This is a genomic window from Puniceicoccaceae bacterium (assembly GCA_040224245.1).
Classification (GTDB): Bacteria; Verrucomicrobiota; Verrucomicrobiia; order Opitutales; family JAFGAQ01; genus JAKSBQ01.
In genome coordinates this window covers 1-57,671 of sequence record JBEGIR010000017.1, presented here as the reverse complement: position 1 = coordinate 57,671, position 57,671 = coordinate 1, and the positions used below count along the sequence as shown (strand labels likewise).

Annotated in this window: 51 protein-coding genes, 1 tRNA gene and 1 pseudogene (1 of these 53 running past the window's edge); 24 read left to right on the top strand and 29 right to left on the bottom strand. The window is 50.6% G+C overall.

The features are described from left to right. Positions 1 to 430: the beginning of a hybrid sensor histidine kinase/response regulator gene (locus ABQ298_02610; protein ID MEQ9823255.1), read on the bottom strand. The gene continues 698 nt to the left of window position 1, outside the view; 430 of the gene's 1,128 nt are visible here — the first part of the coding sequence; it begins with the start codon at positions 428 to 430; the stop codon falls past the left edge of the window. A gap of 75 nt (positions 431 to 505) precedes the next feature. Between ABQ298_02610 and ABQ298_02605 the strand changes: the two genes are divergently transcribed. Continuing rightward, the gene (locus ABQ298_02605; GenBank protein ID MEQ9823254.1) at positions 506 to 898 is read left to right on the top strand and encodes a response regulator; all 393 of its coding nucleotides are present in this window, start codon (positions 506 to 508) and stop codon (positions 896 to 898) included. 111 nt (positions 899 to 1,009) lie between these two features. Next, complete coding sequence (locus tag ABQ298_02600; protein MEQ9823253.1) at positions 1,010 to 2,236, top strand: FAD-dependent oxidoreductase; 1,227 nt, start codon at positions 1,010 to 1,012, stop codon at positions 2,234 to 2,236. Between the two features lie 101 nt (positions 2,237 to 2,337). On the opposite strand, the gene ABQ298_02595 is transcribed toward ABQ298_02600, so the two are convergent. From ABQ298_02595 to ABQ298_02515, 17 genes and pseudogenes are all read right to left on the bottom strand, one after another. Beyond that, on the bottom strand, positions 2,338 to 3,126 hold the full coding sequence (locus ABQ298_02595; protein ID MEQ9823252.1) for a dienelactone hydrolase family protein: 789 nt from the start codon (positions 3,124 to 3,126) through the stop codon (positions 2,338 to 2,340). A gap of 93 nt (positions 3,127 to 3,219) precedes the next feature. Beyond that, a complete protein-coding gene (locus ABQ298_02590) occupies positions 3,220 to 4,035 on the bottom strand; it encodes an AraC family transcriptional regulator (protein MEQ9823251.1) in 816 nt (271 codons plus the stop codon). Between the two features lie 89 nt (positions 4,036 to 4,124). Then, a complete protein-coding gene (locus ABQ298_02585) occupies positions 4,125 to 5,156 on the bottom strand; it encodes a DUF1080 domain-containing protein (GenBank protein ID MEQ9823250.1) in 1,032 nt (343 codons plus the stop codon). A gap of 124 nt (positions 5,157 to 5,280) precedes the next feature. Continuing rightward, positions 5,281 to 6,516 carry a glycoside hydrolase family 27 protein gene (locus ABQ298_02580; protein MEQ9823249.1) on the bottom strand — a complete coding sequence of 412 codons (1,236 nt, stop codon included), beginning with the start codon at positions 6,514 to 6,516 and terminating at the stop codon, positions 5,281 to 5,283. Positions 6,517 to 6,685: 169 nt separating this feature from the next. Further along, positions 6,686 to 7,417 (bottom strand): isochorismatase family cysteine hydrolase, encoded by a 732-nt coding sequence (locus tag ABQ298_02575; GenBank protein MEQ9823248.1) that lies wholly within the window; start codon positions 7,415 to 7,417, stop codon positions 6,686 to 6,688. Between the two features lie 46 nt (positions 7,418 to 7,463). Continuing rightward, positions 7,464 to 8,726 carry a Zn-dependent hydrolase gene (locus tag ABQ298_02570; protein ID MEQ9823247.1) on the bottom strand — a complete coding sequence of 421 codons (1,263 nt, stop codon included), beginning with the start codon at positions 8,724 to 8,726 and terminating at the stop codon, positions 7,464 to 7,466. A 15-nt stretch (positions 8,727 to 8,741) separates the two neighbouring features. Further along, a complete protein-coding gene (gene asnB, locus ABQ298_02565) occupies positions 8,742 to 10,691 on the bottom strand; it encodes an asparagine synthase (glutamine-hydrolyzing) (protein MEQ9823246.1) in 1,950 nt (649 codons plus the stop codon). 124 nt (positions 10,692 to 10,815) lie between these two features. Continuing rightward, positions 10,816 to 11,907, bottom strand: a complete 1,092-nt coding sequence (locus tag ABQ298_02560) for an aspartate carbamoyltransferase (GenBank protein MEQ9823245.1) — start codon at positions 11,905 to 11,907, stop codon at positions 10,816 to 10,818. A gap of 4 nt (positions 11,908 to 11,911) precedes the next feature. Further along, positions 11,912 to 12,034, bottom strand: a complete 123-nt coding sequence (locus ABQ298_02555) for a hypothetical protein (GenBank protein MEQ9823244.1) — start codon at positions 12,032 to 12,034, stop codon at positions 11,912 to 11,914. A gap of 20 nt (positions 12,035 to 12,054) precedes the next feature. Further along, entirely contained in the window at positions 12,055 to 13,488 is a 1,434-nt protein-coding gene (locus ABQ298_02550; GenBank protein MEQ9823243.1) for a sodium:solute symporter family protein, read from the bottom strand. Continuing rightward, positions 13,485 to 13,979, bottom strand: a complete 495-nt coding sequence (locus tag ABQ298_02545; GenBank protein MEQ9823242.1) for a hypothetical protein — start codon at positions 13,977 to 13,979, stop codon at positions 13,485 to 13,487. Before ABQ298_02545 ends, ABQ298_02550 begins: the two co-directional genes overlap by 4 nt. A 123-nt stretch (positions 13,980 to 14,102) precedes the next feature. Next, positions 14,103 to 14,990 (bottom strand): glycine betaine ABC transporter substrate-binding protein, encoded by an 888-nt coding sequence (locus ABQ298_02540; GenBank protein ID MEQ9823241.1) that lies wholly within the window; start codon positions 14,988 to 14,990, stop codon positions 14,103 to 14,105. Between the two features lie 57 nt (positions 14,991 to 15,047). Beyond that, positions 15,048 to 15,737, bottom strand: a pseudogene (locus ABQ298_02535) (ABC transporter permease subunit). 622 nt (positions 15,738 to 16,359) lie between these two features. Next, positions 16,360 to 17,565, bottom strand: a complete 1,206-nt coding sequence (locus ABQ298_02530) for a glycine betaine/L-proline ABC transporter ATP-binding protein (GenBank protein MEQ9823240.1) — start codon at positions 17,563 to 17,565, stop codon at positions 16,360 to 16,362. A gap of 52 nt (positions 17,566 to 17,617) precedes the next feature. Beyond that, a complete protein-coding gene (locus ABQ298_02525) occupies positions 17,618 to 18,898 on the bottom strand; it encodes a hypothetical protein (GenBank protein ID MEQ9823239.1) in 1,281 nt (426 codons plus the stop codon). Positions 18,899 to 19,007: 109 nt separating this feature from the next. Beyond that, positions 19,008 to 19,541 (bottom strand): MarR family transcriptional regulator, encoded by a 534-nt coding sequence (locus ABQ298_02520; protein MEQ9823238.1) that lies wholly within the window; start codon positions 19,539 to 19,541, stop codon positions 19,008 to 19,010. Positions 19,542 to 19,859: 318 nt separating this feature from the next. Continuing rightward, a complete protein-coding gene (locus tag ABQ298_02515; protein ID MEQ9823237.1) occupies positions 19,860 to 20,990 on the bottom strand; it encodes a glycoside hydrolase family 88 protein in 1,131 nt (376 codons plus the stop codon). A 290-nt stretch (positions 20,991 to 21,280) separates the two neighbouring features. On the opposite strand from ABQ298_02515, the gene ABQ298_02510 reads away from it, so the two are divergent. From ABQ298_02510 to ABQ298_02445, 14 genes are all read left to right on the top strand, one after another. Beyond that, the gene (locus ABQ298_02510) at positions 21,281 to 21,790 is read left to right on the top strand and encodes an NAD(P)H-dependent oxidoreductase subunit E (protein MEQ9823236.1); all 510 of its coding nucleotides are present in this window, start codon (positions 21,281 to 21,283) and stop codon (positions 21,788 to 21,790) included. After that, positions 21,787 to 23,742 carry an NADH-ubiquinone oxidoreductase-F iron-sulfur binding region domain-containing protein gene (locus ABQ298_02505; GenBank protein ID MEQ9823235.1) on the top strand — a complete coding sequence of 652 codons (1,956 nt, stop codon included), beginning with the start codon at positions 21,787 to 21,789 and terminating at the stop codon, positions 23,740 to 23,742. The genes ABQ298_02510 and ABQ298_02505 overlap by 4 nt, the downstream gene beginning before the upstream one ends. A 30-nt stretch (positions 23,743 to 23,772) precedes the next feature. Continuing rightward, positions 23,773 to 25,536 carry an NADH-dependent [FeFe] hydrogenase, group A6 gene (locus ABQ298_02500; protein ID MEQ9823234.1) on the top strand — a complete coding sequence of 588 codons (1,764 nt, stop codon included), beginning with the start codon at positions 23,773 to 23,775 and terminating at the stop codon, positions 25,534 to 25,536. A 231-nt stretch (positions 25,537 to 25,767) separates the two neighbouring features. Beyond that, positions 25,768 to 25,859, top strand: a tRNA-Ser gene (locus ABQ298_02495). Between the two features lie 250 nt (positions 25,860 to 26,109). Then, entirely contained in the window at positions 26,110 to 26,310 is a 201-nt protein-coding gene (locus tag ABQ298_02490; GenBank protein ID MEQ9823233.1) for a hypothetical protein, read from the top strand. Between the two features lie 495 nt (positions 26,311 to 26,805). Next, entirely contained in the window at positions 26,806 to 27,297 is a 492-nt protein-coding gene (locus ABQ298_02485; GenBank protein MEQ9823232.1) for a hypothetical protein, read from the top strand. Between the two features lie 215 nt (positions 27,298 to 27,512). Continuing rightward, positions 27,513 to 29,060, top strand: coding sequence for a type IV secretory system conjugative DNA transfer family protein (locus ABQ298_02480; GenBank protein MEQ9823231.1), 1,548 nt, complete (start codon positions 27,513 to 27,515; stop codon positions 29,058 to 29,060). Between the two features lie 2 nt (positions 29,061 to 29,062). Beyond that, positions 29,063 to 29,296 carry a hypothetical protein gene (locus ABQ298_02475; protein MEQ9823230.1) on the top strand — a complete coding sequence of 78 codons (234 nt, stop codon included), beginning with the start codon at positions 29,063 to 29,065 and terminating at the stop codon, positions 29,294 to 29,296. Between the two features lie 2 nt (positions 29,297 to 29,298). Further along, positions 29,299 to 29,766 (top strand): hypothetical protein, encoded by a 468-nt coding sequence (locus ABQ298_02470; protein MEQ9823229.1) that lies wholly within the window; start codon positions 29,299 to 29,301, stop codon positions 29,764 to 29,766. Next, on the top strand, positions 29,763 to 30,395 hold the full coding sequence (locus ABQ298_02465; protein MEQ9823228.1) for a hypothetical protein: 633 nt from the start codon (positions 29,763 to 29,765) through the stop codon (positions 30,393 to 30,395). The genes ABQ298_02470 and ABQ298_02465 overlap by 4 nt, the downstream gene beginning before the upstream one ends. Before the next feature lie 17 nt (positions 30,396 to 30,412). Then, a complete protein-coding gene (locus ABQ298_02460; GenBank protein MEQ9823227.1) occupies positions 30,413 to 30,955 on the top strand; it encodes an RNA polymerase sigma factor in 543 nt (180 codons plus the stop codon). Between the two features lie 5 nt (positions 30,956 to 30,960). Then, positions 30,961 to 31,152, top strand: coding sequence for a hypothetical protein (locus tag ABQ298_02455; protein ID MEQ9823226.1), 192 nt, complete (start codon positions 30,961 to 30,963; stop codon positions 31,150 to 31,152). A gap of 133 nt (positions 31,153 to 31,285) precedes the next feature. Continuing rightward, complete coding sequence (locus ABQ298_02450) at positions 31,286 to 33,760, top strand: hypothetical protein (GenBank protein ID MEQ9823225.1); 2,475 nt, start codon at positions 31,286 to 31,288, stop codon at positions 33,758 to 33,760. A gap of 8 nt (positions 33,761 to 33,768) precedes the next feature. Beyond that, the gene (locus tag ABQ298_02445; protein MEQ9823224.1) at positions 33,769 to 34,776 is read left to right on the top strand and encodes a hypothetical protein; all 1,008 of its coding nucleotides are present in this window, start codon (positions 33,769 to 33,771) and stop codon (positions 34,774 to 34,776) included. A 286-nt stretch (positions 34,777 to 35,062) separates the two neighbouring features. On the opposite strand, the gene ABQ298_02440 is transcribed toward ABQ298_02445, so the two are convergent. Both ABQ298_02440 and ABQ298_02435 read right to left on the bottom strand, forming a co-directional pair. Then, positions 35,063 to 36,196 (bottom strand): relaxase/mobilization nuclease domain-containing protein, encoded by a 1,134-nt coding sequence (locus ABQ298_02440; protein ID MEQ9823223.1) that lies wholly within the window; start codon positions 36,194 to 36,196, stop codon positions 35,063 to 35,065. Positions 36,197 to 37,135: 939 nt separating this feature from the next. Beyond that, positions 37,136 to 38,182, bottom strand: a complete 1,047-nt coding sequence (locus ABQ298_02435) for a site-specific integrase (GenBank protein ID MEQ9823222.1) — start codon at positions 38,180 to 38,182, stop codon at positions 37,136 to 37,138. Positions 38,183 to 38,827: 645 nt separating this feature from the next. Between ABQ298_02435 and ABQ298_02430 the strand changes: the two genes are divergently transcribed. Beyond that, a complete protein-coding gene (locus tag ABQ298_02430; GenBank protein MEQ9823221.1) occupies positions 38,828 to 39,190 on the top strand; it encodes a hypothetical protein in 363 nt (120 codons plus the stop codon). A 133-nt stretch (positions 39,191 to 39,323) separates the two neighbouring features. On the opposite strand, the gene ABQ298_02425 is transcribed toward ABQ298_02430, so the two are convergent. Next, complete coding sequence (locus tag ABQ298_02425; protein MEQ9823220.1) at positions 39,324 to 40,277, bottom strand: hypothetical protein; 954 nt, start codon at positions 40,275 to 40,277, stop codon at positions 39,324 to 39,326. 307 nt (positions 40,278 to 40,584) lie between these two features. Here ABQ298_02425 and ABQ298_02420 point away from each other — a divergent pair, with 307 nt between their 5' ends. Continuing rightward, positions 40,585 to 41,511 (top strand): hypothetical protein, encoded by a 927-nt coding sequence (locus ABQ298_02420; protein ID MEQ9823219.1) that lies wholly within the window; start codon positions 40,585 to 40,587, stop codon positions 41,509 to 41,511. Between the two features lie 5 nt (positions 41,512 to 41,516). On the opposite strand, the gene ABQ298_02415 is transcribed toward ABQ298_02420, so the two are convergent. Continuing rightward, a complete protein-coding gene (locus tag ABQ298_02415) occupies positions 41,517 to 42,056 on the bottom strand; it encodes a hypothetical protein (protein ID MEQ9823218.1) in 540 nt (179 codons plus the stop codon). Between the two features lie 193 nt (positions 42,057 to 42,249). Between ABQ298_02415 and ABQ298_02410 the strand changes: the two genes are divergently transcribed. The 4 genes from ABQ298_02410 to ABQ298_02395 all read left to right on the top strand — a co-directional run bounded on the left by ABQ298_02410 (position 42,250) and on the right by ABQ298_02395 (position 44,947). Next, entirely contained in the window at positions 42,250 to 42,813 is a 564-nt protein-coding gene (locus ABQ298_02410; GenBank protein MEQ9823217.1) for a tyrosine-type recombinase/integrase, read from the top strand. Positions 42,814 to 43,098: 285 nt separating this feature from the next. Next, complete coding sequence (locus ABQ298_02405; GenBank protein MEQ9823216.1) at positions 43,099 to 43,425, top strand: type II toxin-antitoxin system RelE/ParE family toxin; 327 nt, start codon at positions 43,099 to 43,101, stop codon at positions 43,423 to 43,425. Then, positions 43,422 to 43,703: a helix-turn-helix transcriptional regulator gene (locus ABQ298_02400; GenBank protein MEQ9823215.1), complete on the top strand. Its 282-nt coding sequence runs from the start codon at positions 43,422 to 43,424 to the stop codon at positions 43,701 to 43,703. Before ABQ298_02405 ends, ABQ298_02400 begins: the two co-directional genes overlap by 4 nt. 137 nt (positions 43,704 to 43,840) lie before the next feature. Continuing rightward, positions 43,841 to 44,947 (top strand): hypothetical protein, encoded by a 1,107-nt coding sequence (locus tag ABQ298_02395; GenBank protein MEQ9823214.1) that lies wholly within the window; start codon positions 43,841 to 43,843, stop codon positions 44,945 to 44,947. On the opposite strand, the gene ABQ298_02390 is transcribed toward ABQ298_02395, so the two are convergent. Genes ABQ298_02390 through ABQ298_02380 form a run of 3 tightly spaced genes read right to left on the bottom strand, consistent with a single transcriptional unit; the run spans position 44,942 to position 46,919 of the window. Further along, on the bottom strand, positions 44,942 to 45,601 hold the full coding sequence (locus ABQ298_02390; protein MEQ9823213.1) for a hypothetical protein: 660 nt from the start codon (positions 45,599 to 45,601) through the stop codon (positions 44,942 to 44,944). The two genes, ABQ298_02395 and ABQ298_02390, sit on opposite strands and share 6 nt — an antisense overlap. A 48-nt stretch (positions 45,602 to 45,649) precedes the next feature. Continuing rightward, positions 45,650 to 46,357 carry a hypothetical protein gene (locus ABQ298_02385; protein MEQ9823212.1) on the bottom strand — a complete coding sequence of 236 codons (708 nt, stop codon included), beginning with the start codon at positions 46,355 to 46,357 and terminating at the stop codon, positions 45,650 to 45,652. A 40-nt stretch (positions 46,358 to 46,397) separates the two neighbouring features. After that, the gene (locus ABQ298_02380; protein ID MEQ9823211.1) at positions 46,398 to 46,919 is read right to left on the bottom strand and encodes an antirestriction protein ArdA; all 522 of its coding nucleotides are present in this window, start codon (positions 46,917 to 46,919) and stop codon (positions 46,398 to 46,400) included. Positions 46,920 to 47,543: 624 nt separating this feature from the next. Between ABQ298_02380 and ABQ298_02375 the strand changes: the two genes are divergently transcribed. Beyond that, positions 47,544 to 48,578, top strand: a complete 1,035-nt coding sequence (locus ABQ298_02375; protein ID MEQ9823210.1) for an IS110 family transposase — start codon at positions 47,544 to 47,546, stop codon at positions 48,576 to 48,578. 414 nt (positions 48,579 to 48,992) lie between these two features. Here ABQ298_02375 and ABQ298_02370 read toward each other — a convergent pair whose 3' ends face one another. The 4 genes from ABQ298_02370 to ABQ298_02355 are packed head-to-tail and all read right to left on the bottom strand — an operon-like array spanning position 48,993 to position 56,609. Further along, a complete protein-coding gene (locus ABQ298_02370) occupies positions 48,993 to 50,183 on the bottom strand; it encodes a GIY-YIG nuclease family protein (GenBank protein MEQ9823209.1) in 1,191 nt (396 codons plus the stop codon). Continuing rightward, complete coding sequence (locus ABQ298_02365; GenBank protein MEQ9823208.1) at positions 50,176 to 52,227, bottom strand: DEAD/DEAH box helicase; 2,052 nt, start codon at positions 52,225 to 52,227, stop codon at positions 50,176 to 50,178. The genes ABQ298_02370 and ABQ298_02365 overlap by 8 nt, the downstream gene beginning before the upstream one ends. 12 nt (positions 52,228 to 52,239) lie before the next feature. Continuing rightward, positions 52,240 to 53,853 (bottom strand): AAA family ATPase, encoded by a 1,614-nt coding sequence (locus tag ABQ298_02360; protein MEQ9823207.1) that lies wholly within the window; start codon positions 53,851 to 53,853, stop codon positions 52,240 to 52,242. 11 nt (positions 53,854 to 53,864) lie between these two features. Next, the gene (locus ABQ298_02355; GenBank protein MEQ9823206.1) at positions 53,865 to 56,609 is read right to left on the bottom strand and encodes a DNA methyltransferase; all 2,745 of its coding nucleotides are present in this window, start codon (positions 56,607 to 56,609) and stop codon (positions 53,865 to 53,867) included. 264 nt (positions 56,610 to 56,873) lie between these two features. Here ABQ298_02355 and ABQ298_02350 point away from each other — a divergent pair. Beyond that, a partial coding sequence (locus ABQ298_02350) for an ATP-binding protein (protein MEQ9823205.1) occupies positions 56,874 to 57,671 on the top strand: 798 nt, incomplete at its 3' end.

The window sequence follows — 57,671 nt, the reverse complement described above, 5'->3', positions numbered from 1 at the left end:
GCTCCTGGATCTTGAGCTTGATCGCGTCCGCATCGTCGAGGCGGCGCACCTGGGTGTTCACCCGTGCATTCAGCTCAGCCGCCTTGAAGGGTTTGGTGATGTAATCGACTGCACCAGCGTTGAAGGCCTCGGTCATGTACTCCATCTCATCGCTGGCAGTGAGAAAAATCACAGGGATGCCCCGGTAGCGAGTGTCTGCTTTCATGATGCGCAATACATCCAGTCCACTCTTGCCTGGCATCATGAAATCCAACAGCACGATATCGGGACTAAAGACATCCAGTTGCGTCAGCGCCTGATCACCCGAAGTGGCAATCGCAAGTTCATAGCCGGACTTGCCAAGAATCTTGTTCAGCACAGTGCGATTGAACGCGATATCGTCCACAATCAGGATTTTGCGCTTTGAAGTGCCTCCGTAGTCGGCCATCATGATGAGAAGAATTGAATGAGGTTGCCTTCATCCCGCAGCAGCGAGACAAATGCCACCTAAGGAATCGGACAAAATGTGAATAAGCCTAAGCAAAAAGTTCCAGAATCTGTTCTGATCGTTGAAGATAGTGAAGAGTTTCGCCTGCTCTACCAAACCATTCTCAAGAGCATGGGAGTGAAGACCATTCGCGAAGCCGCTGATGGGATCACAGGATATCGGGAATTTGTGCTCAATGAGTTTGATCTGGTGATCATGTCCTACAGTCTGCCGCGAAAATCCGGGCTGGATACCCTGCTCGAAATGAAAGCAAGCAAACTGCACTCCCGTATCATCATTCTCACCTCCGAAAACGATAAAAAAACCGTGCTGAGCTGCATCCGCGCCGGTGTGGACTACTTCATCCAGAAGGACTTGTCCGTGAAGGAGATGAAACAGAAGTTACAGGAAGTCTTTAACAAGATTCTGTAACCCCGCTTCAGAAATCGCTCAGAATAGAACATTTGTGCTTCATAAATTTAGAATATTCTTATATTTTAATATTTGACCTTTCTCGCACGAATCCCACGATGGTTTTCAGCTATGAAATCAAGCCCATTCGAAGCTTCTGTCACACCCGAATCCGCAACACGACGACCCATCCTCATCATCGGTGGTGTCGCTGGTGGTGCCAGCGCAGCAGCACGTCTGCGACGCCTGGACGAGTTTGTGCCCATCCTCATCATCGAGCGCGGTCCCGACGTTTCCTTTGCCAATTGCGGACTTCCCTACTATGTCGGTGGGGAGATTGAGCAGCGTGATCAGCTCGCCGTGCAAACACCCGCATCGCTCAAGGCCCTGCTCAACCTGGAAGTGCGGGTGCGAACCGAAGCCGTTGCCATTGATCGCAGTCGGAAAATCGTGCGTGTTCGCGATCTGGAGAGCGGAGAGGAATCCCTGCTCCCTTACGAAAAGCTGATCCTCACTCCGGGAGCCTCTCCCGTGGTTCCTCCCATACCTGGCATCGATCATTCCTCCATCTTCACCTTGCGCAATCTGCAGGACATGGATCGCATTGTTTCCAAAGCCGTCGATGCACAGCACGCTCTTGTGGTCGGAGCAGGATTCATCGGCCTCGAAATGGCCGAACAGCTACACCACATCGGCAAAAAAGTGACCGTTGTGGAACTCCAGGATCAGGTCTTACCGCAACTCGATTCTGATATGGCACTTCCCGTTCTCAAAGCCCTACGCTCCCGTGGAATTGAAGTCTATCTCTCTGATGGTGTGAATCGTTTCGAATCCAACGGTAACCAGGTCAGCGCTATCTTGCAAAGCGGAATCCGTGTGGAAACCGACATGGTTCTTCTATCCATCGGCGTGCGCCCTGAAAACCAGCTGGCAAACACCGCCTCGCTCGAACTCGGAGAACGCGGACACATCCGCGTCAACCCGTTCATGCAGACAAGCGATCCCGATATCTATGCTGCAGGGGATGTAGTCGAAGCGCGGTGCGCCATTTCCGGGCAACCCTCAAACGTGCCGCTGGGCGGTCCCGCCAATCGCCAGGGACGGATCATTGCCGATCACATCCACAATCCTTCCACCGCACTGCCCTATCCTGGCTCCATCGGAACCGCCATTGTCCGCGTTTTTGCGGTCGCCGCCGGTATCACCGGACTGAACGAAAAACGCCTGAACGAACTCGACCGGAAACTCCCGGTCCTGACCGTCTGCAGCTATGGGAAAATGAGTTATTTTGCCGCTCGCATCCTGCAGCAGCACGATTTTCAAGTGCGCAGCTTTGCTGGCGGAACCGAACGTTTCTGAACTACGAGTTTACAACATCAGTCAGCCGCAGGTGGTCAATCCCGTGCGGCTGACTCCACGATAGCAGCAATTGTCAATTCGCCAGCGGATAGCGGCCCTGCTTAGTCCCAGATCTCATCGAAGAGATCGTCCATCATCTCAAACGCTCGTTTGGCTGTGCGCTTGTCATAGCGTGCTCCATCACTGTTCGCAGAGGGGTCCGTGAACGAATGCACCGCACCGCTGAACTGAACGAGCGTCCAATCCACTTGCGTCGCATTCATGACAGCCACCCATTCCTGCACATGCTCCTGCGGCACATAAGGATCCGCTGCCCCGTGCAGGACCAGTACCTTGGCTTGCGTATTGACAGCATCGGAAGCAAGTGTCGGCGAAAGCAGATCCCCGTGGAAGGATACCACCGCATCCAGATCGATGCCAGAGCGTGCGAGTTCGAGAACCGTTCCACCTCCAAAACAGAAGCCAATGCCCGCCACTTGTTTTGCGTTGAGTGGAATCTCACCTGACTTCCCGTGTTCGCGAAAAACTTCGAGTGCCTTGGCAGCACGCGCACGCATCAGTGCACGGTCCTCGCGCAGTTTGCCCGCTGCCGCTCCAGCCTCACCACCGTTGGTGGGTCGAACAGCAGTGCCATACATGTCGACCATCATCACGACAAAATCATCATCAGCGATCTGCTTCGCTTTCTTCAGTGAGGCTTCCGTCGGCCCCATCCAGTTCGGGACCATGAGGATGCCAGGCTTGGCTTCATCGAGTTCCCCGTTCCATACGATCGTGGATTCGAAGGTCACGCCATCGAGTTCATAGGAAACGGTGCGCTGTTGAAACCCCGCATACAGGGAACTCACAGATAATGCCAGACAAACAAAAAGGGTAATGGATTGCTTCATACTATCAAGATACGGACAGAGCTGACAGCGCAACCGGAGTGTTCGGATTCCAGGACCCAGTATTAGCAGAACTTCCTTCCGTAAAACCCATCATTACGTCTCGTGCTCCCTGCGGCTGCGCTCGCGATACTGGCCCGGCGTCATCCCAAAATGCCTGCGAAAAGCCCTGCAACAGACGTTACTGCTCGAAAATCCGCTGGCGTGCGCAATGCTTTCAACGCTTTTTTCCGTGCTGCGCAGTAGAAATGCGGCATTCTCAAGCCGAAGGTGACGCAGTACCGCCCCCGGAGCACATCCATATTCTTGCTTGTAGCACCGCATGAAATGCTCACGACTCATGCCACAGCGCTCTGCAATGGTTTCCACGCTAATGGCGTTGCGAAACTGATTCTGAATCAGGTGACTGCCATACTGAAGCGGACGCAGATCCCGCGCTTCCTCCACCTGCTCACGGTACATCGCGGTGAACAGCAAGGTGATCAGCTCAAGCTCGTGGTAGCGATCCCGAAAGGTGCGCTGGGTGAAGCGTTGAAACAGCTCGTCAAATGCCTGACATGCCTCTCCTTTGGGATCCATGGATAGCACCGATCCAAAGTCAGCCCGCAGGCGTTGAAACAATGGAACAACCGTCGGTCCCGGATCAATCGACAGGTAGCGATGCCGATAGGGACGGATCGCTTCCGGAGGATATCCATAGACCGTCGGTTCCCGTTGGGTGAAGATCATGATTTTGCCCAGAGGCACGAGACGACGTCCACTTGCATCCTGCCAAAACGCAGCTCCACTGAGGGTACGCTGAAGATTGATGCGATTGACTTCCGTGCGCCTGGAATTGTCCCAGTAATATTCGGGACCGAGGATGAGTTCCTCCGCTCCTCCATCCACCAATGGAAACACTGCAAAATCCATGAACAGATTCAAACGCAATGCAGCTCACACGGCAATGCAAGCTTCGACTGTCCTGCAATACGACCAGGCACCTCAGGCATTGCCCTTGTCTACTGATCCAGCACGGGACGCAATTGCAGATTGCGGTATTCCACACCAGTGTGATCCCCTTGCAGGTAGATCGGGCCGGGTCGCAGTTCATCCGCCCATAGCGCACCGCCGGTGATGCCGGTCAGAGCCTGATTGTCGATCACGACAGTGCCGTTAAGCCGCACAGTCACATGGCGATCCACGAGCATGATGTCCATCTGTTGCCAGGTGCCTGCAGGACGTTCCGCCCGCGTTGCGGGTGCGATACGGCTGTAGATCGCTCCCATGTTCAGTGCACTTGCGTCCCGGTGCGCACTGTCGAGCACCTGCACTTCGTACACCCCGCGCAAGTACACCCCACTGTTGCCTTTTTCAGGCACCCGGACCTCAAAGCTCAGGGAAAAATCTTCAAACTCCGCCACAGTGCGCAGGTTCCCATAGTGGATGTGAGGCTCCCCTTCAGTCTGAACCGGATCGTTGACCAGCACCCCGTGCTCGGTAACGCTCCAGCCGTTCACGCTCTGCGGATCCGTCAATTCCCATCCGTCCAGGCTGCTGCCAGCGAGTAAATCCACCGCCTCCCCAAAGCGCAGCTTCGACAAATCCGGACGCGGCGGCAGTTCCGGAATCCGTACTGCGCTGAAGGCTTCTCGCACCAACGCTCTTCCATCCGGCTGCGGCGAAAGGTATTCGCCCCTCACCTGCTCCGCGTCCGCCTCGAGGCGCCAAGTCTCGGTCAATTGCTGGGTGCGGACCACCTTGCCTGCGGCATCTTTACGTTCAATCTGTCGCACCCTCGTCACCCAAAGCAGATCCCCGTCGAGCGTCACGCTCGACACCGCAGCCACGCTGCCCCATCGCCACAGTATCTTTCCATCCAGGTAACCGTCCTGCTGCGTGATCTCGAGCCAACCGGCACCGCCGCCCTCCCGAGTCAGCGCCCATCGGCCCTGCCAGTCGGGATTTGTTGCACTTGCGTTTATTGGAAACACAGCCGCCACAAGACAGGCCAGTGCCAACCCGATAGAAAACCGCTTCGTCTGCATTCGCATCAGCCTCGTGCAATGGCACCCATTGCGCAAGCGCAATGCGCGCGGAGTCCCGGCCCATAGGCCTCATCGGCTGGCATTCCCCAGCCGATGTTTCAAAACTCAGTTGTTTACAGCATAAAGGGTATCAGCCCGCACGATTACTCAGTCGCATGAACCAGGTGTCGTGAGATTTGACACGCTTGGAGAGTGCTCCTTCGTTCGTGCCTAGTGACTGTTTATCCCAGATGTCAAAGATTTCGAAGTGACCGGAAAGGTGTCGCTCGAGGCGTTCCCACTCCAGGGTGATGTCGAGATCCTGGTCACTGTCGTTGAGCACACACACCGCCCAGTCTCCCCCCTCCAGCGGACGAATCCAGATTTCATACTTATCCGGCACGATGCCATAGCGCCACCCAGGTACTCCGAGTGGATCCTGATTGATCGCAAGTGCCTCTTTGTCTGTCAGTATCGCTGCGATCTCGTCGGACATGATGCGCAGGTCATTGCCAGCCATCAAGGGTGAGGCCACCATGCACCACAGCGCAAAATGCGAGCGCGATTCAATGGTGCTGAGTCCGGCATTGCCCACTTCCATCATGTCGAGGTCGTTCCAGCCATCCGGCCCTGAGTACTGTCCCAGACCATCCCTTCCGCCACTCGAAGGCTTTTTGTTGTGGTACAGGTCCAGAATTGACTTCCATCCGCGCGACCACTCCTGTTCGCAGTCCCAGCAGTCATAAATATCGCCCGACACACGCCAGAGGTGCCCGACCTGCTTGCCCCAAAGCCAGGGATCGGCGGTTCCCCACTCGCAGAGACTGAACACAATCGGACGCCCAGCTTGATAGAGCGCATCCCGCATCGTCGTATAGGCCTCGATTGCATCGCGTGTTCCGGTGGCACACCAGTCGTATTTCAAATAATCCACACCCCACGACGCAAATGTCCGGGCATCCTGATACTCATGGCCCATGCTTCCGGGATACCCGGCACAGGTTGTCTTGCCCGCACAACCGTAGATGCCAAACTTGAATCCACGCTCATGCAAGTAGTCTGCAAGGGCTTTCATGCCGCTTGGAAATTTCTCAGGATCAGCAACCAGATTTCCCTCAGGATCCCTCTCCCTGAGCGACCAGCAGTCATCGAGCACGATGTAAACATAGCCAGCATCACGCATACCGGTGCGAATCATCGCTTCCGCAGTATCCTTGACGAGTTGTTCGTTGATGTGGCTCTCAAAGGTATTCCACGAGTTCCACCCCATGGGTGGAGTCAGGGCCAGCCCCTCAAACTTCTGCGCCTGCAGAAGGGAAGAGGGAAGCAAGCAGGTAAGCGACGCCACCAGGGCACCGCAAATCCGATTACGCAGCAATTGTTTCATGATATTCGGGGTTGAGTTGGGATCGTGTCATCCGAGCGGCACCTGCCGCTCGCAACGTCCACGATGTGACACTACCGTGCCCATGAATGGAAACAATGTTCCCCCTTCAAAATATCACAAAATGTGTACTATATTCGGCACATCGATCCATTGCCCTTGAGGGAATTTCTCATGACTGCGCTGCACTGCCAGGTGTATCCACATAGGTCTGGATATCCTCGATCGCCTGTTGCGTCGAAATCACACGTGCGTAGCGGTCCTTGAGTGTCGCGATGGAGGCGCGGTGCAGCATCTCAGTCACTGTTGTGCAGCCATCTTCCACCATCGTCACGGAATATCCGAGATCGCAGGCGTCCCGGATCGTCGTCTCTACGCATTCATTGGTGTAGACGCCGACCACAAACAATGCCCCTACTCCCATGTTCTTGAGCACGTAGTGAAGGTTCGTACAGGAAAACACCCCACTGGCGGTCTTGTTGATCACGATTTCGTCTCCCTGCGGTTCGATTTGCTCGAGAAAATCCGCCTCGCGGGAGCCGGGTCGTGCAAGCAGCTGCAGCCGCTTGTGTCCTGTTGAACGGTCCCGTCCATCCTGAGTCAGTGCCTGAATGCGCACATGAATCACCTCAAGCCCATGGGTGCGAAATGCATCCTGCAATCGACGCACGTTTGGCAGCACATAACCATTGAGTGTGTCAAAATAGTAGCGCCGATCCTGTTCACTGACTCCCGACACCTCGGGATTTTGAAACACTCCGTAGCCCTCGGCGGCATCCAGGTACTGCAAGTCGATGCAGAGCAGTGCAGTGCCCGCGTTGGACAACTGCTTAAAATGCATCGGGTGGTCCACGATCGATTCGTGGTAGATTTGTTTCAGGGGATCACTGGGTGCGGCACTCATTATATTGTTTTCAAAATTCGATTTCTCAGATGCAGGAACGGCTGCCTCAGGCAACCCTCGCATCCATCTGCAATATCATTTCAAGCAGGAGATTTGCACCTGCCTCAATATCACTCCATTCCGTATATTCACCGGGGTCATGGCTCAAGCCCGCTTTACTGGGCACAAAAATCATGCCGATGCGAGTCAGATTCGCCATGATTTGGGCATCGTGCGCTGCTCCACTGTTCATGCAATGCGCCTGAAGTCCCCGTTTCCGCGCTGAGCTTTCCAGCAGAGCGACCATTTCCGGATCGCAGGAAACCGGCGGAATCCAACTCAGCTGCTCGCGCTCACAGCCCAAACTGCGGCGCTGGCAAATTGCCCGTAAAGATCGGGCAAAGGCCTGCTCCAGTTCCCGGAGAATCTCGGGGTTCGGGTCACGAACATCCAGGGTGAATTCCACAAATCCCGGAACCGTGTTTGCAGCACCGGGCAAAATCTGGGCGCGCCCAATCGTTGCACGACTCTCCTCAGTGCCATATTCCTCCAGAACCCGCGATACCGAAAACGCAAACTCTGCGAGTCCCATGAGCGCATCCTGCCGCAGGTTCATCGGTGTCGTACCCGCGTGATTGCTCTGTCCCACCAGACACACCCGCCACTTGAAGAGTCCGGTGATCGCCTGAACGATGCCCACTTGCTTACCCAGGTGGTGCAAGACCGGCCCCTGCTCGATGTGTAACTCCAGATAGCCCGCGATTTGTGAGGGATCCTGCCCCACAGACAAGGCCGCTTCGGGATCCATTCCCTGCTGTTGCATCGCCTGTCGCAAGGTCTGCTCCTCAGCCTCACAGTAATACTCCAGGCGTTCTGGCGTTACTTTTCCGCAATAGGCCTCCGAACCAAACATGCCGCCAAAGCGACCCTCTTCATCGCTGAACGCCACCAATTCAATATCCCTCTCCGGTATCCAGTTCGCATCCATCAGGGTCTGCAGGCACTCCAGCGCACTGAGCACGCCCAGACTACCGTCCAGTGCTCCCCCGCGCGGTACAGTATCGGTGTGCGATCCCACGACCAATCGAGGCCGGTCTCCGCTTCCCTTGAGCAACGCCTTCACGTTGCCAGCCCCATCCATTTGCGCAGGCAGTCCCAGTGCTTCCAGTTTTCCGATCAACCAGCGTCTCGCTTCGAGGTCCGCATCCGAAAAAGCTGTGCGATAAAGCGCACCATCACTCTCGTTGCGACCAAACTGCGCAAGTTCCTCCACGTGGGATTTCAGGCGTTCCAGGCGAACGCGAGGCGGGTTTGCATCGGTCTCAGGCATGATCACAATCTCAACTCAGCGCTGAATGAAGAGCGAATCCATGATCTGCAGGCAGAGCAGATGGTTGACCACTGTGTCCTTGCGCGTCAGGGACACCGGATCCTGGTCCGCATGATAGGCTTCGAGAAAGTGTTTCACTGCAACCGGATCAAAAAGTCCGGCGGTGCGAATTCGGCTTTCGTTGACATAGGTGTCGAGCAGTTCCTGCAGGCGTCGCTTCTTCGAGGGGTCCGTATGGGCCGGCGGTGCCATGAATGCAAACTTCTCGCGCTTGTAAAGCACCTCTGGCAGTACACCCTTCACCGCTTCGCGCAACACCCATTTTTCAGTGTTCCCCTTGATGCGATACTCTGGCGGGATGCGCGTTGCCACCTGTGCGAGGTGATGGTCGAGAAAGGCGGGTCGCGACTCCATGGAGTTCGCCATGTCCACCCGGTCTCCACCCCAGTTCAAGATCTGACCCTCCAGCTGGGTTTTGCTCCAGGTGTACTGGGCCATATCGAGTGGATGGCGGCCACGGATCATGCCCGCATCCAGTTTCTCCACGATGCCCTCAATCGGATCATAACTGCCCAGAGCAGCCTTCACATCGGCGCTCAGAAGGGGCTTGATCAACTCCAGTGTCGCCATCCAGGGTTGAATCCACGAAGGCGTAAACCCGCAAATATCATCAAATGCCGGATGCGAAAGCTGATCCTCAGCGAGGATGGCACCTTTAAACAGCTGATTCGATTTTTCGAGCTGGGCGTGCAGTAACTGGCGTTCCTTTTCAGGCAGGTGCTTCAATCCGTGCAGAAAATGATCGCGCTTGAGTGCGGGATAACCTGCAAACAGCTCATCCGCCCCTTCACCCGTAATCACAGTGCGGTAGTCACACTGCCAAACGCGGCGGCTCATGAGATTCTTGGCCACACCCAGCGTATTGTAGAAGGAGCGCTCCGCATGGAAAACCGTATTCACGTAGTTGTCGCCATACAAATCATCGGCCTGCAATCGAATCATCTCATGATCGGCCTGCATCGATTGCGCCATTTCCACCGCAATGGCAGACTCGTCATAGGAGTCATGATCAAAGCTGATCGTGAACGCCTTCACCGGACTCTGCATCGCCCCGCTTGCAAGACCCAGAATGCAACAGCTGTCGATGCCACCTGAGAGATAACAACCGACGGGCACATCCGCCTCCAGCCGCAGCACAATCGACTCAATCAGCTTTTCCCTCACCTGCTCAATGGCAGCTTCTTCGCTCATGGGTTCGCGTGCTTCCATCTCGGGAAATTCGTAGTCCCAGTAGCTGTGTTCGCTGACTTCAAGGCGATCTGCTGTCCTGCGAACACGCAACATGCGCCCAGGTTCCAGCGCGCGAATACCGACAAACGACGACATGCCCGGGACCGTGGTCTGCATCATCTGGTGCATCACTGCCTTGGGGTCGATCTGTCGCGGCACGTCCGGATGGGCCAACACCGCCTTGGCCTCAGAACCATAGACCAACGTGTCGTTGCTGAGATGAAAAAAGAGCGGACGAATGCCAAAACGGTCCCGCACCAGGATCAGCTCCTGCTTCTTGCGGTCGAAGAGCGTAAAGGCAAACTCACCGCGCAAGTGCTCCGTAAAAGCGAGCCCGTGTTTGCGGTAGAGCGGAAGCACCACTTCACTGTCCGACTTTGTGGCAAACCGATGTCCCTCTGCCATCGCACGAGAGCGGTGTTTCTTGAAATCATAGAACTCACCGTTGACGGTGAGCACCAGGTCGCCCTGTTCCTCAAATAACGGCTGCTCGCCCGTCGCAAAATCATTGATGATCAGACGGGTGTGGCCCATCAGCAAACCGTTCTCTGCATCGGCATAGTGCTTTTGGCTGTCCGGCCCACGGTGCCGGATTTGCTCCAGCATCGGGCCAATGGCGCGTTCGTGCCTGCTGTCGAGGCGTTGACGGGTGAAGACTCCTGCGATTCCGCACATGATATTTAGGTATGGGTTCGCCGGTTAATGTTGCCCCGGCGTTGGCAAGGTAAAATGAAATCCATTCAACAGACGGACTCGACCATCAGGCCGGGTCCGATTCAGAAAACAGCAACAGCCCTCCTTACTTGAGAAGGGGGATGTCGTCGGGCAGGCGGTCGAGTCGGCCAAAGACCGATATCAACAGTGCCTGCCGAATGAACACCGCACCATGGGCCTGCGTGAAATACAGGTTGTGCTGGGTGTTATCGAGGGAAGTGTCCAGCTCTTTGAGCCGCGCCAGTGGATGCAGGATCACAGACTCCGGTTTGAGTTTGCTCTCGCTGTTGAGCATGTAGCGATTGCCAAGCTGTTGATAGCTCTCCCCAAGCAGTGCGATCGAGTTCATGTAGATCACATCCAGCGTCGGGAGGGCCTCCTGAATATCATTGGTCACCTCATAGTCGATGTCCGCGCCGTCCAGTGCTTCGGTGATGTCGAGTCCAAAGGGATCCGCCATTTCCGAGATCACCGTGACCTTGCGAATCTTACGCCGGAACAATAGCGACATCAGAAGAAAACTCTTCACTGCGCGCATCTGCCCGGGAGTACCAAGGATGCCCAGATTGAGCATCTTGTCATCCTTTTCGTCAGCCAGACCCGGTCTCCATTTCAGTAGGGCATACCAGTCGGCGAGTGCCTGGGTCGGGTGTTCACCGGTGCCGTTTCCAGCATTGATGAGCGGAACCCGAAGGTGTTTGAGGATGCGTTTCAGGCAGTCCGTCTCGGTGTGACGCATGATCACCATGTCACAATAGGCATTGAACATTTCACCAATGTCTTCGAGGGATTCGCCCTTTTTGACTCCGGTCACTCCCCCTTCGGGAATGCTCAGGATGCGTCCTCCCAGGCGCTGCACTGCGCTCTCAAAGGAGAGTCGTGTACGAGTGCTCGCCTCAAAAAATGCGGTCGTGGCGATCTTGCCGTCCAGCACGTGATAGGGTGCGATGTGGAAGTCTTCCAAAATCGCTGCCAACTTTGCGAGCTCGATGACCGTTTCCTTGTCAAACTGCTTCACTTTGAGAATGGACTCATTCTCCAGCTTGCTGAGAACCTGAACGTTGATGGGATTCTCCTCAAATAACGCTCTGGCCTGCGGGTGCAGGTGCTCCGACCCCTCGGGAGGCTTGAGGTTGGGAGCGATTTTATTGGGTTCCAGGTTTTGAAACATAGTCATGGTCTTACCAGATTTTTTTACGGATGAAATCGCGGTACAACAGCACCAACAGGGAACACAGCGCAAGGGCGGTGAGCGCGAGGGAGCCGTAGAGGATCCACTGAGTCAAGTTTTCTGAAAATTGCATGATGGCAAGCACTTGAGGCATTAATGACTTTCACGGGAGAGTTGTTTCCAATCAAAATCGGCGGGGCGCAGCCAGGTGAACACCACCACGACAATCATGGAAACGACGGTTGAAATGAGGGTAGCGGCAAACCACCCGATTGAAAAGTAGGCATAGAGTCCGATCGCACTTCCCAGCACCATTGCCGAGCAGGCTCCCCAGGCATTGGCCCGTTTCCAGTAGAGGCCCGTCAGCACAGGCCAGATCGCACTTCCCACAAGCGGACCCGAGAGAAAAAGCACCGTGACCAAATTCCCAAGGCGCGGCGCACACAGGAACCATGTCACAATACCCAGTCCCACAATGATCCAGGAGGTCGCACGGCGCAGTGTGTCATCCTCGATATCGGGGCGCAGCAGTTTTTTATACACATCCTCCGCCAGGAGGTCCGATGTGGAGGCGAGCAGGCTGTCGATGCTCGAACCCAGGGAACAGAACACGACCACAAACACCACCATCGCACCGACCGGACCCAGCACATGACCCGCCACAAGGGGTCCGACCATGTCCACATCGGTCACATTGATGCCCAGCGAACCGCTAAACAAAGCGATAAAGCCTGCCGCAATCGGAATGGGCAGCCAGAAACATCCGGAGAGCAAAAAGGCCTTGCCCACTTCGTCCCGGCGGATCGCAAACGCACGCGTCCACCACACGTTGTTGTGGAAAACTTCTCCAAAGCCGAAAAACATGTTGTTGAACAGCGAGAGCAGTGCCACTGGCATGAAGACCATTAACAATCCGGGCTGCACCGTCGCGATGCGTTCATAGGCAGCGCCAAAATCGACCCGCGTCATGGCCACCACTCCAATCACGAGAACACCGATAAGGATGATCACGCTCTGGATGAAATCCGTGCCAATGACCGCATAGAGTCCACCCACAAGGGTATAAAGCACGCAAACGATCAAAATCACACTCATGCCCCAGATGTAGGGGATGCCCGCCAGGGCCTGCAGCACGATGCCACCTGCCATGGCCATGCTCACCAGCCAAGCCATGGAATAGACCATGGAAATGAGCAGAAACAAGGCCCATGCCACTGGACCATAGCGCAGTCGGATAAAGTCTCCACTGGTGTAGCCTTTGGGAATCAGCTGACGGATGCGGATCGCCATTGGCGCAAAGAGAAAGAGACCAAAGCTCGCAGTGGCGTAGGCCAGCATGCCCCAGATTCCCATCTGCAGGGCAAACTGCGGAGCGAGCATCACCGTATTCGAGGTCACCCAGGTGGCCATCGCGGTCGCTGTTCCCAGTGCCAGCCCCACGTTACGACCCGCGAGCATGAAGCCGTCGAGGTTTTGCGCTTTGCGCCCCCAATAAAATCCCAGTCCGACCCAGAGCACTCCAAACAGCGCAAGCAGTATCCAGCCCACATTGGGATCGAGTATCGTTTCTTCCTGCAATACCCTCATGATGCCTCCGCGTTGAGATTCCAACCGCGATACCGGCGATATCCCGTCAGTACCGATCCGACAATGCACACCAGCGTGACCGCTCCCGCACTCATCAGCCATACGACTTGTCGTGCGGAAACAAACTCGACACGCACTTCTGTCAAAACGGGTTTGGTTCCCGGCACGGGTTCACCCGATTCTGCATCCAGCGCGCTCAGGCGGTAGTGCCACACTCCAGCCGTCATACCGGAAACAAAGGTGCCAAGATCGGCCCCTTCATAAATCGTCAGCGAATCGCTGAACTGGGCATCCCGGCTGCGTTCGAGTCGATAGTTGGACTGCGCTCCGGCATCCGTCCACCGGAGCGAGAGCGTCCCATCCGTGCTCACGACCGGAGATGTCTCCGGTACAAGCAGTTGGAGCGAACCGTCAGGTTCGCGATCTTGTGCCGTCAGGGTACTGAGACCGAGACACAGGCACAACAGGGCGTAACAACAGGTTGTTTTCATGGGCGGGATAAAGTATCAGAGCAAGCCGCTCTCCCTTGCTGGTTTTTTCGGGTTTGTCGCAGCAACACCGATCTCTGGATTCAGGCATTTGCCCGGCAAGGAGACCGGCAAACTGCTACGGGGTTAGGGAATCCAGGCATCCACGACGGACTCGTTGGCATACATCCACTCCCGTGCGACTTCCACCACTTCGTAGTCCGAATCTTCAATCTTCACCATCAGGTCACTGAGCTGGGGATCCGTGAGATGCATGTTCTTGAGGAAGGCCGCCAGGGTTGGCTTATCCTCAGCAATATCCGCCCGTCCCTGGATGTGAATGCTGCCTTCTTCCCAGACCGTCTTGTCAGCATCCTGCTCAAGAATCTTGAGATCCCAGCGCCCGAACATCCAGTGCGGCCGCCATCCGGTAACCACAATCCACTCCCCTGCTTCCACAGCGGCGGACAATGCGGCCGTCATGGCCGGTCCGCTGGAGGGCACGAGTTCCAGCTCAAGCTCGTATTCCGGGATGATGTAGTCTGCCGTCTGGCGCATCATGCCGGCACCCGAGTCAATTCCGGTAATCACGCCCTTGAACTTGTCCTTGTGCGCATTGAGTTCCGAAATCTTGTCAATGGTGACATAGCTGGGAACAACCAGTCCCAGCGAGGTTCCCTCATAGACCACTCCCAGGTCCACCAGGCGATCCCCCACTTCGTTGAGATAGTCCTGATGAATGCCCGGCCAGCACTCCATGAAAGCATCCTGGTTGCCGTCAGCAACCGCCATGTAGGCAGGTCCCACATCGGCCATGGTCAGGTTGACTTCATAGCCCATTTTTTCCTCGAGAACCACTTTGGCGAGGTGGGTGTAGGCCACCCCTTCAGCCCAGTTGACATAGGCCAGATTTGCCACCTTGGGTTCCTCCGCTCCAGCGGCTTCAGCGCCAGATCCGGTGTTGTCGTTTGCGGTGGGTTGACATCCTGTGAATCCCAAGGTCATCGCACTCAGGATCAGGGTATGTAGTGTCATTTTCAGTTTCTTTGATTTCATAAACAGTTTGAGTTTTTGGGTTTAATTTAGGTCGATTCAGCGTTTCTCACTGATACTTCCGATGGACTGGGTGAGGCGGTCGAGGTAGATCGCAAGGATCACAACCGACAGTCCGCTCTCGAATCCCAGTCCGATTTTGAGTTGGGTGATGCCACTGAGCACAACCTCTCCGAGTCCTCCGGCCCCGATCATGCCCCCAATCACCACCATCGACAGGGCCAGCATGATGGTCTGATTCAGTCCGGCCAGGATCGTGGGCAACGCGATCGGCAGTTGCGCCTTAAACAGCAGTTGCATCGGTGTCGACCCGAAGGACTGCGCGGCCTCCACGACTTCGGTTGGCACTCCACGAATTCCCAGACTGGTGAGGCGCACGGCGGGTGGCATGGCAAAAATCAATGTCGCAATCGCACCGGGTACCTTGCCCAGTCCAAAAAACAAGACCGCCGGGATCAAATACACGAATGCCGGCATCGTTTGCATGAAGTCGAGCACGGGTTTGGACACGCGGTCCACAATCTGGCTTGCCGCCGCAGCGATACCCAGCGGCACTCCGATCAGCAGCGCAAATGCAGTGGCCGAAATCACAAGTGCCAGCGTTTCCACAGTCGGTTCCCAGAACCCCATCGACTGGATGAGTCCGCAACCGATTAAGGTGAAAATTGCCAGTCCCCTACCTGCTCCATACCATGCAAGCAGGATCAGCAACAGGGACGTCACCGCCCAGGAAAACCACGGCAGGGGTGCTGGATTCAGATCCGCCAGTGATGCAGACAGTGTCGCAGCAGACTCGGCGAGCGGACCCTGCCCCATTGCAAGTCGATCCAGAAAGGCGCGTGAACGCTGGTAATTGCTCAGGCTGAGCACACTGGTCAACGCTTCACCCGCATTCGCGCGTTCGATCTGCGTGCGAACCCGTGACAGTTCACGCTGCCCGGAGGGTGCATCAACCGTCTCACGCAGGGCGTCTGGAGCCTGTGCCAGCTGGTCTTCGACCTGGGCAATACCCGCGTGCAGGGTTGTCAGCTGATCAGCGGTCACTGTTTGCGTCAGGCGATGGCTGCGCCAGTTGTGCAATAGGATGCCGGCGATCATCACAGCAACCCCGGCTGCAAGGGCTTGCTTCCACGGCAACTTGCGGGACAACAGTCCGAAACAGAGACCCGCGATGAGCAGCGTCATGAACAACATGGGAAACAGCACACCCGCCTCTACCGAGAGGATGCGTTCCAGCAACAGGATCGCAAAATTGATGGTCGCGCTGATCGCGTCAAACAGTTCACCCAGATTCGCCTTCAGCCAGCGGATGAGGGATTCAAATACTTCTCCAACAGGTAATTCCATGGTATCAGTCTCCAGACAGGGCGGCAAGGATGGCAGGGCGGCTGACAATGCCGCGAAACTCGGGTTCGGCATCCCCAAGCACCACAATGGGCAGTGCGGTTCGCGATGCATCCCCCACAATATCGGCAATGGCCGCGCTCTCCGGTGCCGTGGGTGCATCCGTCTGTATGATGGAACGGATGTGCTTGTTCTTTTGTTCATCCTCTGCCGGTAGAACGGTCTTGGCCAGTTCGGCAGCGGCATCGACCGTGATGTATCCTTTGAAGTGGCGGTTTTCATCCACAACAAAGAGCGTTGACGATCCAAACTCCTTCATCATGCGCAGGCACTGGTGTGGCCCATACGACTCGTAGGCGACCTTCGTCTTGCGCAGGATGCTGCCAGCTGTGATCACACGGGAACGGTCCACATTTTCCACAAAATCCTGCACATACTGGTTGGCGGGATCTGTCAGGATCTCTTCCGGTGTGCCGATTTGTACAATGGCACCGTCTTTCATGATGGCGATGCGACACCCCAGTTTGAGTGCCTCATCGAGATCATGCGTGATGAACACGATCGTCTTGTGCATGCGCGATTGCAATTCGAGCAACTCATCCTGCAACTGCACCCGAATCAACGGATCAAGTGCCGAAAAGGCCTCGTCCATGAGCAAAATTTCGGGATCATTTGCCAATGCCCGCGCCAACCCCACCCGCTGTTGCATGCCGCCGCTGAGTGCCTGCGTCATCTGATCCTGGTAGCCGGACAATCCAACAGTTTGAATAGCCTGCATCGCCTTTTCATGACGCTCCGCCTTGCCGATGCCCTGCACCTCCAGCCCGAAGGCAACGTTGTCGATCACGCTGCGGTGCGGCAACAATCCGAAGCGCTGGAAGACCATGCTCAGTTTTTTCCGGCGCACACTGCGCAGCTGCTCGGCGTCGAGATCCACAATGTTTTGCCCGTCGATGAGCACTTCGCCATCGGTCGGTTCGATCAAGCGATTGAGGCAGCGGATCACGGTGGATTTTCCACTGCCGGAAAGTCCCATGATCACAAAGATTTCTCCCTTTTTCACATCGAACGTCGCATTGTTGATGCCGACCGTACAGCCCGTTTTTTTGAGAATGGTAGCCTTGCTTTCACCATTTTTCACCATGGGCAGGGCGCGATCCCCGGGCTTGTGCCCGAAGATCTTGTACAGGTTGCGAACCTCGAGAACATTCATGTCGTCTTGATGGTTTGTAGGGGTTGCAAGAGTTTTCTGTGGAAATCCAATCCTAGAAATAGTAGCCAAAATTGATGTTCAACCGGCTCTGCCAGGAGGCGTTCAAGTTCGCTCCCTGCGTGGTAAAATCGTCCAGACCGACAAAATAATTTCCGTCAGAAAATGCCAGATCGGTGTAAATGTACCATCCCCCGCGCGCCCAAGCGGCTCCGAGAACTGCAAGCGAGCTGTCCTTAAAGTCGGTTCCATCCGCCGTGCTTCCCGTCTTCAGGATCGAGCTGTACTCCGCGTAGAGCGTCAGCGAATCCAGCCAGTCCAGGTGACCCGTATCCACGCTGTAGCTCACCGCAATCGCAGGAATCACCGCTTCGGTCGCAATTGGCCACGCATAATCGTAGGCTCCGAATGGAATCAACTCATCATCCCCGGTCGCACCTGCACCAATATCATAGTTGTAGTAGGTCAGCTGGGAGTTGACGCGCCACTTGCCCAGGGTGTTCACCATGTGCACCGAACCTGCCACCATGCTGCCATCGTCGCTTTTCTCACCCTCCAGTAGTCCCGCCTGCAGGGAGGCCCCCAAGTCGGTGCTGTCCGAAAGATCCGCAATGACACGGGCGTTGACCTGATGCCGCTCCGCATAGCCGCGTTTTTCCCCCTCGTAGGTCCACATGACCGGATCGTAGGAATAGCGGGCAGAGTCTCGGGAGGCACCCACATAATTGCCCTCATCCGATACGTAGTAAGCAAAGTCCCAGGTCAGGTCACCCCGGGATGTGGTGTATTTGACCCCGAGATCCATGTCATCCGCAAGTCCAACGTAAAAATGCTGATCAAAAAACCAACTGTTGGAGACTCCGTAGGCACCCGGACCAAAGGGCACACGGTTGACTCCCAGCTGCACACTCCAATCGGTTTCACCGGTGTAACCCAGCCAACCGGTGTGCAGCATGTTGTAGCCATTGTACCAACGGTATTCGGCCTTCGCACTCCACGGCCCCTTCACGTAGTCCAGATTGATGCGAAAGGTATCGAGCATCATGTTGCCGCCACTGGAACCGCGCGTCGCTCCCGGACCACTCTCGTAGTCCCCAATCACATAGTTGACGCGCATCGCTCCTCCAATGCTCAGATTGCCGAGCTGTATTTTGGATGGCCCTGTATCCGCAGCACTCGCGAGTGCTGCTTTTGCTTCTGCCAGTTCGCTCTCGAGGCGTTCGACGCGCTGGCGCAGTTCTTCACTGCTTTGCGCCATGAGCATCATGGGCAAACCCGCGATGAGCGAGGCAAGGCCCACGCTGCGTTTTGTCAATTGAATCAATGTGCAAGTCATAGTTTTGTTTTGTAGTTGTAGGGTTTCAGGCCACTTCGCGGAAACGCGAAGCCACGTCGACTCAGCAACGTCCATGCCTGTGGGAAACCTCATGAATCTGCCCGCGAATTCAGACCGTAGCGATATCCAGAAGAGCGGCATCGCTGCCCTGCATCTCCGGGTTGACCCGCTCTGACTCCATCAAGGCGCAGACTTTTTCCAAAGAGAGCGCAATGGTGGCGCGTTCCAGTTCCGGCAACTTTCCGACTGCCGCTTTGAGGTTTTCCTGCAATGGGGAGGGTGAATTTGCAATCAATGCTTTGGCCCGTTCCGTCAGCAGCACACGCACGATGCGACGGTCACGAATGGACCGCTCCCGCACGACATACTCCTGCTTCTCAAGGCGGTCGACAATCCCGACCACCACACTTGGACTCAAATTCACCGCGGTCGCCAATTCCTTGATGGAAAGCGACCCCATTTCGTCGATTCGCAATAGACAGATCAATTGTGGCACCGTCACGCCATAGCGCTGAGATACCCGTTTTGAATAGACATCCACCGAGCGCGCAATGCGCCGAATCGCGCTCAACACCCGCAACTCATAGCTGAGGGCTTGCATCGCATCATCGGCCTCGCGGGCCATGGGAAAAACGTCATCCATCGTTCGGTTTGATCATTGTTTCTGCAAGAATCGTTACCGTAGTAATGAATTCCTCACAGAAAAGGTCAATGTTCAAATCGAAAAGTGTGGAGAAGTCCCGAACCTGCACCCCTCATCGTGGGCACAGATTCATTGCTTTTGTGCAGGGGTTTGCCTTGGCGAACCGGATCCGTGGGCACGCCAATCCCTATCCCTGTTTCCCCCTATCAGACGGGGTGCACCTTCACCATCGGCAAGCGTAGCCAAGGCACGCCACTGCGACCGAATCAGAATTTCCCCAAACCCCGCTAAGGGTGAAGCTGCAATGCCTCGTATCGCTCACTTGGCCAGCTTGTAAACTTCGCTGCCTGCAGCGAGAAATGCACCGACGCCATACACTTCCGTAACCTCGGGCCAGGAGCTTCCAGGTTCGGCACCGATCGGCTGCACGTATCCCAGCATACCATCGTCGTTGACAGCAGCAGTGACGGACTTCCATCCTTTGAGCACAGCCGGGAGATAGGTATCGCGGTCGAGCAATCCGTTGTTGATGCCCCACGCCAGGCCATAGGTGAAAAATGAGGTTCCACTGGTTTCCAGTGTCGGGTAAACATCCGCAGCTAACAGACTCATCGCCCAGTGCCCCTCGTCGGTCTGCAGCTCCACAAGCTTTTCCGCCATCTGGTGATAGAGATCGAGGAAATACCCATAGTGCGGTGAGTCCGGGTCGAGTTCATCCAGAATCAGGGGCAGTCCGGCAAATACCCACCCGTTCCCACGGGACCAGAAGACCTTGCGCCCGTGGTCGCGACGTTCGATGTAGGTATTGTCTCTGAAATAAAGCTGTTCCTCAGGATCCCAGAGATGGTCTGTGGTCGCCTTGAATTCCTCCACCATCCAGTCCACGTAGCGGTCATCGCCAGTGATCTTGCTCAATTTGGCCCAGATCGGCGGAGACATGAACAACGCATCACACCAGGTCCAGCGTTCAAGGTGCTCATACTGGCCCAGCCAAATGGGTTCATCACTCGGATTGGCCATGATGAATTCGAACTGCTCGCGCGTAGGTTCAATTTTTTCCTGACCTCCAAACTTCCGGTACAATTCCACGTAGAGCTGTCCAACGGTGTGATCATCCGCGTGGTAGGGACGATCATGAAGCTCCCAATTGCCGCGTTCTGCAATATCGAGCAAAAAGTCGTAGTATTTGGAATCTTCCGCCATCTCAGCCCACTTGACCATGCCCACCCAAAGCGCCCCGTGTGTCCAGTCGCGGATGTGGTGCGGGTCCTTGCCCACACGAATCGTGTAAGAGGTATCGTCAATGTGCTCAATCTGCCAATCAGCCACACGCTGCATGACGGAGGTTACGGCGTCCTGGGACGGTATTTCGGCACCGTGAAGTGGTGCGCAGATGCTGCCTGCAAGGGCGATGATGACGCCAGCGAACACAAGGGGGGATTTCTTCATAGAACAAGATTGTTTCAGGGGGTAAACATTCGCATCACCGCTACGCGCATGATGCAGGAAAGGGCAAATGTAAAAAGCCAAACCGTGAAATACAAGCGCATTTGACCCGAATCGCATTCCAACCGTCAGATCCGGATTTGCGCGCTGAGCGGAGTTTCCATTTTCGAAGCATGCATGCGGCATCCCTTATGCATGAAATTAGCTGTCGCACTACCCGAAGCCCACAGCCTTTCCCCCTTGCGACGACAAGGAGCTGCCGCACAATCGCTTTTGTCGAAAGGATCTACCCCATGAATACCGCCTCTCTGACCTATCCGATCGACGACTGTGAGCGCGTCGAGGTCGAAGTCTCCAAACACGTAAAACCGTGGAAACATGAGGAGGGAAACCTCATCATGATTCTGCATTCCATTGAAAACGAGCACGGCTACGTGCCCCGTGAAATTTCGATGGAACTGGCGTGCGAACTGGGCATCCCGCTCGCTCGCATCTATGAAGTGCTCACGTTCTACAACTACTTCAAACTCGTTCCCCCCGGCAAACACAGCGTCGCGCTCTGCAATGGCACTGCCTGCTACCTCAAGGGGGCACCCCAGTTGATTGAGGAACTCGAACGCAAGCTGCACATCAAGGAAGGAGAAACCACCGAGGATCGGGAATTTCACCTGGAAACCGTGCGCTGCATCGGCTGCTGCGGCATGGCACCCGCCATGGTGGTGGACGAAAAAACCTACGGTCGCGTCATCTCCAGCCAACTTCAGGATATTCTGGAACATGCGAAAAAAGGAGGAGCCGCATGAACCGCCTGTCACTCGAAGCACTGCAATCCCTGCGCAACACAACTCCGCGCCCGCCCAACTGGGCCAGCGTTGCCATGGACACAGGTGGCATCGCGGCCGGTGCTGCCGAGGTGCTCGAATGCCTGCGAACCACCAAAGCAGCCCAGGGTCTGCCCGCCGAGATTCTTCAGACAGGCAGCAATGGCATGGCCTACGCCGACCCCGTCGTCATGGTGAAAACCGAACACCTGCCCCTCATCACCTATGGCCAGGTCAATCCACCGCTCGCGCAAGCCATTGTGATGCAACACCTTGCTGAACAGCGCCTGCTCGACGATCACATCATCGCCACCCGACAGCGCGCAACGTCCCTCAACGGCGAACGTCAAATCGCCCTGCTGGTCATGGACACCAGTGACGACAAGGGAGACCGTACCCGGTTTTATCAATCCTCGCTTGAACAGGAACTCGCCGTGCATGGCATCCGCGACATCCAGGTCGTGCGCGCACTCGACATGGGCCTCTACGATCAGGGCATGTGCGTGCAACTGCTTCCTTCAGGGGTGACGTATTCCAATGTTTTGACTCCCGACCTTCGCCGCATCCTGACCGAGTCTCTCGTGCACGGTCGGATCGTGGAGGATTTGCTGGTGAAGGAGCGCGACCCCCAACTACGCATCGTGTTGCAACACTGTGGCATCATCGATCCCGAAGATCTGCAGGACGCTCTGCAACACGGTGCTTATCAGGGCCTGGCGCAAACGCTGAGCACTTTGACTCCGGAGCAGGCCATTGCGGAACTCAAAACCAGCGGTCTTCGGGGACGCGGCGGTGCAGGCTTTCCCACCTGGCTCAAGTGGAAACTGACGCGCGAGCCTGTCTCCGACCAGAAATACGTCATCTGCAACGCAGACGAGGGGGATCCGGGAGCCTTCATGGATCGCAGCGTGCTCGAAGGCGATCCACACCGCGTGCTCGAGGGTCTGATGCTCGCTGGCTACTGCATTGGCGCCTGCAAGGGCTACTTCTACATCCGGGCAGAGTATCCGCTCGCCGTGAAGCGCGTGCAGCGCGCGATCACCGAAGCGAGGGAGGCTGGCCTGCTCGGCCGCAACATTCTCGGCAGCGGATTTGATTTTGAGGCCGACATCCGACTGGGTGCCGGTGCCTTTGTCTGTGGAGAGGAAACCGCACTGATCGCCTCCATCGAGGGGAAGCGAGGGAGCCCTGCCCCACGTCCACCCTTCCCGTCCGTCAGCGGGCTGTTTGGCAAACCCACGGCCATCAACAACGTGGAAACCCTCGCTGCGGTCGCCTCCATTTTCCAGCGGGACGCAGCATGGTACGCACAGTATGGCACCGAAACCTCCCGGGGAACCAAGGTTTTTGCGGTCACTGGCAAGGTGCGCAACGCCCAACTCGTCGAAGTTCCCATGGGCATCCCTCTGCGCAAGATCATCTTTGACATCTGCGGTGGCGTGCTCAGTGGCAATCAGTTGAAGGCGGTGCAAACCGGAGGTCCTTCAGGTGGAGTCATTCCCGAACGCCTCGTCGATACTGCGATCAGCTTTGAGAGCCTGAGCCAGCTCGGCTCGATCATGGGTTCCGGTGGCATGCTGGTGATGGATCAAAATGACAGCATGGTCGATGTGGCAAAGTTTTACCTCAAGTTCTGCGTTGATGAGTCCTGCGGAAAATGCGCTCCCTGCCGCGTCGGCGGCTATCAGATCCTGCAGTTGCTCGAAAAAATCTTTCGCGGGCGAGGATGTGAATCGGACCTTCAGCAGATCCGCCGCATCTGCAAGGCCATGCAAACCGCTTCGCTCTGCGGCCTCGGCCAGACCGCCCCCAACCCCGTTCTCTCCACCTTGCGCTACTTTGAAGAGGAATACACCGCCTTCATTGAGGGTGGAGCCTCCTACGCACGCAAGGTCAAGAAACAGCTCAGCGAGTTGGCCAAACAAACGGCGTGATTTTCCCATCCCACCCCTACCCCGTTCGCCATGATCCAACACATCGTTCAAGCCCGCATTAACGGTCTGCCCGTTTCAGTTCCCTACGGCACCACCATTCTTGAGGCCGCCCGTTCGGTCCAGGTGAAGGTTCCCACACTGTGCAAGCACAAGGATCTGCTGCCCACAGCCGCCTGCGGACTCTGCATCGTGAAGGTGGCGGGTTCGCGCAAGTTTCCCCGCGCCTGCGCCACTCCGCTCGAAGATGGAATGGAGATCACTACGCACGACGGCGAACTCACTGAAATCCGGCGCTCCGTGATCGAGCTTATTCTCTCCAACCACCCCAATGCCTGCCTCTCCTGCGGGAGAAACGGCAACTGCGAGCTGCAGACACTCGCTGCCGAGTTCGGCATCCGGCAGGACTCCATCGATCGCTACATGCGCGACCTACCCTGCGACGCTTCCAATGGTTCCATCATCATCGATTTTAACAAATGCATCAAGTGCGGTCGCTGCGTGCAAGTCTGCCAGGAGGTGCAGAATGTCTGGGCACTCTCCTTTCTCGAGCGCGGCATCCACACCCGCATGGCCCCGGCAGGCGACATCCTGCTCTCCGAATCTCCCTGTATCAAGTGCGGTCAGTGTGCAGCCCACTGTCCCACTGGCGCCATCGTCGAAAACGACGAAACCGCCACCGTCTGGGCCGCGCTGCGCGATCCTGAAAAATTCTGCTCCGTGCAGATCGCCCCAAGCGTGCGCATCGCTCTCGGCGAGGAGTTTGGCTATGCACCGGGCACCAATCTCACCCACAAGATTTACGCCGCTCTGCGCCGCCTCGGTTTCAAGGCAGTCTTCGACACCAACTTCAGCGCAGACCTCACGATCATGGAAGAGGCAACGGAATTTGTGCATCGCCTCACGCAGGGTACAGGTCCACTGCCGCTGATCACCTCCTGCTGCCCGGCCTGGACCGACTACATGGAAAAATTCCACCACGACTTCATCGACAACTTCTCCACCGCCAAGAGTCCCCAGCAGATGCTCGGCGTCATGGCCAAGACCTACTATTCCGAAAAAATGGGGATCGATCCGGCGACACATTATCAGGTCTCCATCATGCCCTGCACGGCGAAAAAATTCGAACTTGAGCGAACCCAAGACATGTTCGCCTCAGGCTATCCGGATGTCGATGTGGTGCTCACCACCCGTGAACTCGCGCGCATGATCAAACAATCCGGCATCGCCTTCACGGAACTCGCAGGAGAGCAGGCAGATTCCCTGCTCGGCACTTACTCCGGTGCCGGAACCCTCTTTGGCGCGACCGGTGGGGTCATGGAGGCTGCCATTCGCACTGCCTATCATCTGGTAACCGGAGATAACCTTGAGGGAGACGCCCTCAACATCACGCCCGTGCGCGGTCTCACGGGAGTCAAGGAAGCCACAATCAACATTCAGGGAACGCCCATCAAGGTAGCCGTGGCCCACGGTATGGCCAATGTCGGCGAAGTGCTCAAGCGCGTGCGCCAGGCCCGCCACAATGGCGATCCCACCCCCTACCATTTCATCGAAGTCATGGCCTGCACCGGCGGCTGCATCGGTGGCGGAGGTCAACCCTACAACGTTGATGTCGGGCTGCGCAAACAGCGCATGGCCGGACTCTACGACGACGATGCCCAAAGCACGACCCGCTGCTCCCACGACAATCCCGAAATCCAACGCATCTACGCCGACTTCCTCGAAGCACCCTGCAGTGAGCGCGCCCACCAACTCCTGCACACCCACTACAAGCCTCAGAAAGTCTATCTCAAATAATCCTTCAAATAAGGCTTGTCATCCCACCCAGTGCCAGATTCACTTCCCACTTTGGCTTCTCAAACGGAGAGATGACAGAGCTGGCCGATTGTGCACGATTGGTTCCGAGTGAGTCCGGCACGCCGGACGAGTGACAACGGTTTGCCCCGCAAACCCCAATCGTAACGATTTACATACGTGCACCATTGACAGGCTCCCATTTTTCCCGATGATCGCCCATTTACCACCAGCGGAGAGATGACAGAGCTGGCCGATTGTGCACGATTGGAAATCGTGTGTGCCCCACAAGGGTACCGGGGGTTCGAATCCCCCTCTCTCCGCCATTTGTAATGCCGCGTCACCCTGTGACAAATCCTGCCTAAAATCCTCTGCCAGAGCAACTTCCCACAGCTCGCCTTCCTCCCCATCCATGTCATCCTGAGACAGGTTTTGCCCTGAAATGTCTGGTTCGTGTGTCCCTTTTACTGTCCCTTTTTGGAGATTTGGCTTCACCCATGGCAGGGAATGAACCGCTTCGAAGGTTGGCAGTAAAGTGGTGTCGGTATAAATATTGGCGGTTAATCGTGGATCGGAATGGCGCATAAGCTCTTGAGCCATGCGCTGGGAAACACCGCTGCGGGCAAGCAGAGTGGCAAAAGTGTATCTGAGGCAGTGAAAATCCAGTTTGCGCCCAATAGCATCAATGCGCACAATTTTGGCCTTCTCGATGTCCTTGGCAAATCGCCTTGCGCAAACGGCGTGATGGGTTCCCTCGAATACAAAATCCGATCCTGAAGCGTTCTCGGACTTGTGCTCTATCAGTTCGCCATGAAGGCGGGGATGCAGCGGAAGCGTGGCATCATTGCTGTTCTTGGTGGTGGAGGCTCTGACTTTGATATGAGGGCGTTCATGATCGAGATCAATGTCAGCCCAGACAAGCTGCCTGAGCTCTCCTAAACGAAGGCCGGTATAGGCGGCGGTCAGATAAAGACAGCGTTGCTGGTCTGCGGCTTCGATCAGGCGGGAAAATTCTTCATCGGTAAAGGCTCTTCGCTTTTGCTGTCTGCCCCTGATATCGACTTTGGTGACGTTGATCAGCGGATTACGCTCAATGCGTCCCTGTTTCTCCATCCAGTTAAGCAGGGCATTGAAAGAATTCTGATAGTCGTTGAGGGTTTTGGGGCTTAGATCATCTTGAGAAGATCGCCAGTCCACAAATTCATCGGCGTTGATGTCTGAGGGGTAAGTCCAGCGGCAATCAGCCGAGATTTTAATCACGCGGCTTTTAACATGGCTGATATAGGATTTGGAGCGGCCTACGGTCTTCAGGTCTGCGATAAATTCCTCAAGGTGTTTGGAGATGGGAAGGCGCGCAGATATGCGCTGCTTCTCCGGCGCAATGATGCCCATGCGCTCGCGCTCTTTGTCTTTAACGAGCTGGGTGAGTTTGGCATTGGCAACCTGCTTGTCGGAGGTTCTAAGGCAAATGGTGTGTTCGATCCATTCACCGTCCAGCTTGATACGGGCATAGTAGCTCTTGCTGATGACCGTTTTACCGCCTCTCTTGCGGCGGCGCTTGAATACGTATGCGACCATGAGAATTATTCTGGTTACGGATTACCGAGAGTCAAACATGAACGGATGTTCACGCCCAGTTTGTTTGTCCTCCAGCCTCCTCAGATAATCCTCGATCTGGTGCACGAAGAGTTTCGAGCATCCGCCAATCTTGACGGGATGTGGGAGTTCACCAGAGGCAATCAGCCTGTAAACTCCGCGTTTTGAAATATCCAGCATCCTCGCCACTTTGGGCAAGGAAACCGGAATCGGTAGTCTTTGCGTGTCTTGTGTTTTCATCTGCCCTTGATACGAGGCAAGGGCTGTCTTCATCCGGCTCTAACTGGCTAAAATATTGGTTGGCTCCGAAATACAAATTCTAATGGGCTTGATAAATTCTCAAAATTTTAACTATATGATGCATTCCTGATTTTCTCCTCCTTATGATATTCAAGAAAGCCTCATCCTCCAATAATCCATCAGCAAAGAGCGCTAATGTATTGCAGGATTTACCGCGCGGGGTTGAGGGCAGAGCCAAGGCAAAAAGCTGGCTGCCCTATCAGTTTTTTGAAAGCCCTGAAATTATCGCAGCCAATCATGGATTTACCCCAAGAACCGGAGAGATATTTCTTGGCATTACCCATGCAAATTGCACTAAGCTCAAGCGGAGTGACGGACGGAGCGAATACCTGGCTGATGGCGGTAATTTGATTGGTTCGCTTGATGACCGCCATGTTTTGACCATAGCGGGTTCGAGAAGCGGCAAAGGCCGCTCGGGGATTATCCCAAACCTCCTCACCTATGGCGGGTCGGTTTTTTCTATCGATCCTAAAGGTGATCATGCACTTTTGACCGCCAAACACCGCGCAGAAGTGCTGGGTCAGAAAGTCGGGATCATCGATCCGTTTGGATTGATGCCTGGAGAACTACGCTCCTATGTGGTGCGCTTTAATCCGCTCAGCATACTGGAATATGACAGCCCGACCATCATTGAGGATGCGGGGCTAATTGCAAGCGCTCTGGTGATCGAAGAAGCCAGAGAGCCTCACTGGTCTGAAACGGCCAGAGCCTTTGTTGAGGGGGTCATTCTTCATGTGGCAACTGATTACAAGTTCGTGAAGGAAGAGCGCAATTTGCCGATGGTCTATGATCTGCTTTCCGGTAAGATGATGGAGCTTGATGATCTGATTGCAGAGATGGAGGACAATCCTTGTCTGGAAGGCAGGATTTCTGGGGCGGCAGTGACCTTAAAGGAAAAGGCGAGTGCTGAGCAAACCAGCGTGGTTTCCACGGCGCGGCGTAATTTGAAGTTTCTGGATTATGAGCCAATCCGCGAGACTCTGAGCGGTAATGATTTTGGGTTCGAAGATTTGAAGAACGGCAATGTCAGCATTTATGAATGCCTGCCGGTCATGCGCATGAGCACGTGCTCAGCCCTCTTGCGCGTCAGTGTAAATCTCGCATTGGCGGCGATGGAAAAATCCAAAAAGAAACCGGATTATCCAGTTTTGATGATCTTGGATGAGTTTCCTGTTCTGGGTTACATGAAGGAGCTTGAAACTGCGATTGGTTATATGGCCGGTCTTGGCGTGAAGCTCTGGATTTTCTTGCAGGACTTAAGCCAGCTCAAGGCGCTTTATAACAAGCGCTGGGAAACCTTTATCGGCAATGCCGGAGTCATTCAGGCCTTCGGGAATTCAGAGCTTTCAACCACAGAATTCTTGAGCAAGCGTCTTGGACAGACGACATTGACTGTCACCAATCAGGGATCGGTCAGCAGAGATCAGCGCAATCAGCAAGGGGCAACCGGCTTTAATCACAATCTGCAAATCCAGAGCCTGCTTACCCCTGAGGAAATCAGCCAGTATTTTGCGCGGGATGATCATCTTTGCAGGCAACTCATTATCCAGCCTGGCAAAAGGCCATGGGTTCTGCAGCGGGCAAATTACGATCAGCACTCGGCGTTCAAGGATTACATTCAACCCATGTAGAAATGGACTATTACGATCCAGAAAACAGGCTGAGCAATCGGCTTGGCGGCAACAGTTCAGAGAGAAATCTGTTCTGGTTGATGCCGATTTTAAACATCCTGCGATTTATCATTATCGCATCGATCCTGATTATGATCCTGACCGGCTCCAGTCCTGATATCGGTCTGGCATGGAACGCGGCCAAGCATCATTCCAAGGAAATTGTTGAGCAGTTCCTCCCTTCTTCCAACCCTTAATCATGAAAGAGCCAATTTCAGAGAAGTTTCAAGAAAAGGCTCAGGCCATGCCTGAAGAAGCCCTTGATGCCCGCATAGCCCGCTTGCCGGAAAACACCCAGCAGAAATACCACGAATTAAAGAGCGGGCAGAAGCAGAGATTTACTGAATTCAGGCAGGAGCTGGCGGATAACCGCGATGATTTGATCAGGACGGTTACTGCGGAAGAGCTCATCAAAAAATCAGCGCCTCAATTGCGCCGTGACAATCGCAGGCGCACAAAATCGGATTTGCAGCATGAGGCAAAAAGCAGCGCTACGCAAATAGTCCTTAACGATGAGAGGCAGCGCCTTGAGCGCATGAAAGACATTCAGGCAAAGGAGCGTCAGTATTTCATCAAAAATGCGGAGCGCAAGGAGCAGTTATCACTCAAAGGGCGGTTTCACGAGCAAAGCCGTAAAAGCGGCGGGCAGGGACGATCTCTCGGATGAAGAAAAACAAGAAAATGCCGCAATACGTTCATCCCTGGCCTCGGATCAAAAACAACAGGATTTCTGCCTGTGTGCTCAGCCCGCGCCGCATGATTGTAATCCAGCGCTTGATCTATGATCCGATCATGTTTTTTGCCAAGGCCGGCGGCGCATTGATTGTTTTTGATATCCTGACCAAGATTTTCTACTCAAGATCGCTGTATCTCTACCTCCCAAACCTCAATCCGTATTGGGTTTACGGATACATCATCTTTGCACTCACGCTTGCAGGCATTGAGGTGTCAACGCGCTTTGGCATGTCCCGCTGGTTGTTCGGTCAGTCCATCAAGATCAAGTTCAGGGAAGATGAAGTTGAGGTCTGGAAGGGGTTTAACAAGCAGAGCTTTTCAAGGGAATATGCCCTCAGCTTTGCATGGAAGGGCTTTGAAAGCGCGTATTATCCGGTTTACCGCAAATCCAGAAAGTTCCAGATTGTAGTAAACGACCAGCATTCCATCACTCTGGCAGAAGTCTTTGATGTAAGGCTCATCGAACATCTCGTTGAGAACTGCAATTACGCCAATGCCCTTAGCAGGCAGGATCAGGAATTTGATCTTGATCCGAGAACACTGGCAAGAACCCCGAATTGAGTGAACTTCAGATAATAATGGGTCAAAGCGAAACAGATCAGGAATTCGAGCGACGGCTCTCGCTCGTCAATGAGGCGATTGATAAATATCACGTCTATCTCGTGAGCTATGTTGCCAATATCTGCAAGAATTACCAGAGCGCTGAGGATATCATGCAGGAAGTCTGGGTCTTTGTGCTCAACAGGTTCGAGGAATCCAAGATTACCTGTCTGCCGATCCTGCGGAGAAAAGCATGGCAGAAATCCATCGATTATTACCGCTCTCAAAAACGGCGCAAAGAGACAACTCATGAAGAATTGCCAGAAGTTCCTGTCTCACCCGCGCACAACTCCGAACCTCACAGTGAGGAGGAAGAAAAGGAGTTCGAGCGCAGTTTCTGGAGCGAGTTCCCAGGGATTGAACTCACTGACGGACAAAAGCAAGTCCTGTGGCTCCATGCCAGATACGGGTTTTCCTACAAGGAAATCGAAGCGAAAACCGGCATTGCCACCTCAACCGTCGGAGACTGGATCAAACTTGCGAGGAGCAAGGTTGCCGCATACCTTAACTCTCAAATGTAACTTTTATGAAAGAAGAACGGCCAAAGGAATACTTCATCGATCCTGAGATCGATCAGCTCATCGAGCAATACCACAAGAAACCGAACAAAGAAGTGAGGGATCGGTTGAATACTGTGCTCATTCATCAAAGAGAAAAAACTCTGTCCCGAGAGGCAGAGCAAAGAGTAAAGCAAGATAATAGAGGCAAAAAACGCTGAATTCAGACATTAAATCCTGATTCTAAACAACTTAACCAAATCAGAATGCGGCATTAGGTTAAGTTTTTCATAATCCTTGATTTTTGGTGATGGTACGGATAGAATAAGGGTCTTCCTAAATCTGAACTGTTTCTTGCCTAATGAAAGTCTATTCCTCCAAAACAAGACGGATAATTGCTGTTTTTTTGCTATGTATGTGGCTGTCGGTTTGTTTTTCATTTTCCGACAAATTTTACTGAAGCCTAAGATATCTTTAGTAAACGCCACGTTGGCTCCAATCGAATACAAGTGTTTCAGTGTTGATGAATACGATTTCCGTGAATCTTTAGTTGGAGAGGGCTTGTTGCTTCCGGGTGAGAAATTTATTTACAAATCTAATAAGTTCCTTCTGACTTCACCTAAATTCACTATTCAAGCGCGCCCTAGGATTCCTGAACTTAATCTTGATATCGGTTCTACCAAATGGATGGCAGAATTCTCCAAGGGAAAAGATGAATCATTGAATAGTTTTCCCAGTTCACGAAGTATTTCACAAAGCCCGAACTACAGTGGGAATTTTCAGTATGTTTTTTTGGATTCCCTTGTGAAAGAAACAGAAGCAATTCAGTGGGATACCGCAGATGAGTCAGAGATCGAGAGTGTCTTGAGTATTTGTAAATTACGTGGCGAAAGAATTGCGCAGAATGTACACATGCGGGTTGTTTCCGCAGCTCCTTATGCAAGCTCATATTCGTTAATCTATTCGAATGAATCAGAGTCATCGACTAATTGGAAATTGGAAGGTTGGTGGTCAGTCGATCCTGATAATCAAGAACGAACAATCTCAAGAAGAATTGAAAGTTACTCTGATTTTCATGCCCTGATTACTTTTAACCCGAACGACGATGAACTCTTTAGGGCTATCCATGACATATATGACAGTGCAAGCGTCCGAAACCTTGCTGAATATGTATGGGGAGAGGGTGAGGTTGACACAATCGTGTCGAATAAGGTGATGGATTTGAATTTGGGTTCTGATTTTAATTCAGGTCTTTCATTGTCTAGTCCAGAAAACTATGAAAGTCCGTTTTATCGATTCAATCACGTTAGGTGGACTGAAGAAGGTAGGGTTTTTACCTATATCATTCATGATGAGAAATTTCCGGAATTGGCTCTGAGTTATTCGGATATAGATAGCGGCGGCATAAATATAGTGCAAAACCTAGTTAGGAAAAAATCCTCCGAACTTGTTCAAGAAGCAACCCTGACCGTTTTTAATGTAACACCCTTTAGAGTTGATTATGCAGTTTCATATCCTGTGACTGATGATGAATGGGTAACTACAAATTTCATGTCAGTTGAAGCAGGAAAAACAGCGAAAGTTACAAGGCTGTTTAAAAATTCAAATCCTGACTTTTATTTGACCGCAAGATCGTCGGTTTATGAACAAAGAAAAGTAAATACATTTCATGGATTGAGCGATTATGACACCGAACGTCAATATTGGGAAGGCGGTGCTGTTTTCAGCCCAATAAGTGTAAGATGTTTCAATGAGAAGTTGGGCTATTGGGGAAATGATGAAGATATTTATGGCTTCCATAAGTCAAACGTAGATTTCGCGCGGAATCATCAGAATGAGTTTCTATTTGTCATATCGCCTTTTGGTAACAATGAAAACCCTCAAGAAGTCTACAAATCAAAAGATGATTTGGAAAAGGCATGTTTTGACGCAATCTCGCTCTCTTCAAGCCTGAGTCATGTTATCAGCATGAAAGATCGTTATGGCAATTTACAAATTTTTCCCTACGATCTTGGATTAAGATTTGCTAAAGATGATCGCTATTGGGATTTGGGAATAGAAATTACAGATGCATCCACACACCTATCTTCTGGAGAACCATCTCCATTTAGTGAGGGCGATGTTTTGCTCAGTTTTGATGGTCATCCAATCTTTAATGAATATGATGTGTCATACCTATTAATTGAGCATGCACAAGACATGGAATATGGCGGGATCAAAGTGGCAATCCCATTTACTGTGTCCAGAGGTTCTCGATTGGTGTCGGGTCATACGAACTACTGGTTTGTTAAGGAGTTCTATGACAGATATAAAAGAGACCGACCTTCGCAATTTTGGACACCTCTATGGAGTCTTGGAGATGCTTCGTTCTTGGGTAGATCTCCTGAGATCACAGCAATCGGAAAAGTCGCCTTACCATTTGCTTATAATCTCTTTGAATTCGCAGCATCGAAAATTGGTAACTACGAACCACACGAAATTCCTATCCCTGATTATGAAGAACAGTTATGGATTGAGGAACAATGGAAGGCAATGAGACAGCAATGGTATCCGAACACCTATTTAGCAGGTGAATTTGGGGGGCTTTTCATAAATTTACCTCGTGGGGCGTTAAAAGTTGCTGGGGGGAAATCAATGACGAGGTTTGCAAAGTCGCGTTTTGGAGGAATATTTCTGGAGGTAAGTGAGAATGTCATCTGGACTATTTCTGATGGGTCTTCCGTGAGGACGAACAAGCAAATGATTGATGAAGTTATTGATACTTTGCCGTATGCGGTAGGAGGTGCAGTAATTGCAGGAGAACTTGGGCGAACCACTAAATTTAAGTAAAGGAGAATATGAAAGAGAAAATCGGAATCATAGGAGTCGTTTTTGTCCTTCTGGTAACATTTCCGGTGTCAATCCATGCAACTCCGGCTGGGGCTGTAGATGATGCTGTCAAGAGCGCGGTTAGAAAGTCTGATGACATTCCAAGTAAACCCGTAAAACAGGTTTTTAGTCAAAACGCTAGCAACTTAGCAAAGTCGGGATCGAGTATCGGACAACGCATAGAATTAAACCTTGCCCGAAATGCTGAAGAAACAGCACGAATACATGGAAGTCCAACTATAGGAAGACAGAAACAGGTTGCTCAGGATGTACTGAAAAAAAACAAAAATCTAACACCACCTCCTCCTGTTTCTACCCAGGCGGATGTAGCTCAAGCAACGAACAGAGTCGACGAAATCAAAAAATCCAAAACTCCCAATCTCGACCAAAAAACTAAATCTGAAATTGGTGCTACTGAACGTAAGGCGAAGCAAGACGCTGCTACTCAACAACAACGTCAATTGGATTTGGAAAATCAAAAAAGATTTGATGATCAAAGAAAATTAAATGAAGAGGCCTTAGATAATAAGGTCAAGGATAATGAATTATTCCAGAAGAAGCAGGCAGAGCAAAAGAGATTTCGAGAACAAAAACGTGCTGACGAGGCAGCCTTTACAAAGAAAAAAGAGGCTGAGGAAAAGCATTTTATCGTGCAGAAGGAGAAGCAAAAGAGACTCACTGAAAAAAGAAAGCAGGATGCTGATGCGCTCGAACAAAAACAACGTGAAGCGGAGAAAATTCGAAGAGATAAGGTCGATGGAATTATGCAACAAATTGACCAGTCAGGAGCTAAAGTGCAAGTCAACGGAACGACCAAAAGTATAATAGTATCAAAAGGTGACAAGCAGATTAGATTAGATGCGACTCCTGAACGTTCTCACAATGATAAACCACATTTTCACTTTCAAGAGGGGAGGACAACTGGTAATCTGAAAGATATTGGAGAACATAGGAGATATTTTAAGGAAAATGAGTAGTGATATTAAAAGGTATTGTTGATTCTGAAAGATACTATCTGATCATCCAAGAACCTGTCGTGAATGGGGAATATTATGCGTTTTTTTGTCGTTCAAATGGAACCGATTATGACTATGTTCAACCATCTTTAAAAGCTGCGAAAGAATGCATGGTTGAGATTGAAGGTGAGCCCTTAAATGGATGGGAAAGAATATCAATTGACGATGTCCCAAGTGCTTTGAGGTACGTTTACGATGACATTCTATGATATAATAATAGTCAGGATTTTGAGCGACATTCCATGAGTTATCGTTCCAGAATCGGGGGTGAGGAATCTTTCATCTTATCGCTGTCATAACTATGGCTTCTTTTCGATTTATGATTTCTTCGTGTAATTGGCGTAGTTGGAAAATTTTCACGATGTGAGCGATCCTGCCCATTTAACTTTTTCAGATCAGCCATTTCTCTTTCAGCATCGGATTTGCTCTTCAGGAAGTCATCCTGCAATTCTCGCAGGCTCTCCCGTTTATTTCGCGTCAAACCTATGAGCTTCTTCCACCATGGGGCGTTCTGGATTTCTGCCCTAAGTTCCGAGATAGCAGTTTCCTGCTCATGCAATCGGTATTTTTGCCGGATCTTTTTGATCTGATCCTCCCGCTGCGACCTTGAAGCGACTTTCTTCTTCGGCTTAATGCGTTTTCTATCGATAGCCTCATCGACCGTTGGTAGGGCTGATAGATCAATATCAGAAAGCCGTTCCCTGAAATTCTTTGATCGGATGCCCTCGATGTGCCGGACGGGATTGATGGTTTTGCCCTTTGGGTCAACCACTACAAGCCGCTTGTTCCCATGTGCAAGGGTAAGGCCGGATGCTTCAAGAGCGGCAATGAGACTGCGTCCGTTATCGGATTTATCCCAAGCTTCCTGAATGCGGTTGTCCCTGTAGTTGGATTCCTGCCCTTTCTCCCGCTTTTTCGCGTTCTCCTCACGCTGTGGACTGTATTCAAGGCCGTGCTCTCGTGCATATTCCAAAGCAAAACTAGAAAGCTTGCGGTAACTGTGAGAGTTGCTGGCAACCAATCCTGTAATCGGGTGAATTCGGTTCACGATCACATGCACGTGCCGGTGAGGGGTATCCCTGTGCGCCACGATCATACATTCGTGCTCTGACAGTCCCAACACTTTCAGAGAATCCAATGCCGTTTCCAGCATGTGATCCTTATCGGGGTCTTGCTCTGGATGCCATGACAGCGAATAAGCCATAACCGGCTTTTCGCATTTGCGTCCGGTGGAAACCTGACCGGAAGCCTCTTTCAAACGATCCTGCGATTTTGCGGTATAGGCCATGACCTTCCATGCAAGATCAGGATCACGAGTGAGCATGTTTACTGTATGAGTCCATGCAACACGGTCACGGCTTTCACTGTCTTTATCGTGCATGTAATAAAGATAGCTGCCGTGAAAAGACCTTCCCCCCGTTGTGACGCATGGATTCATGGCTCACTCGTCCTTTCGAATGTCGCTGTAGACGATATGAGCGATTTCATCACAGAGCGGCTGGAGCATTTTCCCTAGCCTGCCGTTTTGATGAAAACGGCGAACAAGCTGATTGAGGTTATTGCCTATACGCTCAAGGCGTTTGAGCAATGCCGGATCACAAGCTTGGGAGCGCTGGATAACGAGACGCTTTCCTTTGGACAGGGTTGAGTGACGGGCAAGTGTGTGAACACTTAGCCCAGCTCGCTTGGCGGTAGCAGCAAGATCATCGAATTCAGACGGTGTAACCCTGAATATGATCTGCTGCGTTTTTCGCTGTGTTTCCTGTATGCGTGGTCGTCCCATTGCTCACCCTAGACTACGCTACCCACAGCCGGAAAAACCGACATGCGGGCTATTTAGGTGCGAATTCGCACCGAAAGAGGGGGATTGTAACGGGGGAGATGCTCTCCCCCTTGCCAAGATGGTTTTTGTAATACAAAAACACATCTTGCTACCCAGTCCAAAATCTACCGTATAATTACAACTATAGGGCTAAATAGTTAAGATATTATGACCGACAGTTGATGCTCTTGAAATATCGCAAATGAACACATAGGATGCTGAATCAATTGAAGAAATTGGAATGTTTATGTGATTGGGACACTGAAAAATTTTCCGTAATAAGTGCGCACGCGTGCGCACTTATTACCTTACTACATACGCTTTCATGCGAAAAATGGCATTTTATCAATATGATGAATCGCAGAAAACCGCCATATACAGCGAAATCCTCTGAATTGCCAAGGTTGGGGTCGAGGGTTCGAATCCCTTCACTCGCTCCAATAAATTCAATAACTTAGCCGGAATTCGAAATTGTAATAAGTGCGCACTGGTGCGCACTTATCCGTAGAGATCATCGAGCGTATCTATCGCTTTTTTCAGATAATCCGGGTGATGCTTGGCGTAGTGCTTCTCAACGGTGGTCAGTCTATCACCCATTATTCCTGCAATTTCCCAGAGAGGAACTCCCCGTTGCGCAAGTAGAGTTGCTCCGGTATGTCTTAAAACGTGTGGAGTGACCCATGGCATCCCTGCGCGTTTGGCTACCCTTGCGAATGCCTTTTTGTTATCGATAACACGCTTTCCGTTGAACTCGATTACATATTCTGTCTGGCCAAATTCAGCGGCTTCTTTCAGAGCTGAATACAGGTTGTCATTGATTCCGACTGGAACACGTCTTTTTTTCGTCTGTGTGCGTCCTGGAGGATTGAAATTGATCAACCTGCGGTCAAGATCAACCTGTGACCATTTCAAGTCCAGAATGGCTGCTTTTCGCGAAAGTGTGTGCAGAGCCAGTTGGGTAAAAAGGCGAATGTGAGGTGTTCGACACTGGTCTAGGAAGGTTCGAACCTGCTCAGGTGTCATCCATTTGTCTTTTGGAGGTGGTTCTTTGGGTTTTTCTAAAATCGGAACTTTGCCTATCCAGCCCTCTGCATGAGCGAAATTGAGTGCTGCCGTGAAAATCGCTAGTTGCCTGCGAATGGTAGCATTGGCCTTTTCGTTCTTTCTCTGAAATTCGATGTATTCTCGGGATTGTTGCCTGCTGATGCTTTCGGGCGAATAGCTCCCAAAATAGTCAGATATGGGGTCAAGGCTCACTACAAGGCTTTGGAATGCTTGTCGTGATCTGTAATCCGATTCATAGGTATCGTCTTTGTGATCCAGATACCTCTTTATCACGTCATCACATGTGATTTCCTCTTTTGGAGGAGGTGCATTCCAGCCATTGATGAAATCAGCTAGGAATTGTTGCGCTCTGCCAGGATCATCTGTGCCCGTTGAAATCCGTCTTGAACGCCTGTTCTCTGACCAGCAGAGGTAAAAGTTTTTCTTATCCCCGATTTTGCTAAGTTTGAATTCGGGAACAGGTCGAGCTGTTCTTGGCATCTACAGCCTCCCTCGTAATTATGTACAGCTTCTCTTGTTATACGGTACATGCTTCCCATTTTCAAATATTCCAGGGAACCGTCATTGATTCTGGCTCTCACAAAGCCTTCGGAGCAGTTCCAATGCTTCGCCAGTTCCTTAACGGTAAAATGATTGTTGGGATAGACCACCACATCCTCCCATTTTTCATAAAGTTAGCTCACTACTACCAGTTGAGCACAATTTGACTAAAATCCGGTTAAAATCTGCCTTATTGACACAGATACGATCTGCCCCGTTTCGAAAAAGATTCCTCCCCTTGGTCTTTATTGATTTCGTTTTGCCAGTAATACCGCCGGTTTTGCAATTGTCTGCCCGCACCTTGGAACCTGTCGGTTCCACCGTGTTGAAAGTGCAAAAGCGTCTCTTGGATTATGGCCATGCCTCCTCAAGAAAGAGCCAAATGGGTTGGCTCTAGCGAAAGAGAGGAGTAAATCATGAAATTCTTCAAAAAGATCAAATTCCACTTCTTTTTAGAAATCACGCTACTGGTCGTGAGATAACCAAGGATACGGAGGATCCGGCAACGATCCTCCGTTTTTCTCGGACAAGCCGGAGGTCTGCGGCGTATCCATGGGTAACCTTAATATCAACCAGAGGAAAAAAATGGAAAACGTAAAATCACTACCGACTGACAATCAGGCAACAGACAAGGAAATTGACAAGGCCAATGCAGAGCGCTACGCAGAGCCGGAAAATGAGCTGCTCTACAGCTTGAAATCCACTATCGACCGCAGTGGCCGGTACAATTACCGGCTGGAGGATTTCTCTCTGGGCTATGCTGCCGGAGCAGGGATGTCCAGCCGCGCCGCCAAACGCGAGCTTTCGGAGAAATTCGAGCGGCAATTCGGACTATCACCCAAGCAATATCTTGAGCGCAGCTTCGAACAGAACCGCGCAAACCGGCGGGCGCAGGCCGGACGGCAGAGCGAACAATCACGTAGCGAAGAACGCACCCGCGAGCGATGATAAAAAAATTTCTGCCTTTAACCATTCGTTAAGGAATTGATGGCAGGATACCTTCAAGAGCCATCATCTTGATGCCTCTTATGTTTTATCTTTTAGAAGACTTCTGGCCGAGCATCCCCGCTCGGCCTTTTTTTTATTCATCGAGCTGGCCGTCTTTCCAGATCACCTTGACCCTCGCTTTTCGGGCAATTCCTGCTTCCTTGTCGGCGGATTGTCTATCAGGGAAGGGTTTCATCGATCCATCGATGTAGGCATTGAACCAGAATTCATGGTATTGCAGCTCATTTTCAAGGCCTGTCTGCTCAATAATCCTAACCTCTGATTTCTTGCTCTGGATTTCCTCCCATTCATTCTTTTTACCGTTTGGATTGTTCGGGCGATCATCACGATTAGCTTTTTGGAGGATGGATTCCTCGATTTTTTCCCGCGCTTCCTCATATCCTTGTTTATAGCCCTGATTTCGAGCTTGTTTGACAGCTCTATTATTGCCCTCAAGGAGTTTCTTTTTCTCTGCCCTATGGACTCTTTTCAAGTCGGCCAAAGTCTCAGGGGTGGTTTCTGCGACTTCCTTGCGCTCTCTGACCTTGTGGGCTGAAATCCGGCGGTTCAGTTTGTCAATTTTTTGGCTGTGTTCCTTTTTGAGTGCGTGAATCTCATCCTCATGCTTGATCCTCTCGGATAACAAGGTCTCCTGCGCTTCTGCCGCAATTTGTTCTCTGGCCTGTTCTATGGCATGGCGCTGAATTCTAGCCTTTGTGGGTTTCTCATTTTTCAGCCTTTCAATGATCTCCTTGAGGTTCTCAATTTCCCTGAGCTTCTCAAAGAGAGCGTCTTGGGCTTTGATCAGGGATTCACGGCTTTTCTTCAGTTCTGCGTATACCTTATTTTCTGCCTTTCTGGCTCTGTCCAAATCGTCTTTCAGTTGTTCGACCTCGCTACCCGCATAGTTTTCCTCTTTGGCTTTTCTTTCGATTTCACGAATGTGCTCATTGAGAATTTTTATTCTCTTTTCGTAGTGTTGGTGAGTGCGATCCATCGATTTTTGAAACTTTTTCAGGTCAAAATCTTGATTTGGCTCATCGCTCATTTACAGCTCCATGGTTCATTATTACCTATTTTTATCTTGTAACATTCTTGAAGGAAATGACATACGCTACACGTCAAATATTTCTGAAAACCCCTCCAAAACAACATCTTCTAAATATAGATAAAATTTGAGACAAATTTCTCTAAAATTTACTTTAAATATGATCATTAACCCATTGTAAACAAATAGATAAATACGATTTTCTTCACTCTTTATTAAGGGTTTGTGCAATACAATAGAAGGGTCGAGAAGGTGCATTTAAAAGCACCCAAGAACAGGACTACAAAAACAGGGGGCAGGTTCACAAATGGGGAATCTATCACAACAAAAAGCAGAGATTCTAGATCGTGTGGGAGCGGATAATCCGTATCTGGACGATGACGGGTCTGTAATGGATGCATTTCATGCAGCGGATGAAAAGGCTGAGCTACAGGCATTGCAGATGGCATTGGGTGGTAAAATTTCACCTGATCAAACCGCATACGCTGTGATTTCCAAAGTATCAGAAGGGCTTCTCAATGGTGGTGGGAAAGACAAAAAGGACAAGAAGGACGATCACACTACCTATCTGTTGCTACAGCTTCAACAGATCAATCGAGAGATCGAATATCTTCAGATGGAGCGCGATGACTTGATGGAATTGCGCGATCTGATTGAAAATGGTGAATTCGACCAGCAAAACCCTGAGCATATGGAGTTGATCGAACGTCTCGGGATTGATCCAGATGAATTCTTTGCCATGAGCAAGGAAGAGCAACTTCAAGTGCTTGATGGGCGGATTGAGGAAAACACAAATAACTTGAGGGATAAGGCTGCAGCGCGTGATGCGCTAGACCCCGAGCAGCGGAATTCCATACAAGCGCAAGGAGCAGAGATAGAAGAAAAGCAGGTTGCTGATCAGGATTATGATGACAATAAACAATTAGGTCGCGTTGCTCGTGACATAGAGGATGATGGGTTGAGTGCTGTCGTACAAGAGCTTGACGATTTTGAGAGAGAGCGCGGCGAATTGATGAAAAAGCCTCTGCCGGAAGCGATGAAAACTGGCATGGAAAAGAAGCTCTTTGCGGGGCTTTCCGATGAAGCTAAGTCAAACTTGCCGCGTGATGGCGAATATGAACATCTCTTTGAAAGTGAAGAACAAAAAAGCAATGCGATTATGGCTTCACGCCAAACTCCAGAAGAGGATGTGCAAATGCCAGGCGTAGCCAGTGCGCCGACGCCTGTAGTCTAAGTTTTTTAAGATGGATTGTTGAGCGCGAGAATGTCAGCACCGTCGACATTTGCTATTTTCGGACGTGGTTTTATGTTAAGCTCTTCTGCTTTTTCTTCAATATCTAAACTGGGAATGGCGCGGAGGGTTTGTTCCAAATCCCAAGAACCTGCATAGTGGCCATTAATCATACCCATCATTTGCGGTTTATCGCCAGGATTAAGGGGAAGCCCCTTAGCTAGGAAAACCCTGAAGCCTGTGCTCTCAAGGTTGTCATGTACAAATTCAACTGCTGACTCAGAGAAACCATCAGAATAGTACAAAATAATTTGCCCCTGCTTATCACCAATTGAAGCATTGTAGACATCCATCGCGTCCATTTTTTTGGCATCGCGGGTGTCATCAAACCAGATGTCTTCAAAGGTCACGGAATCTTTTGCTGGCACGGCATCAGCCTCCGCCTTGGCGTTCGCCTGAGAAAACGCGGAAATCGGCGCGATTGCGGTCAGCGCCGTGAGAAGACCTGTGGCGGTCTGCCTGAAATGTTTGACCAAGCCTTTACTCATGACCCGGTTCCTCCTCTGTTCATCTATGGCTATCCTGCCACTTATGGAATCCTTTATACCATTGTATGACATAAAGTACAAGGGTTTTGGAGGGGTGGAGGCTATGGTATGTTCTTCAGGTCGGCTCATAGAATGAAACAAAACGGATAAAGGGTTTCATTCCCTTTAGGCATTGAGATGAGGCACGAGGATCATGTTCGACCAACTTGGAGAGCGAAAATACCTGAGCCGCAACGAGCGAACGGCTTTCCTTGATGCTGTCCTCAAATCGCCCCTTCCCGCAGAAAAAGCCTTCTGCCTGACGCTGTTTTTCACCGGATGCAGGATTTCAGAAGCCCTCCGCCTCTCGGTTTCCTCCGTAGACTTCGAGGAACGATATCTGGTTTTCCGCACCCTCAAGCAACGCAGACACCCCAAGCACAGAGCCATTTTCATCCCGCCCGCGCTGCTGGAAATGCTAAAACGCCAGACCCAGGGCAAGAAAGCGCATGAGCGCGTATTCCCGTTCTCCCGCTCCACAGGATGGCGGATCGTCAAGAAATACATGACAATCGCCAATCTCAGCGGTTCAAAGGCATGCCCCAAAGCCCTGCGCCACACTTACGCCATTTCCTACCTGCTGGAGAAAACGCCGATCACAACCGTCAAAAAATGGCTCGGCCATGAAAACCTCAAAAACACGGCCATTTATCTGGATATCGTCAATGAGGAAGAATACAACGAAGCGCAGAAAATCTGGCCTGACATGCGGGATTGAGGGGAAAACCACTACCAAAAACAGGGCAAATTTGATTGACTGAAACAAAATATCCGAAGTGTTTCACGCCAACCTAAGAAATCCGAACTATCATGATAGTTCGGTGACTTTGAGACAGCGCCCATTTACATAAAGTCGGACAATCATGATTGTCCGAAGATGCTGTGAAGGCGGCTGTTTATATAAACAAGCAGCACAAATGCCGAATTCTCAAGGTTGTCGGAGCGCAGAAATCAGAAAACTCGATTGACAAAATTATACCACATATGGTATATTGGAAATGAGATGTCCTGGATTGTAACCGTACTGAACGAAACCGTGGAAAAGGAGCTTGAAGCTCTTCCTGCCGATATGCGGGCAAGGTTTGTTCGGATTTCGGAGATGATCGAGGAATTTGGATTGCAGCAACTTGGAATGCCTCATGTCCGGCACTTACAGGACAAGCTCTGGGAAATGCGCCTGAAGGGCAAGGACGGGATTTCAAGAGCTTTATATGTCAGTGCCTCAGGCAGGCGGGTTGTCGTTGTCAGGGCATTTTTGAAGAAAATGCAGAAAACACCGACCAGAGAAATAAAGCTTGCTCTGGAGCGAGCAAAGGAGATTGAGAAATGAAACAGGTCAAAGATTTGCACAACAAGTGGGTGAAAGACCCCGAATACAAGAAGGAATACGAAGCACTCGAAGAGGAGTTTGATTTCACTCGGGCTCTCGTTCAGGCGAGGATGCGGGCAAACCTTACCCAGGCCGAGGTTGCAAAGCTCATGTCTACATCGCAGGGTTCGATTGCCCGCCTCGAAGGGGGCAATGCCAATCCTTCGATTGAGACCTTAAAGCGCTACGCCAAAGCCACAGGAGCCCATTTGAAGATTGAATTGGAGACCGTGCAGTAAAACTGCAATCATCTCAGGAAAATGACAATTTTGAGCCGATTGGATTGCCTAGTCGGCTCAAATTTCTTTTATGGAGTGTTATTTTGTGTCCCTCCTGTTCTTGGACATGCTTTGGAAGCGTTATCTGCAAATATCCTATGAACAACTCCAATCTGTATAATGGTGCATTTGAAGTATTTCGTGAGCATATTGCTCGATCTTTTCCCTCAATCAAAGTGCCTGAAACAGATTCTTCGATATTAGATAAAAACTACTTTCTTGTAGATTCTCCTCGATTTAACGCTTCTGTTTCCGCAAGTAAAAACAATTCTCCTAGATATTATTTTAATCTGGGTATTCATCTCGCAGTTTTTGATGCAGTTTCAACTCTTGTGGGAATATCAGACTTTTACAAAGAAGTTCCCTTTGATTTACCCGTATGGGTAAATACATCAATTGGTAGGCTTCGAGATAGGTGCACCGATTACCGCTTTCTATTCGAAGGGAGGAGCTTCAAGGGGAGTGTTGCCGGAATCTCTTTCAGCTCAGACAATCCTGAGGAAATTGATTCTTCGTCCCGAGGAAGACTTGGAAATTTCCTTTCTGAGCTTTGCTTTAAATTTATTTCTTTTCACGAACAAGCTCATTTTAACCTAGGGCATGTAAATCTTGCCAAGGAGGAATTTGGGGTGGCTCGCTTACATGAGGCTCCAGATGAACATGAAGGATGCGGTATTGAAGGTGATCCGGTATTAATAAGGTGCCTTGAGCTAGAAGCTGACGCACAAGCCATTTCGACCTTCTTTGCATCAATGCCGGGAAGAGGTAGATTTAAGCCTGTAGAAAAAGGCGTATCTTTTCGTGATGCTTATCAAGTCAAAACCTGGATCAAATGCGTTATTTACTCAGCAATGGTTATTGTAGCTATACTTTCGCTGATTGATGATAAATTCAAACTTGAAGACGATAAAAGAGAGCATCCATTTGCACTCACAAGATTGATAAACATATTAGATGCCGTCGATTACAACCTTCATTTCATCATAAAAACCAAGGAAGAACGGAACAGTTACATGAGTAGCATCAACGATGATATTAATGTCATTTTTGGAATATTTGGACTAAACCTTACAATGAATGTGGATGCTCATTTTGAAGGCACCTATCTGATCAATGGTCAAGAATATGAGAAAGAAATTTATTTTCTAAACAATTTCAGAAATCGCTATAAGAAACTTTTAGATAAGCACCGGATTAAATCATAGCTTCCTCAAGCAATACTCATATTGGGTTTCAAAGCGGCCTTCTCTGGCCTCGTCATTGATTTCGACGCTCTGTATTGGCCGGACGAACAAAACCACTTCATTGCGCTCATGGAATCTGAGAGCAATTGAATGCCTCTTGTGAGCTGCGCTTGTGCCTCGAAAGCCAAGGCCGTTGCGCAATGCGTAGCAGAGCTGCTGCCCTGGCTTCAGGGTCTGGATTCTCTGGGTAAAGTTGTCTTCAACAAAGTCAATTTTGGCGTGATAGGCGATTTTCTCGTCAGCCTCGTAGGCGGGCAGGTAGCGGGATTTGAGAACTTTTTTGGTTTCGGATTCTCCGGCATCTGCGCCTTTGGAAAAGGCGATGGTCTTTTCTCTTTCGTAGTGAGCCTTGAGCTGCTTTTCCGCGAATTTCCGGCCTTCCTTGAAGGCTTTGTCTCTTACGGCTTTTTCAGCCTCGCGGTATCCCTTGCGATAGGCTCGCTCGCGGGCGCTCTCCAGCTTGGCTTCATATTCGGCGGAAAGGATTGCTTTGGTTTCCCTTTTTCCGCGCTCATATGCGAGCTTTTCGAGTTTTTTGACGGCCTCATCATCAAGCATTGGTGGGCGTTCCTTGTATCTCGGCAATTGAACGAATAGACTTTCTATTCCTAGCATGAAACGGGGCTGGAAAAAAGATGAGGGAAACCCAGATTGCGCCAATGGTTAGACACCTCTGATACTCGCTTCTTCTTCGTAAATCAGTTCACCGTCACCTTGATAGACTCGAAATGCAGATATCGAACAAAGGGCATTCATTTTGATGCTCTCTATTGCTGCTTTGTAGTCAGAATCTGGGGGCAATACCTCAGAAAGGCATTCTTTACCCTTTGAAATGTAAACAACCTCAATCCTACGTGTATCTTTGTGATCTACTCCTCGCAGGACTGTGACGTTCACATAGTCATGCTGGTTTACCCATCCTTCATCTTTATCGTCAAGCTGCCATCTTGGCGGGTCGCTTTTAGCAAGTAAGTAGATTTCAGTTATTGCGTCTCGAAGAATTTCAATTGCTTCATCAAGCCTCTCAACAGAAGTTGGGCGCAAATCTTCCCTGCTAGGGCTATGAACTAAACTTTTCCTTAGTTCATAAACTTTTCCAACTTTCTGCCAAATGCCTTCCCCCCAATTTGGTTGGTCGCAATTATTTTCTTTTAATGCATAATTGAGTTTATCCTTAAACCGGTTTCCTAGACGATCAAATCCAACAGCGTCTTGGCATGCCATTTCAAATGCCGTCCAAGCGGAGATTATTCCCCATCGAATATAGGTTCCTCTATTCCAATCCTTGTTATACGTCTGTGAAGCCAGAGCCCTAAAATGCAAAGCGTCTGTCCAAATGTGATAGATCGGCGTTGTAATATTCTTTGACATTTTGAAACAATAGAGCTCCCCAGCGGGGAGCTCCAGTTTTTTATGAGTTGTAGAACAGGTGAACCTTTTCAAAGGATTCCTCAAGTTCGATGATTTCACCGTTGAGCTTCATATCCCGCGCCATGGCTTCGTAATCGATGTAGAAACTCAGGTTTTCAGGGATTTGGGTTGTTTCTTCGGTCAGCTCCTGGGCGTAATCGGCAAGGCTGGAATAACAGCCGATATAGTTTTCAAGGATGTTTCTGGAATGTTCGAGGTCTCCGCAGAATTCGGAAAGTAAAAGCGTTCCGGTTTCCTCGTGCTCAAGGATGAATTCCGCGTATTGGTGGACTGTCTCAATTCCTTCGTATTCGGAGATCCTGAGAGTTCCAAAGCCTTCATAATCGTGGATTGCCCATTCTTCGGCGCATTCCTCGGGTGAGCTGGCCAGCATGTTTCTAATTTCCTTCCAGATGTCGTCAATGTCCTGATCAAGATCAATCCATTCACCGTGGAGGATTCCAGCATTGTAGGCGGCCAGACAGGCAACGTAGATTCTCGGAGTGTCGGTTACGGTGTTCATTTTCTTTCCTTTGGTTATGGGTTTCAGTGAAGCGCAGCGAACTGCTTGCTGCTGCTGAAACCCTGGCCTTCGCCGAGAACGGGGGTAGCGAATTCAAGGGAGGGGGATCACCCTGTTTGCAGGGAAGCACAGCGCACCCGAAAATTGGGGACACCCTTGAATGAGTGGGGGGCAGCGCCCCGCACAGTTTCTTGAAGGCAGTGAGCAACACTGCCGCAAAAGCGCCTGGGCTTGGTGGGCGCAACAGGGGTGTTTTGATGGTTGCTTGCTGCCGTCAAATCTCAAGGCCTACCAATAAAGACCCATCGGCAATGTAACGAGATGAAGTGCGCGCTAGCGGAGGGAAATCGAAGTTTCTTTGCCCCACACTTGTCCCGCGCGAGACGGCTACTCGGTGCGCCGAGCATAAAACGGGCGTCCCAAGCTCCTCCAAGCTTTCAAGGGACGCCCTTGATAGAGTTCCAGCTTCCTCAGAGCTGGAACAGTCCTCCAAGCCCCATGACATGGGGCATAAGCTAAATTTGCAAGCATCAAGGATGCTGGCGCGGGGGATAACGTGTATGAGTTTTGTGGTAATTTTGATTAGGCCATCAGGCTAAAATCAACCAACACGATGAGGAACTCATGACATATTTTGTCGGGCTGGATGTAGCCCTAAAAACGACGGCTGTTTGCGTGGTCGATGACCATGGCAATATTCTGAAAGAGTCGTCTCTGATAACTGATGCAAATGATATAAACCAATGGCTTAGCCAGAATGGATTTTCAGCATCTCGCATTGGTATCGAAGCAAGCAACCTGACGATCTGGCTCTACAAGGAACTCCGATCTTTGGGGCACCCTGTTACTGTTATCGAGACACGGCATGCCAAAGCAGCAATGGCCGCTCAGAACATGAAAACGGATCGTAACGATGCGCGGGCAATTGCTCAAATGATGCGAACGGGGTGGTATAAACCGGTTCATGTGAAAAGTGATGAAAGTCAGCGTATCAAAACAATCATCACGGCCAGAAAAATGATAGTTAATCAACGGATAGCATTGGACAATCATATCCGTGGAGCCTTGAAAGTCTTTGGAATAAAGATCAGCGTCACTCGGGGGCGCGGGTCATTTGATAAATGTGTTCGTGATCTGATTGCCGGTGATGGAGAATTGGAGGCTGCTTTCGAACCTCTGCTGGAGATACGAAAGACGATGGCAGCAAAATCAGATCAGCTGGAAAGAATGCTGATAACAGCCGCCAAAAAGGATGCAGTTTGTACAACATTGATGAGCATCCCAGGAGTGGGTGCTATGACAGCGCTTCTCTATAAGTCGGTTATCGATGATCCTGCGAGATTTCGGCGATCACGCGATGTGGGTGCGCATTTGGGTATTACGCCCAAGAAGTATGCTTCTGGTGAGACTGATTATGATGCCGGGATTACAAAATGCGGTGATCGATTGTTGCGTGGACATCTGTATGAAGCAGCTGCCTATATTCTTCGTCCGTCAACAAAACCCTGTTCCTTAAAATCTTGGGGCAGGAATATTGCCAAGCGAAGTTCAATGAAAAATGCACGAGTTGCAGTTGCAAGAAAGCTTGCGGTCATAATGTTTCGCATGTGGCTTGATGAAACTCAGTTTGAAAAGAACGAGCCACTTGAAGCGGCATAGTTTGGATTTGGCTGAATCTTTCGTGAATTGATTCAGCCAAAATGTCCGGTAGGACGAGGTTGGAGTAAGAGCGACCGCAACGCTGGGCTTGTCAAAGCAAAGCCCGTTTTAGGGGGATTGCTCTACTCCACCTTTTCGAACCATATCATGTGCCGCCCGTGTAACGGGTGAGCACGAAGACAGGCATGAACCACCGGATACGCGAATTACAGAGAACCGTCTATCAAGTTCGGATGGCGGCTCTTTTGTGTGCTTGAATGCTGAGCCAAACCTTCTGAAAGCCCAGAGTTTCCGGTATTACTTGACAAAACTCATACAGACAGGCGTTGCGGGGGCATACCCCCGCTTGAAAGGGGTGCATCCGAGATTACAAGCTCGGATCAGGGGAAAGGCTTTTCCCCACCTGAGGAACGTCTACTTCTCCAAGGGAATCAGTTTCACGGATTTTGGATCGTAGGAATAATCGGCAATCGTTCCGTCCACGATCTTGTCTACCACTTCGTTGATTATAAACAGAGGCACAAGGAACCACTCTCTGGGGCGAACAGGATCACCAAAGCGGTCATTGATGGTGATATCAAGGCGAGCAGGGGCAAAGAACCTGTGAATGAGGTTTTCGAGTTTGGCACGATTGATATTGAAGAGTTCAAAGGTAGCAACCACCTCCACATCGGCCAGAAGAAAAGTGGCATCATGCCTGGCATTGGCAAAGCGTTGCTTCACCCCACCCCCAGTTACGCCAATTTTGTGCAGAACATCGCGGTTTTCCTCAACGATTGGCAGGTCTGACTTGCTGCGAAGGACGTAGATCGTCCCGCTGGCAACATCATCATCACTTTGCGTGCTCGAAAAAAGCGGTCCTAACGAAGGGTCTGTGATCCTTCTGCTGGTTTCGTCTTTGTTAAGACCGCGCTGGAGAGAACGCAAAAGGATGTCGCTCTCGGTTCCGTTGTCGTAGATCACCCGCAATCTGCGGTCGATCTTGTCGTAATTGTTGACGAATTCTTCTCCAAGTTCCGCTACAATTAGCTTCTGCCCTCCAAGGATGAAAAAATCCCCCTTGTTCACTTTGGCATTGTCTTTGTAGGGAATGGTTCTGCGAACGCCTTCATTGAGGTCTTCCTGCACCGCTTGGAACACCGGCTTGAATGTATCAAAATCCCTGCATGGTGTGCGCTGGGCGATTTCTTCGGCGGCTCTGATTTCTGCCCTTGGTTTTACATGCCGAAGGGTCGTGATTGAACCATCCTCATTGGCAGGACTTACGCCTAGCTGCTCTAAAAGCTCCTCATCTGGAATATCATCGGGCACACTGTCTACAGGCTCAAAGCTCCCGCATAAAAGCCCCTGATAATCCATTTCCGATACCAGGTCTTTGCATTCTTTGAGTTTGCGGATTTGGTCGAGGCGCACGGCATAAAGTCGCTCGAAGATATCATTCTCCTCACCGTGCTGGGGCAAGCGTCCGTTTTCTTCAACGAATTTCTGGATTTCTTCAAAGCCTGCAATGATGCGCTCTTCACGCGGGGTATGCGTGACTTTCTTCTCTTGCTCTGCTTCTACGCCAAGAGCGTCCAATAGCTCCTTGTCGCTTAACTCAGCCATTGGAGGCCTCCGCTGTTGCGCGTTGCAGGAATGCGATGCCTTCAGCCATTCTTTGTTCCCATGGATCGGCGGCTTTGATGTTAGGGAGGCGGCCACGCTCTTGCTTGAATTGCAAGGCGCGTTTTGCAAGCTCTCTGGCCTCTTCAAGGGTGAGTTTGGGTTTTCTGGCGGAAATCACTTCAGCCATGGCTTTGAGGCTGCTCTCTGTCATGGCTTTTGCGAGAATGGCGTAGGCTTCACTGAATGGGTTGATTGTATCAATCCAGTCCACATCCAAATCCCTGACATCCATAGTAAATTTGCGCACCCCATCAATGAGAGCGGTATTGCCGCTCTGGCGCAAATCAGGATCATTATTGAGAGCGTCTTTGGCCTTCTGGGTCAGATTGAGGGCGGCAATCGCGTGCTGACGCACGGCTTCCTGATCTTCGGCTTCAAGCTCTGGATATTTTTCCTTGATGATCTTACCCATGCGAACCTGAGTGATTTCTTCGGCAACCATTTCCTCATCAAAGAGTCCGCGTTCGAGGGAAGGCTTATCCTGCACGAAAGCGGCAATCACTTCATTGAGGTCTTCCTTGCAAATACGCTGGGCTTCTTCGCTTTTTGGCTCATAGAGACCTTTGATTTCGATCTGGAATTGTCCGGTCTGGTCATTAAATCCGACATTGCATTTTTCGGGATTATAACCGCCTTCTCCGTAATCATAACCTTCAACGGGGGCGCTTTGCTGGTTCTTGGGAACGAAGTTGAACTTGGGCGCAAGCACTTGCTCCATGAGCAAGCTGGCGGCAATAGCCTTTAAGGTATCATTGACGGCATCGGTAACGGCTTCTTCGGAAGCGTCCGGCTCTGCAATCAGGTTGGTAAAACGCGCAGTGGTTTTGCCTGGGGCATCGCGGGTTGCGCGTCCAATGATCTGCACGATTTCTGTCAGGCTGGAGCGATAACCAACCGTGAGGGCATGTTCACACCACACCCAATCAAATCCTTCCTTGGCCATGCCAAGGGCGATGATGATATCAACATGATCGCGGTTTTTCTTGGCTTCTGGCATCCGCAGGGCTGCTGATACGCGGTTACGTTTGCTTGGATCATCATCAACAAGATCGGCAATGCGCAGCATTTTGCCGGAAGAAGTCTTGACCAGATGAAAGCCGGTTTCGGGATCGATGCCTTGCCAGTCTCCAAGTTCCTCAATGATATGTTCAACCTCTTTGATTTTATCCCCCATGCTCTCGCGTGAGTTCACATTGGGGATATGGATGATGGTTTTCTCATTGGGATCGAGAACACTCAGGATTTCATCGGCGTAGGCTCCGCTGTAGAAATAATAGCCGATATTGAGGGTCTTTAAGAACTCATAGCCGTTGAGCTGCTCGTAATAAGTATAGGTAACGGTATCGAACTTGGCTTCATCCTCGGGCATGAGGACGGGATTGGCATCCCCGCGAAAGTAAGAGCCTGTCATGGCAACAATGTGGGTCTTATCCTGCTCAACGAAGCGTTTGAGCTGTGATCCCAGCACATTGTCATCATCGGCGCTGACATGGTGGAATTCATCAATGGCAATGAGGCGATCATCAAAGACTTCGATGCCAAAACGCTCTACGGCAAAGCGGAAGGTAGAATGGGTGCAAACCAGAACCTTGTCTTCGCTTTCAAGGAAGGACTTAACGGCATTGACCTTGCTTCCATCCTCCCCTGGGGCGTTGCAGAGATTCCAGCGCTGCTCCATCTTCCAATCAGCCCAGAACCCGAATTGGCTGAGCGGTTCATTGGCAAAACTGGCACCGATGGATTTTTCAGGCACGGCAATGATGGCCTGTTTGACACCCTGATTGTGCAGCTTATCAAGAGCGATGAACATCAAGGCACGGCTTTTGCCGGAGGCGGGAGGAGATTTGATCAAAAGATATTGCTCACCGCGTTTTTCATAGGCACGTTCCTGCATTGCCCGCATACCCAGCTCGTTCGACTTCATCGAACTGCCGGTCGTCTTGTAATTAACCGTTACTGAGGGAATTGATTTTGGGTTGGTCATTGGATCTTCTCTCTAATTTTGTTGTCCAAAAATCACGGAATCTAGTTCTTGAAAAGTTGATGTATCAGGAGTGATCAAGGGTGCTAGTGCGTCCCTCGAAAAAGCTTCCGCATTATTACCTCTTTGAGTGATTAAAAGAGTTTCTTTACAAAAGTTATAAAGTTCACCAGATATTGCCTTAATATCATCTCTTGGTTTGTTACTTGGTAGGTTCGCTAGAAGCCTATTTTTCTCCTCAATAATTGATGCTCCTGCTTCATCTTGTCCGAATGAAGTCGCTAATTTCTGAAGAATTTCATCACTCCAAAGATAACTTTCTAAATCACGTTTTCCAAGAACCCGAATATCTTTTGATTCAAGTTCTACAATCTCTTCCGAGGAACGGTCATCTCTGTCAAAAACCATCCATGTCGTAATACCTGGGGCAAGCTTCTTAAGCAATGCACTAGCCAATTTTCCATCTGACTCAACTTCTGTGGTTCCTCCAAGGGGTACAAAATCACAATCAGGATATATTGATCCAAAAATTTTGGAATATATCGAAACATCAAAGGAAGGTTTTCTGCCTCCAGAACCAAGACGCTTTCCTTCGCAAAAAACTACTTTTGATGGAACCACGAGCTTGGATAAATCGTCGAGCGCTGTATCGAACATATTTTTCCAATAATCCCTGCTTGGTTCTAGTGGAGTAAGTGCAATTTCTTCATCAAAATTCAGACCGTGAAAATCGAGGAATATAACCTCTTGGGGATTTTCTCTATAAAGTTCAGCAGCCTTTCTGGCCATTCCGATCGAATGAGTTGAAATCCACAGTTGACAATTCTCGGGAAGCAAATGAAATAGCTGTTCCAGCAGTTTTCCTTGGAGTTTTGTATGCATATGCAACTCAGGTTCATCAATACAAAAGACAGTGTTATTGAAAGCTTCTTTTTTCACGATAAAATCGAGCAGCAAGTCAAAGGCAGCTTTTTCACCTCCTGAAAGATTTTTATAATGAAAATGAGACACCGCTCCTTTATTGAAGCGAAATGTTCCCCCATTTGTCGGATTGCCTGTCCCACTCAAAATCAAATCACCGAAGATGGCCTCCATTGATTCTCGTATTTGGCCAATCAGACGATCTCGTATTTCCAGCTTAGTTTTGTCTGGCTCCACACCGTTGAAAAGCTCTTTAACAGCTTCTCCAACAATTCGATTGTAGTTTTCAGATACTCTACTTTCTTGGCGAATTAGCGATTGAAGTAAACTAGCGCTTTCTAGTGCATCTTGAACACTTCCAATGTTAGACGTGGTGAAATCTGCTTCATGCCTATATGCTGAACGAATATAGAACACACCTTTGTTCTCTAAATGGTTGTGAGATTGAGAAAAATCATGAAATTCAATTCTTGTTGTTTGTCTTTGTTCGTGTTCCTGGATTGATTTATCTCTTGAGTGATATTCTGGATCATAACCGCCATATCCGGAGTTAAAACGAGACCAAAAATTAAACCCTTCAAAGAGCGAGCTCTTACCTGAACCATTCGGACCCGTGAGAATGATAAGTCTGGCACTCTGAGGAATATCTTTAATTGTAAAGTTCTCAAAACGTTTAAATTTCCGAAGTGAAATGTTCTTAATTTTCATTGGAGGATTCCCTACTTAGTCATCTGGGTATAAAGCTCGAATAGCTTTTCGAGGCGTTCGGTGTCATTTTTAAACCTGCGACCGATGTAGATGCGCTCCAAAAATTCATCATTCCGATCATGTGCTTCTCGAAGATCGTCAGGCATATTCTCAGGATCGTAGAGATCGGCGATGGTAGCAGGGAAATGGCGCTCCCGAGCAATCAAGATTTCTTCAGCACATCTGGTTAAATCTTCCTTATTCTTCTCTGTAAGTTTTGGAACAGGAAAGGTATTCCACCCAAGTGTATTGGAGTAAGAAAAACGCATCTCTAAGCGAACACATACTGCCCCAATCCAAATCCAATGGAGGCGTGAAGCAATCAACGCCAAGTTCCATAGAGGTGCATCGTATAGAGCAAAATTTCGATCCCCGATAATTGTTCCTCCTTTGACCATATCGACGGGTAAGAATTGTCTATTTTCTGAACTAACACGAGGAACGACAATTGTGTAATCACTGCTTCTATGACGGATTTCTCCGAATCTGTGAGGATAACTTGCAGCACCTTTTGTTTGTGCTTTTTTGCTCTCGGAACGCATTTTGTGGACGCAATGCAATCTGTTTTGAATAAACAGAATCTCTTCAACCTCTGATTTTTGGTGATCTTCTATCCATAAACAGTAGCGTGATTTACCATTAATTAGTTCTTCTGAGCCTAAGTATTTTCTAACGAATTTTTTGTGTGCTTCAGGATTTTCACTTCTAAGAACGTTGCTTTCAATAGAGTCGAGAAGCAATCCTCCACCGTCAACTGCACTGTCACCTCGATCCATAACGGTAACCTCGCTTATTGGGACACTTGATTTTGATAACTGGAGGTTTGTTGAGTTTACGAGATATGAATTAATATAATCTACTGATTTCTCTAATGTTTCTCCATTTTCATCAATTGAGAACAAACTACGGATTTTTCTTGGGTGGTTTGAAATCCCAACGATTATCACAGTTACTCCTGCATTATGGCTGGCTAGGTTTGCCCATTTGAAAGACGTATGTGCAAAAGCAATTTCATGTCCCGTATCAAAGATCAGAGGCCAGAGAATTGGAACCTGCTGTCCTTGGCAAATTGAGTTGGTGGCAACGAAAGCCGAAGCCGCATCGGTGTGTTTGCCGTATTCAGCGGCCTTCATAAACCAAGCAGAAACATAATCCAGAGACTTCCATGTCTTTGTCAGGTGACCAAATATCGCCTCCAAATCGGCTTTTTGTTCTTTAGATTGCCATGTGGAACCCAGATATGGAGGGTTTCCGCAGATATAGGTTTCGCCGCCTTCATTCTGGAAGTCGATTTCGGCCTGATCCAAGGGTGAATTGAATAGATCATCACTGTGCAGTTTTACTCCTGTTCCGGTCGGCGGGCATATAGACAGCCAATCAAGGCGCAATGCGTTTCCACATGTGATCCAGTTGGCCTTTTCCAGTGGCAGGAATTCGGCGAGAGCTTCTTTCTGACCTCGGTATAGGACATCGCATTGGTATTCAGCGATGATAAGGGCGAGCCTTGCTACTTCCGCTGAAAAGCTCCTGAGTTCAATCCCTCTAAAATTGGTAAGGGGGATGACGGTGCGGTTTTCGGATTCATTGCGCCGTTTGTTGATTTCCGCTTCAATCGTCCGCATTTCCTTGTAAGCAATAACGAGGAAATTCCCTGATCCGCAGGCGGGGTCAAATACCCTGATTTTACTCAGGCGATTACGAAGGTTCAGGAGCTTGCGTGAATTGTCGCCTGCTTCTTCAAGCTTCTCCCGCAAGTCATCAAGGAAGAGAGGGTTCAAGACTTTCAGGATATTGGGAACGCTGGTGTAGTGCATCCCAAGTGCTCCGCGCTCCTCATCATCCGCTACGGCCTGGATCATGGAGCCGAAGATATCGGGATTGATCTTCGTCCAGTCCAATTTACCAACGTGAATAAGGTAAGAACGGGCAATTCGGCTGAAATTCGGAACCTCCTGATTTCCGGCAAACAAACCACCGTTCACGTAGGGGAAGCAATCTGCCCATCTTGGAAGGTTGGCCTTGGCACGGTCTTCAATCTTCGTGTCCATGGCACGGAAGATTTCCCCAATCACAAAATGGGTGTTTGAGGAATCCCTCTCACTCATTTGCTCGATGGTGGCGGTGAAAAAAGCAGTGCCGTTGAAGATGTCAGTGTCTTCAGCAAAGAAGCAGAAAATCAACCTTGCCATGAAATGGTTCATGTCATGGCGGCGTTCCTCCGTTCCCCATTTAGAGTTGTCCTTCAAAAGCTCGATGTAGAGGCGGTTCAGTTGTTTCGTTGCCCTAATGTCGAATGAATTTTCTTTTATGGCCTTTGGAAACGATATTCCCGCAAGTGCCCCGAAGAAACCGAAGTAGTTTGGAAAGTCCTGATACTTGCAGGCTATGGTTTCCTCCGAGGTGAGGTCTTCTGACTCAAAAACCTCGCCGTCCGTTGCCAAAACAAATTTTGCCTTGGCCTTGCGCGTGGCAGGGCTTTCCTTAAGCCTTTCCAGCGTTTCAGTGACTTTGCCTGCATCACAGACCGCGATGTGAATGTTGTTGCGCTGGAGAACGCCGTTTTCGATGTCGGAGGAATTGCTTGAGCCTGTGCGAAGGCGCTTGATGGTGGTTTCCTTGTTCCCGAAGGCTTCAAGGAAGGCGTAGGGAAACTCAGCCGGATCGAAAGGCTGCTCGGCGAGCTGGGATATGGCTTCTTCGATTTCTACTGCGTTCAAGGGCGTTTCCGTTTTTTCGTATCATACTGTCCATGAGGCCGTTATGTGCGGCCACATCGGAGGATTTTATTCAACGGATGATGTTAGAGGGAAAAATGCAAAGGATCAATTGCGGAAAGACTCAAATAGATACTGTCGAGTATTTGAGTTTGGTATCACACATCGAATTGCATTTTGATGAAAGTTTGTTTACCAATCATATTTAAATTTGAAATTGCAAAAAAAACACCAACCCCAATTCTCAGGAGTAGAATCCTTATCCCGATGAGCCTCTCGATTGATCCCTCAAAAGCAAAAAAAATCACAGTTGATGTAGAACTTGATTTTGTTGAGAAGCAGACGACCAGAGCTGACCCAATCCAAGCTGTGTCAGAACTCATCTGGAATAGCCTGGATGCCGAAGCGAGTGAGGTTCATGTCGAGTTTGAGTTTAATGATTTAGCTGGTGGACTCTCAAAAATCTACATCATCGACAACGGCACAGGCTTTAGTCACGAGGAAGCAACATCGCTTTTTGGAAAAATAGGAGGTTCTTGGAAGCGTCAAAAGCGGCAAACACCCAAACTTCGAAGGATGATTCATGGCCAAGAAGGCAAGGGACGTTACAAGGCATTTTCACTTGGTAAATCGGTTGAGTGGAAAGTTCGACATTTAAACGAGAATGACAGAATTGAGGTTTTCTCACTTGGTGTTTTATCGAACAGCCTAAAGTCAGTCTTTGTTACAGAACCAACATACCCTGAAAATGTCGTCGAAACAGGGGTGGTTGTTGAAATAACTGACATTGAAAAACAATTCAAAAAACTCATTTCCGACGAAGGAATACAAGAGTTCTCTGAGATTTTTGCGCCATACTTAATAAACTACAAAGACGTTCAAATTGTCATAAATGGTGAAAGAATCAATCCGAGTGAGGCCGTTGGGGGTGTCCCATTTATTGTTGAAACTCGAGGTGGCTTGATGAGTTTGATGTTCGATTTATGGGTTTGGTGCAAGTTTCTTTCGGGGACGAGGGCTGCGAAGGCTCTGCTATCGAGAATGGGCTTAAAACTCGTCGGAGAT

What these genes read in the sequence shown, in the direction of transcription:
- ABQ298_02415 (MEQ9823218.1), bottom strand. Translation starts at nt 42,056, where the DNA reads ATGAGTAAAGGCTTGGTCAAACATTTCAGGCAGACCGCCACAGGTCTT.
- ABQ298_02475 (MEQ9823230.1), top strand. Translation starts at nt 29,063, where the DNA reads ATGGACTATTACGATCCAGAAAACAGGCTGAGCAATCGGCTTGGCGGC.
- ABQ298_02465 (MEQ9823228.1), top strand. Translation starts at nt 29,763, where the DNA reads ATGAAGAAAAACAAGAAAATGCCGCAATACGTTCATCCCTGGCCTCGG.
- ABQ298_02510 (MEQ9823236.1), top strand. Translation starts at nt 21,281, where the DNA reads ATGAATACCGCCTCTCTGACCTATCCGATCGACGACTGTGAGCGCGTC.
- ABQ298_02470 (MEQ9823229.1), top strand. Translation starts at nt 29,299, where the DNA reads ATGAAAGAGCCAATTTCAGAGAAGTTTCAAGAAAAGGCTCAGGCCATG.
- ABQ298_02400 (MEQ9823215.1), top strand. Translation starts at nt 43,422, where the DNA reads ATGAAACAGGTCAAAGATTTGCACAACAAGTGGGTGAAAGACCCCGAA.
- ABQ298_02365 (MEQ9823208.1), bottom strand. Translation starts at nt 52,227, where the DNA reads ATGACCAACCCAAAATCAATTCCCTCAGTAACGGTTAATTACAAGACG.
- ABQ298_02590 (MEQ9823251.1), bottom strand. Translation starts at nt 4,035, where the DNA reads ATGGATTTTGCAGTGTTTCCATTGGTGGATGGAGGAGCGGAGGAACTC.
- ABQ298_02500 (MEQ9823234.1), top strand. Translation starts at nt 23,773, where the DNA reads ATGATCCAACACATCGTTCAAGCCCGCATTAACGGTCTGCCCGTTTCA.
- ABQ298_02380 (MEQ9823211.1), bottom strand. Translation starts at nt 46,919, where the DNA reads ATGAACACCGTAACCGACACTCCGAGAATCTACGTTGCCTGTCTGGCC.
- ABQ298_02580 (MEQ9823249.1), bottom strand. Translation starts at nt 6,516, where the DNA reads ATGAAACAATTGCTGCGTAATCGGATTTGCGGTGCCCTGGTGGCGTCG.
- ABQ298_02520 (MEQ9823238.1), bottom strand. Translation starts at nt 19,541, where the DNA reads ATGGATGACGTTTTTCCCATGGCCCGCGAGGCCGATGATGCGATGCAA.
- ABQ298_02540 (MEQ9823241.1), bottom strand. Translation starts at nt 14,990, where the DNA reads ATGACACTACATACCCTGATCCTGAGTGCGATGACCTTGGGATTCACA.
- ABQ298_02525 (MEQ9823239.1), bottom strand. Translation starts at nt 18,898, where the DNA reads ATGACTTGCACATTGATTCAATTGACAAAACGCAGCGTGGGCCTTGCC.
- ABQ298_02600 (MEQ9823253.1), top strand. Translation starts at nt 1,010, where the DNA reads ATGAAATCAAGCCCATTCGAAGCTTCTGTCACACCCGAATCCGCAACA.
- ABQ298_02460 (MEQ9823227.1), top strand. Translation starts at nt 30,413, where the DNA reads ATGGGTCAAAGCGAAACAGATCAGGAATTCGAGCGACGGCTCTCGCTC.
- ABQ298_02375 (MEQ9823210.1), top strand. Translation starts at nt 47,544, where the DNA reads ATGACATATTTTGTCGGGCTGGATGTAGCCCTAAAAACGACGGCTGTT.
- ABQ298_02405 (MEQ9823216.1), top strand. Translation starts at nt 43,099, where the DNA reads ATGTCCTGGATTGTAACCGTACTGAACGAAACCGTGGAAAAGGAGCTT.
- ABQ298_02395 (MEQ9823214.1), top strand. Translation starts at nt 43,841, where the DNA reads ATGAACAACTCCAATCTGTATAATGGTGCATTTGAAGTATTTCGTGAG.
- ABQ298_02595 (MEQ9823252.1), bottom strand. Translation starts at nt 3,126, where the DNA reads ATGAAGCAATCCATTACCCTTTTTGTTTGTCTGGCATTATCTGTGAGT.
- ABQ298_02490 (MEQ9823233.1), top strand. Translation starts at nt 26,110, where the DNA reads ATGGCGCATAAGCTCTTGAGCCATGCGCTGGGAAACACCGCTGCGGGC.
- ABQ298_02425 (MEQ9823220.1), bottom strand. Translation starts at nt 40,277, where the DNA reads ATGAGCGATGAGCCAAATCAAGATTTTGACCTGAAAAAGTTTCAAAAA.
- ABQ298_02455 (MEQ9823226.1), top strand. Translation starts at nt 30,961, where the DNA reads ATGAAAGAAGAACGGCCAAAGGAATACTTCATCGATCCTGAGATCGAT.
- ABQ298_02515 (MEQ9823237.1), bottom strand. Translation starts at nt 20,990, where the DNA reads ATGAAGAAATCCCCCCTTGTGTTCGCTGGCGTCATCATCGCCCTTGCA.
- ABQ298_02530 (MEQ9823240.1), bottom strand. Translation starts at nt 17,565, where the DNA reads ATGAATGTTCTCGAGGTTCGCAACCTGTACAAGATCTTCGGGCACAAG.
- ABQ298_02555 (MEQ9823244.1), bottom strand. Translation starts at nt 12,034, where the DNA reads ATGCAATTTTCAGAAAACTTGACTCAGTGGATCCTCTACGGCTCCCTC.
- ABQ298_02370 (MEQ9823209.1), bottom strand. Translation starts at nt 50,183, where the DNA reads ATGGCTGAGTTAAGCGACAAGGAGCTATTGGACGCTCTTGGCGTAGAA.
- ABQ298_02440 (MEQ9823223.1), bottom strand. Translation starts at nt 36,196, where the DNA reads ATGCACGATAAAGACAGTGAAAGCCGTGACCGTGTTGCATGGACTCAT.
- ABQ298_02505 (MEQ9823235.1), top strand. Translation starts at nt 21,787, where the DNA reads ATGAACCGCCTGTCACTCGAAGCACTGCAATCCCTGCGCAACACAACT.
- ABQ298_02360 (MEQ9823207.1), bottom strand. Translation starts at nt 53,853, where the DNA reads ATGAAAATTAAGAACATTTCACTTCGGAAATTTAAACGTTTTGAGAAC.
- ABQ298_02430 (MEQ9823221.1), top strand. Translation starts at nt 38,828, where the DNA reads ATGGAAAACGTAAAATCACTACCGACTGACAATCAGGCAACAGACAAG.
- ABQ298_02435 (MEQ9823222.1), bottom strand. Translation starts at nt 38,182, where the DNA reads ATGCCAAGAACAGCTCGACCTGTTCCCGAATTCAAACTTAGCAAAATC.
- ABQ298_02485 (MEQ9823232.1), top strand. Translation starts at nt 26,806, where the DNA reads ATGGCTGATATAGGATTTGGAGCGGCCTACGGTCTTCAGGTCTGCGAT.
- ABQ298_02390 (MEQ9823213.1), bottom strand. Translation starts at nt 45,601, where the DNA reads ATGCTAGGAATAGAAAGTCTATTCGTTCAATTGCCGAGATACAAGGAA.
- ABQ298_02420 (MEQ9823219.1), top strand. Translation starts at nt 40,585, where the DNA reads ATGGGGAATCTATCACAACAAAAAGCAGAGATTCTAGATCGTGTGGGA.
- ABQ298_02410 (MEQ9823217.1), top strand. Translation starts at nt 42,250, where the DNA reads ATGTTCGACCAACTTGGAGAGCGAAAATACCTGAGCCGCAACGAGCGA.
- ABQ298_02480 (MEQ9823231.1), top strand. Translation starts at nt 27,513, where the DNA reads ATGATATTCAAGAAAGCCTCATCCTCCAATAATCCATCAGCAAAGAGC.
- ABQ298_02385 (MEQ9823212.1), bottom strand. Translation starts at nt 46,357, where the DNA reads ATGTCAAAGAATATTACAACGCCGATCTATCACATTTGGACAGACGCT.
- ABQ298_02545 (MEQ9823242.1), bottom strand. Translation starts at nt 13,979, where the DNA reads ATGAAAACAACCTGTTGTTACGCCCTGTTGTGCCTGTGTCTCGGTCTC.
- ABQ298_02570 (MEQ9823247.1), bottom strand. Translation starts at nt 8,726, where the DNA reads ATGCCTGAGACCGATGCAAACCCGCCTCGCGTTCGCCTGGAACGCCTG.
- ABQ298_02585 (MEQ9823250.1), bottom strand. Translation starts at nt 5,156, where the DNA reads ATGCGAATGCAGACGAAGCGGTTTTCTATCGGGTTGGCACTGGCCTGT.
- ABQ298_02575 (MEQ9823248.1), bottom strand. Translation starts at nt 7,417, where the DNA reads ATGAGTGCCGCACCCAGTGATCCCCTGAAACAAATCTACCACGAATCG.
- asnB (MEQ9823246.1), bottom strand. Translation starts at nt 10,691, where the DNA reads ATGTGCGGAATCGCAGGAGTCTTCACCCGTCAACGCCTCGACAGCAGG.
- ABQ298_02445 (MEQ9823224.1), top strand. Translation starts at nt 33,769, where the DNA reads ATGAAAGAGAAAATCGGAATCATAGGAGTCGTTTTTGTCCTTCTGGTA.
- ABQ298_02550 (MEQ9823243.1), bottom strand. Translation starts at nt 13,488, where the DNA reads ATGAGGGTATTGCAGGAAGAAACGATACTCGATCCCAATGTGGGCTGG.
- ABQ298_02560 (MEQ9823245.1), bottom strand. Translation starts at nt 11,907, where the DNA reads ATGACTATGTTTCAAAACCTGGAACCCAATAAAATCGCTCCCAACCTC.